This window comes from Chloroflexota bacterium, from assembly GCA_011322445.1.
Classification (GTDB): domain Bacteria; phylum Chloroflexota; class Anaerolineae; order Anaerolineales; family DRMV01; genus DRMV01.
Genome location: DRMV01000039.1, coordinates 1 through 45002 on the forward strand (window position 1 = coordinate 1; position 45002 = coordinate 45002).

45 protein-coding genes are annotated in these 45002 nt (G+C 60.8%); 22 read left to right on the forward strand and 23 right to left on the reverse strand.

Translation table 11 applies throughout. From position 1 onward, the window contains the following. Positions 1-221 precede the first annotated feature (221 nt). The 4 genes from ENJ54_08045 to ENJ54_08060 are packed head-to-tail and all read left to right on the forward strand — an operon-like array spanning position 222 to position 3804. Positions 222-1226, forward strand: a complete 1005-nt coding sequence (locus ENJ54_08045) for a nucleotidyltransferase (protein HFC09779.1) — start codon at positions 222-224, stop codon at positions 1224-1226. Beyond that, positions 1223-1474: a hypothetical protein gene (locus ENJ54_08050; protein ID HFC09780.1), complete on the forward strand. Its 252-nt coding sequence runs from the start codon at positions 1223-1225 to the stop codon at positions 1472-1474. The genes ENJ54_08045 and ENJ54_08050 overlap by 4 nt, the downstream gene beginning before the upstream one ends. Positions 1475-1513: 39 nt before the next feature. Further along, positions 1514-2629 (forward strand): alanine dehydrogenase, encoded by a 1116-nt coding sequence (ald, locus tag ENJ54_08055; GenBank protein HFC09781.1) that lies wholly within the window; start codon positions 1514-1516, stop codon positions 2627-2629. After that, positions 2626-3804, forward strand: a complete 1179-nt coding sequence (locus ENJ54_08060; GenBank protein HFC09782.1) for a pyridoxal phosphate-dependent aminotransferase — start codon at positions 2626-2628, stop codon at positions 3802-3804. Before ald ends, ENJ54_08060 begins: the two co-directional genes overlap by 4 nt. A 78-nt stretch (positions 3805-3882) precedes the next feature. Here ENJ54_08060 and ENJ54_08065 read toward each other — a convergent pair whose 3' ends face one another. The 9 genes from ENJ54_08065 to ENJ54_08105 all read right to left on the reverse strand — a co-directional run bounded on the left by ENJ54_08065 (position 3883) and on the right by ENJ54_08105 (position 14204). Continuing rightward, positions 3883-5133, reverse strand: a complete 1251-nt coding sequence (locus ENJ54_08065; protein HFC09783.1) for a Glu/Leu/Phe/Val dehydrogenase — start codon at positions 5131-5133, stop codon at positions 3883-3885. 85 nt (positions 5134-5218) lie between these two features. Next, on the reverse strand, positions 5219-6505 hold the full coding sequence (locus tag ENJ54_08070) for a Glu/Leu/Phe/Val dehydrogenase (GenBank protein ID HFC09784.1): 1287 nt from the start codon (positions 6503-6505) through the stop codon (positions 5219-5221). Between the two features lie 167 nt (positions 6506-6672). Beyond that, complete coding sequence (gene gatB, locus ENJ54_08075) at positions 6673-8151, reverse strand: Asp-tRNA(Asn)/Glu-tRNA(Gln) amidotransferase subunit GatB (protein HFC09785.1); 1479 nt, start codon at positions 8149-8151, stop codon at positions 6673-6675. Between the two features lie 22 nt (positions 8152-8173). Then, positions 8174-9847, reverse strand: coding sequence for a trypsin-like serine protease (locus ENJ54_08080; GenBank protein HFC09786.1), 1674 nt, complete (start codon positions 9845-9847; stop codon positions 8174-8176). Positions 9848-9933: 86 nt separating this feature from the next. Continuing rightward, positions 9934-10557 carry a DUF47 family protein gene (locus ENJ54_08085; GenBank protein HFC09787.1) on the reverse strand — a complete coding sequence of 208 codons (624 nt, stop codon included), beginning with the start codon at positions 10555-10557 and terminating at the stop codon, positions 9934-9936. Continuing rightward, on the reverse strand, positions 10557-11975 hold the full coding sequence (gene tilS / locus ENJ54_08090; protein ID HFC09788.1) for a tRNA lysidine(34) synthetase TilS: 1419 nt from the start codon (positions 11973-11975) through the stop codon (positions 10557-10559). Before tilS ends, ENJ54_08085 begins: the two co-directional genes overlap by 1 nt. Positions 11976-12097: 122 nt before the next feature. Beyond that, complete coding sequence (locus ENJ54_08095) at positions 12098-12739, reverse strand: deoxynucleoside kinase (GenBank protein ID HFC09789.1); 642 nt, start codon at positions 12737-12739, stop codon at positions 12098-12100. Beyond that, a complete protein-coding gene (locus ENJ54_08100; protein HFC09790.1) occupies positions 12740-13519 on the reverse strand; it encodes an inositol monophosphatase in 780 nt (259 codons plus the stop codon). A gap of 1 nt (position 13520) precedes the next feature. Next, a complete protein-coding gene (locus ENJ54_08105) occupies positions 13521-14204 on the reverse strand; it encodes a response regulator (GenBank protein HFC09791.1) in 684 nt (227 codons plus the stop codon). Positions 14205-14225: 21 nt separating this feature from the next. Between ENJ54_08105 and ENJ54_08110 the strand changes: the two genes are divergently transcribed. The 6 genes from ENJ54_08110 to ENJ54_08135 all read left to right on the forward strand — a co-directional run bounded on the left by ENJ54_08110 (position 14226) and on the right by ENJ54_08135 (position 20547). After that, on the forward strand, positions 14226-15296 hold the full coding sequence (locus ENJ54_08110; GenBank protein HFC09792.1) for a murein L,D-transpeptidase: 1071 nt from the start codon (positions 14226-14228) through the stop codon (positions 15294-15296). A 295-nt stretch (positions 15297-15591) separates the two neighbouring features. Continuing rightward, positions 15592-16593, forward strand: coding sequence for a quinone-dependent dihydroorotate dehydrogenase (locus tag ENJ54_08115; GenBank protein HFC09793.1), 1002 nt, complete (start codon positions 15592-15594; stop codon positions 16591-16593). Beyond that, positions 16594-17325: a twitching motility protein PilT gene (locus ENJ54_08120; protein ID HFC09794.1), complete on the forward strand. Its 732-nt coding sequence runs from the start codon at positions 16594-16596 to the stop codon at positions 17323-17325. A gap of 17 nt (positions 17326-17342) precedes the next feature. Beyond that, on the forward strand, positions 17343-17735 hold the full coding sequence (locus ENJ54_08125) for a hypothetical protein (GenBank protein HFC09795.1): 393 nt from the start codon (positions 17343-17345) through the stop codon (positions 17733-17735). A 413-nt stretch (positions 17736-18148) separates the two neighbouring features. Continuing rightward, positions 18149-19960: an ABC transporter ATP-binding protein gene (locus tag ENJ54_08130; GenBank protein ID HFC09796.1), complete on the forward strand. Its 1812-nt coding sequence runs from the start codon at positions 18149-18151 to the stop codon at positions 19958-19960. A 26-nt stretch (positions 19961-19986) separates the two neighbouring features. Then, a complete protein-coding gene (locus tag ENJ54_08135; GenBank protein ID HFC09797.1) occupies positions 19987-20547 on the forward strand; it encodes a hypothetical protein in 561 nt (186 codons plus the stop codon). 45 nt (positions 20548-20592) lie between these two features. Here the strand turns inward: ENJ54_08135 and ENJ54_08140 are convergent, their stop codons facing one another. From ENJ54_08140 to ENJ54_08155, 4 genes are all read right to left on the reverse strand, one after another. Beyond that, positions 20593-22203 carry a CTP synthase gene (locus ENJ54_08140; GenBank protein ID HFC09798.1) on the reverse strand — a complete coding sequence of 537 codons (1611 nt, stop codon included), beginning with the start codon at positions 22201-22203 and terminating at the stop codon, positions 20593-20595. Positions 22204-22330: 127 nt separating this feature from the next. Then, on the reverse strand, positions 22331-22702 hold the full coding sequence (locus ENJ54_08145) for a hypothetical protein (GenBank protein HFC09799.1): 372 nt from the start codon (positions 22700-22702) through the stop codon (positions 22331-22333). Between the two features lie 208 nt (positions 22703-22910). Then, complete coding sequence (locus ENJ54_08150; GenBank protein ID HFC09800.1) at positions 22911-23939, reverse strand: polyprenyl synthetase family protein; 1029 nt, start codon at positions 23937-23939, stop codon at positions 22911-22913. A 15-nt stretch (positions 23940-23954) separates the two neighbouring features. Beyond that, positions 23955-24986: a type 2 isopentenyl-diphosphate Delta-isomerase gene (locus ENJ54_08155; protein ID HFC09801.1), complete on the reverse strand. Its 1032-nt coding sequence runs from the start codon at positions 24984-24986 to the stop codon at positions 23955-23957. A 124-nt stretch (positions 24987-25110) separates the two neighbouring features. Here ENJ54_08155 and acpP point away from each other — a divergent pair, with 124 nt between their 5' ends. Together acpP and ENJ54_08165 are read left to right on the forward strand one after the other, a co-directional pair. Next, the gene (gene acpP / locus ENJ54_08160; protein ID HFC09802.1) at positions 25111-25350 is read left to right on the forward strand and encodes an acyl carrier protein; all 240 of its coding nucleotides are present in this window, start codon (positions 25111-25113) and stop codon (positions 25348-25350) included. A 129-nt stretch (positions 25351-25479) separates the two neighbouring features. Continuing rightward, positions 25480-25908 (forward strand): hypothetical protein, encoded by a 429-nt coding sequence (locus ENJ54_08165; protein ID HFC09803.1) that lies wholly within the window; start codon positions 25480-25482, stop codon positions 25906-25908. A 134-nt stretch (positions 25909-26042) separates the two neighbouring features. On the opposite strand, the gene sucD is transcribed toward ENJ54_08165, so the two are convergent. The 4 genes from sucD to mnmA all read right to left on the reverse strand — a co-directional run bounded on the left by sucD (position 26043) and on the right by mnmA (position 29556). Then, positions 26043-26912 carry a succinate--CoA ligase subunit alpha gene (gene sucD, locus ENJ54_08170; protein HFC09804.1) on the reverse strand — a complete coding sequence of 290 codons (870 nt, stop codon included), beginning with the start codon at positions 26910-26912 and terminating at the stop codon, positions 26043-26045. Then, a complete protein-coding gene (locus ENJ54_08175) occupies positions 26909-28051 on the reverse strand; it encodes an ADP-forming succinate--CoA ligase subunit beta (protein HFC09805.1) in 1143 nt (380 codons plus the stop codon). Before ENJ54_08175 ends, sucD begins: the two co-directional genes overlap by 4 nt. Before the next feature lie 100 nt (positions 28052-28151). Further along, positions 28152-28421: a hypothetical protein gene (locus ENJ54_08180; GenBank protein ID HFC09806.1), complete on the reverse strand. Its 270-nt coding sequence runs from the start codon at positions 28419-28421 to the stop codon at positions 28152-28154. 49 nt (positions 28422-28470) lie between these two features. Then, complete coding sequence (gene mnmA / locus ENJ54_08185; protein HFC09807.1) at positions 28471-29556, reverse strand: tRNA 2-thiouridine(34) synthase MnmA; 1086 nt, start codon at positions 29554-29556, stop codon at positions 28471-28473. A 454-nt stretch (positions 29557-30010) separates the two neighbouring features. On the opposite strand from mnmA, the gene ENJ54_08190 reads away from it, so the two are divergent. Further along, positions 30011-31096 (forward strand): [LysW]-lysine hydrolase, encoded by a 1086-nt coding sequence (locus tag ENJ54_08190; GenBank protein HFC09808.1) that lies wholly within the window; start codon positions 30011-30013, stop codon positions 31094-31096. Continuing rightward, positions 31093-31809 carry a sulfite exporter TauE/SafE family protein gene (locus tag ENJ54_08195; GenBank protein ID HFC09809.1) on the forward strand — a complete coding sequence of 239 codons (717 nt, stop codon included), beginning with the start codon at positions 31093-31095 and terminating at the stop codon, positions 31807-31809. Before ENJ54_08190 ends, ENJ54_08195 begins: the two co-directional genes overlap by 4 nt. 4 nt (positions 31810-31813) lie before the next feature. On the opposite strand, the gene ENJ54_08200 is transcribed toward ENJ54_08195, so the two are convergent. Continuing rightward, complete coding sequence (locus ENJ54_08200; protein ID HFC09810.1) at positions 31814-32248, reverse strand: hypothetical protein; 435 nt, start codon at positions 32246-32248, stop codon at positions 31814-31816. A gap of 195 nt (positions 32249-32443) precedes the next feature. Here ENJ54_08200 and ENJ54_08205 point away from each other — a divergent pair, with 195 nt between their 5' ends. The 4 genes from ENJ54_08205 to ENJ54_08220 are packed head-to-tail and all read left to right on the forward strand — an operon-like array spanning position 32444 to position 35421. After that, positions 32444-32692, forward strand: coding sequence for a ferrous iron transport protein A (locus ENJ54_08205; protein ID HFC09811.1), 249 nt, complete (start codon positions 32444-32446; stop codon positions 32690-32692). Beyond that, complete coding sequence (locus tag ENJ54_08210; GenBank protein HFC09812.1) at positions 32682-32942, forward strand: ferrous iron transport protein A; 261 nt, start codon at positions 32682-32684, stop codon at positions 32940-32942. The genes ENJ54_08205 and ENJ54_08210 overlap by 11 nt, the downstream gene beginning before the upstream one ends. Beyond that, on the forward strand, positions 32939-35143 hold the full coding sequence (feoB, locus tag ENJ54_08215; protein ID HFC09813.1) for a ferrous iron transport protein B: 2205 nt from the start codon (positions 32939-32941) through the stop codon (positions 35141-35143). The genes ENJ54_08210 and feoB overlap by 4 nt, the downstream gene beginning before the upstream one ends. After that, positions 35143-35421, forward strand: coding sequence for a hypothetical protein (locus tag ENJ54_08220; GenBank protein ID HFC09814.1), 279 nt, complete (start codon positions 35143-35145; stop codon positions 35419-35421). The genes feoB and ENJ54_08220 overlap by 1 nt, the downstream gene beginning before the upstream one ends. 19 nt (positions 35422-35440) lie before the next feature. Here ENJ54_08220 and ENJ54_08225 read toward each other — a convergent pair whose 3' ends face one another. The 4 genes from ENJ54_08225 to ENJ54_08240 all read right to left on the reverse strand — a co-directional run bounded on the left by ENJ54_08225 (position 35441) and on the right by ENJ54_08240 (position 40074). Beyond that, the gene (locus tag ENJ54_08225; GenBank protein HFC09815.1) at positions 35441-36121 is read right to left on the reverse strand and encodes a hypothetical protein; all 681 of its coding nucleotides are present in this window, start codon (positions 36119-36121) and stop codon (positions 35441-35443) included. Between the two features lie 140 nt (positions 36122-36261). After that, positions 36262-37692 carry a tetratricopeptide repeat protein gene (locus ENJ54_08230; GenBank protein HFC09816.1) on the reverse strand — a complete coding sequence of 477 codons (1431 nt, stop codon included), beginning with the start codon at positions 37690-37692 and terminating at the stop codon, positions 36262-36264. Positions 37693-37703: 11 nt separating this feature from the next. After that, on the reverse strand, positions 37704-38969 hold the full coding sequence (locus ENJ54_08235) for a tetratricopeptide repeat protein (GenBank protein ID HFC09817.1): 1266 nt from the start codon (positions 38967-38969) through the stop codon (positions 37704-37706). A 133-nt stretch (positions 38970-39102) separates the two neighbouring features. Further along, positions 39103-40074, reverse strand: a complete 972-nt coding sequence (locus ENJ54_08240) for a hypothetical protein (GenBank protein HFC09818.1) — start codon at positions 40072-40074, stop codon at positions 39103-39105. On the opposite strand from ENJ54_08240, the gene ENJ54_08245 reads away from it, so the two are divergent. The 4 genes from ENJ54_08245 to ENJ54_08260 are packed head-to-tail and all read left to right on the forward strand — an operon-like array spanning position 40073 to position 43911. After that, positions 40073-41059 (forward strand): DUF4928 domain-containing protein, encoded by a 987-nt coding sequence (locus ENJ54_08245; GenBank protein HFC09819.1) that lies wholly within the window; start codon positions 40073-40075, stop codon positions 41057-41059. The two genes, ENJ54_08240 and ENJ54_08245, sit on opposite strands and share 2 nt — an antisense overlap. A gap of 23 nt (positions 41060-41082) precedes the next feature. Beyond that, positions 41083-42282: a DNA (cytosine-5-)-methyltransferase gene (gene dcm, locus ENJ54_08250; GenBank protein HFC09820.1), complete on the forward strand. Its 1200-nt coding sequence runs from the start codon at positions 41083-41085 to the stop codon at positions 42280-42282. Next, positions 42260-42688, forward strand: coding sequence for a very short patch repair endonuclease (locus ENJ54_08255; GenBank protein ID HFC09821.1), 429 nt, complete (start codon positions 42260-42262; stop codon positions 42686-42688). Before dcm ends, ENJ54_08255 begins: the two co-directional genes overlap by 23 nt. A gap of 29 nt (positions 42689-42717) precedes the next feature. Beyond that, positions 42718-43911 carry an ATP-binding protein gene (locus tag ENJ54_08260; protein HFC09822.1) on the forward strand — a complete coding sequence of 398 codons (1194 nt, stop codon included), beginning with the start codon at positions 42718-42720 and terminating at the stop codon, positions 43909-43911. Positions 43912-43971: 60 nt separating this feature from the next. On the opposite strand, the gene ENJ54_08265 is transcribed toward ENJ54_08260, so the two are convergent. Beyond that, positions 43972-44622 (reverse strand): SWIM zinc finger family protein, encoded by a 651-nt coding sequence (locus ENJ54_08265; protein HFC09823.1) that lies wholly within the window; start codon positions 44620-44622, stop codon positions 43972-43974. Positions 44623-45002 lie beyond the last annotated feature (380 nt).

Sequence of the window (45002 nt, forward strand, 5' to 3'; positions counted from 1 at the left end):
CGGCTCAAACGAGCCGGTGCTCGATGGACGCCATACGGGGCTGAAATGACCGCCAAAGCGCGAGCAGCCTGGTTGAGCGATGCTTGGTCTCCCACCACCGGCTGGCCCCTTGCTGCCTGATTCTACAACTTATGAGTGCTCCCCTCCCATTGTACATCAAACACCGCGCGGGCATCCGATGGTAAAATAGCCCCAACCCACCTTATTTGCAGGGGAGCCTCATGGACAAAAAACTGACCGTCGTGATTCCCATGGCCGGGCTGGGTACCCGCCTGCGCCCCCACACGTGGAGCAAGCCCAAGCCGCTGGTCAGCGTGGCCGGGAAAGCCGTGTTGGGGCACGTCTTAGACATGTTCGCCGACCTGCCGCCCGAAGAACTGGAACTCGTTTTCATCGTAGGCTACCTCGGCGAACAGGTCACCGCCTACCTGGCCGAACACTACCCCCACCTGAAAGCCCATTTCGTAGAGCAAAAAGAACGCAAAGGGCAATCGCACGCGCTGGCTTTGGCCAGCGACCATCTGGAAGGCCCCGTGCTGATGATCTTCGTCGACACCATCATGGAAGCCAACTTCGGCTTCTTGCGCAACCCGCCCGACGAAGCCATCGCCTGGGTCAAGCCGGTGGAAAACCCGCGCCGCTTCGGCGTGGTGGTGCCCGACGAAAACGGCTATGTGCAGCGCCTGATCGAAAAGCCCGACGACGACCGCTATAACCTGGCGGTGGTGGGATGTTACTACTTCCCCGAGGGGCGCGACCTGGCCGCCGCGGTCAACGAACAAATCGCCAACGACATCCAGACCAAAGGCGAATACTACCTTGCCGACGCCATCAACATCATGCTGCAAAAGGGGCTGAAAATGCGCACCATCGAGGTCGGCACCTGGCTGGATGCAGGCACGCCCGACGCCCTCCTTGCCACCAACCGCTACCTGCTGGAATCGGGGCGTGACAACAGCGCCGAAGCCCTGCGCCCGGGCATCACCATTGTGCCGCCGGTTTACATCCACCCCGACGCCAAAGTCGAGGCCTCGGTGGTGGGGCCTTATGTTTCCATTGGCAAGGGAAGCCATGTTTCTCGCGCCATTCTCAAAGACGTCATTCTCGACGACGGCGCACAGGTAAGCCGCGCCTCGCTGGAAAAATCGCTCATCGGGCGTCACGCCCACGTGGAAGGTCGCCCCCTGCACCTCAACATCGGCGACCACACACAAATTACGCTATGAACCCCTCGTCCGCTCCCACCGCCACCGTCTGGTGCCGCTCCGAACGCCACTACGCCGAGCGGCCAGTGGCGTTTCTGTGGGAAGGCCAGCGGCGGCGTGTGGTGCGCGTCGTCGCCCAATGGCGGGAACCCGCGGGACCGGCTTTCCACGCCCTGGCTGACGATAACTGGCTATACGAATTACACTACGACGAAGCCCATCAGACCTGGACCATCACCCCTCGACTCGCCAACGCTCCAACAACCTGAACGCCCAATTTTTCCATCCATCCCCCAGGAGGACCTTCGATGATCATTGGCATTCCCAAGGAAATCAAAGACAACGAATACCGGGTCGCCATGACGCCCGGCGGCGTGCACATGCTGCGCGAGGCCGGCCACACCGTGCTGGTGGAAACCAACGCCGGCGCGGGCAGCGGCTTCTCCGACGAAGAGTATGCCCGCGCGGGTGCCAAAATTCTGCCCACCGCCGCGGAGGTGTGGGGGCAGGCCGAAATGATTATGAAAGTCAAAGAGCCTCGCCCGCAGGAATATGGCTTCCTGCGCCCCGGGCTGCTGCTCTTCACCTACCTGCACCTGGCGGCCGAGGAAGAACTGACCCGGGAATTGCTGAAACGCGAGGTCATCGGCGTGGCCTACGAAACCGTGGAACTGGACGACGGCCGCCTGCCCCTGTTGACCCCAATGAGCGAAGTTGCAGGGCGCATGGCCGTGCAGGTGGGTGCCCACTACCTGGAAAAGGCCCACGGCGGGCGCGGCAAACTGCTGGGCGGCGTGCCCGGCGTGCGCCCTGCCGACGTGGTGGTGATCGGCGGCGGCACCGTCGGCACCAACGCGGCTAAAATGGCGCTGGGCATGGGCGCTCACGTCACCATCATCGAGAAGAACATCGACCGCCTGCGCTACCTGGAAGACGTCTTGCACGGCAAACTGACCACTTTAGCCTCTAACCCCCTCAACGTCGCCCACGCCGTCAGCGTCGCCGATCTGGTCATCGGGGCGGTCCTCATCCACGGCGCCCGCGCCCCCCGCATCGTGACGCGCGAGATGGTTTCCAGCATGAAGCCGGGCAGCGTGATTGTCGACGTCGCCATCGACCAGGGCGGCTGCGTGGAGACTTCCCACCCCACTACCCACAGCAACCCCACTTATCTGGTGGACGGCGTGGTGCACTACGGCGTAACCAACATGCCTGGCGCGGTGCCGCGCACTTCCACCTACGCGCTTTCCAACGCCACCCTGCCCTACGCCCTGCTGCTGGCCAACCTGGGCCTTGAAGAAGCCGTCCGCCGCAACCGGGCGCTGGCCCGCGGCGTCAACACCTATCAGGGCAAACTCACCTACGCTGCCGTCGCCGAAACTTTCGGGATGGACTATACCCCCCTGGAGCAGTTAGTGGCATGAACGGCGAGTTTTCCCCGAAAACCTCCCGCCGGGTCGCCGGGTTGAAACCTTCTGGCCTGCGCAAGTTTTTCGACATTATCGCTGAAATGCCCGAAGTGGTCTCGTTGGGCATTGGCGAGCCCGATTTCGACACGCCGGAAGTCATCCGGCAGGCAGGCATTCGCGCCCTGCAAGATGGCTATACGCATTACACCAGCAACGCGGGCATCAGCACCCTGCGGCAGCGGCTGGCCGGGCACCTGGAACGCCGCTACGGCGTGCGTTACGACCCCAACCGGGAAATCGTGTTCACCGTCGGGGTTTCCGAGGCGCTCTACCTGGCGATGACCGCCCTGCTCGACCCCGGCGATGAAGTGCTGGTGCCGACGCCGTGCTTCGTTTCCTATCAGCCGGAAGTGGTGCTCGCGGGCGGCGTAGCCGTGGAAGTGCCGCTGCGCGCGGAAGACAACTTCCAGCCCAATGTAGAAATTCTGGAACGCCACATCACCCCCCGCACCAAAGCCATCCTCATCAACTATCCTCACAATCCCACCGGCGCAGCAGCCGACCGAGAGGCCATGCAAGCCCTGGCGCGCTTCGCCGCCGAACACGACCTCATCGTGATTTCCGATGAAATCTACGACCGGCTGGTGTACGGCGTCGAGCATGTCTGCTTTCCGGCGCTGGAAGGCGCGTGGGAGCGCACGATTTTGCTGGGCGGCTTTTCCAAAGACTACGCCATGACCGGCTGGCGCTTAGGTTATGCCGCCGCGCCCGCGGCGCTGCTTCAGCCCATGCTGCGGGTGCATCAATACACCGTAATGACCGCGCCCACCCCGGCCCAGGTTGCCGCCATCACCGCATTGGAAAAGGCCGACGAAGCCGTCGAGGCCATGCGGCAGGCTTACGACCGCCGCCGCCGCCTGATCGTGGACGGGCTGCGCAGCATCGGCTTCCCCACCGTGGAGCCGCACGGGGCATTCTACGCCTTCCCCGACGTGCGCGGCACCGGCATCGACGACGACAGTTTCGCCTGGCGGCTGCTGGAAGAGGAAAAGGTCGCGGTGGTGCCCGGCTCGGCCTTTGGCGAGGCCGGGGCGGGGTTCATCCGCTGCTCTTACGCTACATCCGAGGCCAATATTGAGGAAGCCCTCACCCGCATTGCCCGCTTCGTGCAGCGGGTGCGAGAGGTGTGAGCAAACCCTGCTACCTGCCCTACAAAAAACGGCCTGACAGGAAAACCCGCCAGGCCGTTGTGGTTTTAGGAACGGCGGTTATACCCAACCGCGCAGTTTCATCGCCTCGGCCACGCGCGCCACGGCCACCATATAGGCCGCCAGGCGGTTGTGCACGCCTTCTTTCTGCGCCATCTCGTGCACTGCATGGAAGGCCGCGGTCATCTTCCTGTCCAACCGCTCGTGCACGGTTTCCAGATCCCAGTAATAATCGTAGGCGTTTTGCACCATTTCAAAGTAGGAAACCGTCACGCCGCCGGCATTGCACAGGAAGTCGGGGATGACAAAAGCGCCCTTCTCGTGCAAAATGCGGTCGGCTTCCGGCGTGGTGGGGCCGTTGGCCAGTTCCACGATGACCTTGGCTTTGAGGCGGTCGGCGTTGGCGTCGGTGATCTGGTCTTCCAGCGCCGCGGGCACCAGCACCGGCACGTCCAGTTCCAGCAACTCTTCGTTGGTAATGTTGTCCGCGCCGGGGAAGTTGATGACCGAGCCGGTTTCCTTCTTGTGCGCCATCACGGCTTTGTAATCCAGCCCCTTGGGGTTGTAAATACCGCCCTTGGAGTCGGAAACGGCCACCACTTTGAGGTTGAACATCTCGGTGCCAAGCACGTGGGCGAAGTAACCGGCATTCCCATAGCCCTGGATGGCCGTCGCCGCGCCGTTCAAATCGAGGCCAAGCACCTTGGCAGCCTCGCGCAGCGTGTACATACCGCCGCGGGCGGTAGCATCGCCACGGCCCTGCGAACCACCCAACGGAATGGGCTTACCCGTAATCATGCCGAACTCGTTGTAGCCCTGCATGACCGAGAATTCGTCCATCATCCAGGCCATGATCTGCGGGGTGGTGTAGACGTCGGGCGCGGGAACATCCTTTTCCAGGCCGATGAGCGCCGTGCCGATGGCGCGGATGTAAGCCCGCGAAAGCCGCTCCAGTTCGGCAGTCGAGAGTTTGTGGGGGTCGCAGATCACACCACCTTTCGCACCGCCCAGCGGAATATCGACCACCGCGGTTTTCCACGTCATCCACGCGGCCAGGGCGCGCACGGTGTCGATGGTTTCCTCAGGATGAAAACGAATGCCGCCTTTCGTCGGGCCTCGGGAGTTGTTGTATTGCACCCGGAAGCCGTGAAAAACCTTGAACGAGCCGTCGTCCATGCGGACGGGGAAGGTGACGTGGATCTCCCGCATCGGCCAACGCAGCATTTCATGCGTGGCCTCATCCAAACCCAGCCGTTCAGCGGCCTCATCCAATTGCGCTTGGGCAATCTTAAACGGGTTGTGCTTTGACATGGTTTCCTCCTTACGAGTCAAGCGAGTCAAACGGACAAAGGTGTGAAAAACAAACGCCGCTTGCACAAGCAAGCGGCGTCACAACCTAAATCCAGCCCCGCAATTCCATGGCCTTGACCACCCGGCCAATGGCCACCATGTAAGCCGCGTCGCGGGTGTACACCTCCTCATCCAGCGCCATTTGGAGGACACCGTTGAAGGCCTGGCTCATCTTTTTGTCCAGGCGCTCCAGCACTTCCTCCCGTGTCCAGTAAAAGTTCATGTCGTTTTGCACGCTTTCGAAGTAAGACACGGTCACACCGCCGGAATTGCAGAGGAAATCGGGGATGACGAAGATATCGCGTTCCTGCAGCACGGCATCGGCCTCAGGTGTGGTGGGGCCGTTCGCGCCTTCTGCCAGGATCTTGACCTTGTCGCTAATCAAGTTCACCGTTTCGCCGGTAATCTGGCCTTCCAGGGCCGCAGGGATGAGGACGTCCACATCCTTGGCCAGCCAGGCCATCTCGTCTTCCACCACATAGCCCGCTTCTTGGGCCTTTTTCTTGTCAATCGTGCCGTATTGGTCGGTAATGCTCTTGAGGAAATGGGGGTCAATGCCGCCGGGGTGGCTGAGGGTGTAAGGCTTTTTGTCTTCGCGGTCCCAGTAAGAAACGCAGGCAACCTTACCGCCCAGGATTTCAATAAAGCCAATGGCCGCATTCTGAGCCACATTCCCGAAGCCCTGAATGGCCGCCGTGCTCTTGGAAGGATCCATACCGAGGTGCTTCATGGCTTCCCGAATATGGTACACCACGCCGAAGCCGGTGGCTTCAGCGCGCCCCAGCGAACCGCCACCGCCCACCGGCTTGCCTGTAATCACGCCCGGCGTGTATTCGCCCACGAGTTTGGAATACTCGTCCATCATCCAGCCCATCATCTGGGGGTTGGTGCCGACATCGGGGGCGGGCACGTCGATGCGGGGGCCAATATTGCGCCAGATCTGGTCAATCCAGCCCCGGCAAAGGCGTTCCAGTTCGCCACGGGAAAGCGTGGCCGGGTCCACCGCCACACCGCCCTTTGCCCCGCCCAAGGGAATATCGGCCACGGCGGTTTTCCACGTCATCCACATGGAAAGCGCCCGCACGGTGTCGATTGTTTCCTTGGGGTGAAAGCGGATGCCACCTTTTGCCGGGCCGCGGGCGTCGTTGTGCTGCACCCGGTAGCCCAAAAATGTCCTGATGTGGCCGTTATCCAACCGCACGGGAATCTGGAAATGGAATTCCCGCATGGGCTGACGCAGCATCTGAGCCACATCTTCGTTCAACCCCAAGAGATCGGCCACATGGTCGAATTGCTCTTGAGCCATCTTGAAAGCGTTCACCGATTCAGTCATGACAAAAGTCGCTCCATTCTGAAAAAGATAAACGGGCACCCATCGGGATGGTGCCCGCTCTTGCTCACTTATGGGGAAAAGGCGCGCCAACGAGGTGTCTTCATCACCATAGATGCCTTGAACGTGGAGGTTATGCTCTCGCCTACGGTTTAAGATTACCCCAAACTTCAACCTTCGTCAAGAAGGTTACGGCGTTCTTGCAAATTTCTCATCAACACTTGCCGCACCACCTGCGGATTGGCCTGCCCCCGCGCCAACCGCATGACCTGCCCAAAGAGGAAGTTTGCCACGCCTTCTTTGCCGTTGAGGTAGGTTTGCAGTTCGGCCGGGTGCTCAGCAAGCACCTGCTCAACCCAGGTCTGGATGGCCGCTTCGTCGGAAACCTGCCGCAGCCCTCGCGCGGCAATGATGGCTTCCGCACTTTGACCGCTCTGGAACATCTCGGCCAGCACGCTCTTTGCCGTGTTGTTGTTGATTTCGCCCGCGGCAATGCGCTGCAAAAGGTCGGCCAGCGCCTGGGGAGGCACTTTGACCGCCTCAATGCCCACCCCCGCCTGGTTCATCAACCCAAAGAGTTCGCCAGTGACCCAATTGGCAACGGTTTGCGGGGAAACCCGCTCGCCCGCGGCGCGCACGGCTTCCTCAAAGTAATCGGCTACCGCGCGCTCCGCGGTAAGCACATCCGCACTGTAAGCGTTCAAGCCATAGGCTTCCTGGAAACGATGGTAGCGGGCGTGGGGCAGTTCGGGCAATTCCGCGCGGAGAGCGTCCACCCATTCCGGCGCGACTTCCAGAGGGGGCAGGTCGGGTTCCGGGAAGTAGCGGTAATCGTGGGCTTCCTCTTTACTGCGCTGGGGCACGGTCACGCCGCGGGCTTCATCCCATCCCATCGTCTGCTGCACCACCGGCTCACCGCGCTTCAGCAGTTCGCTCTGCCGGGCAATTTCTTGCGTGACAGCCTGTTCCAACACCCGAAAACTGTTCAGGTTTTTGATTTCGGTGCGGGTGTTGAGCACGTCGGTGCCCTTCCAGCGCACCGAAACGTTGGCCTCGAAGCGAATGACGCCTTTTTCCATGTCGCCGCTGTTGACGCCCAGGTAACGCAGCACCTGCCGCAGCGCCATGGCGTAGGCTTTGGCTTCTTCCACCGAGCGCATATCCGGCTCAGAGACGATTTCCAGCAACGGCACGCCGGCACGGTTGAGGTCCACCAGCGAGCATTCTTCGCCGCCCTCGGTGCGGACGTGGGTTAGTTTGCCGGTGTCTTCTTCCAGATGCACCCGTCGGACGCGAATTTGCCGCTCGCCCGCAGAGGTGCGAATGGTGAGCATGCCGTGTTCGGCCAGTGGGAGTTCGTATTGCGAAATCTGATAACCTTTGGGCAGGTCGGGATAGAAGTAATTTTTGCGCGCAAAAACGCTCACCGTGTTGATGGTGCAACCCAACGCCAAAGCCACCTTGACACCTTTGGCCACAGCCTCTTTGTTAACCACCGGCAGCGCCCCGGGCATAGCCGCGCACACCGGGCAAACTGCCGTGTTCGGTTCGGCAGTGGTGGCATCGACCACCGGGCAGGCACAAAACATTTTCGAGCGGGTATTCAGTTCAGCATGGACTTCCAGGCCAATGACAGGTTCGATTTCCATAAAGTTGCCTCATTGCAAAATATCAATGTGCGGGGGCGTAGACCGCCAAATTATCAAAGCGCACATCGGTGCCACCGTTATCATAGGTACCAACAGCAAGGGCAATATCTCCGTGGGTGTAGGCCGCATCGCGCACCGCGCCAATCAACTTGCCGTTGACGTACAAGGCCAGCATATCGCCCACGCATTCTGCCCGCAAGTGATTGGTCACATTGCCCTCGCGAATGGCATCGCTGAAAAGCCACTCGCCATCGCCCAGCAACATTTTCTCGTCATCAGGCTCCCAGCGGAAGATCTGGTAATAGCCATCGGCGCCAATGGCAAACTGGTAAGCGTGGTCCTTATCCTGGTAACGGCAGAGCACACCAAAATCACTGGTATCGTCACCACTCACTTTGGTCATATCAACCTCAATGATGACGTCCTGGAAATCCTCGCCGGCATACGCCCAGGTTTCCCAATTGGGGGCCTTGACGTCAATGCGGTATTTGCCGTTGTGGTAGCCCACCTCGGAATCCTTGGAAGAGGAAATCGGCCAACCACTGTCGGGGTCGCTGAAATCGTCTTGCAGCAGCACCTCACCGGTCGGCCAGGGCGTTACCACCACAGGCAACGGTGCGGGGGTCGGCGTTTCTTCAATTTCAACCGCCACCTCACCCCGCAAGGCTGCCGCGATGAGCGGTTTGGCAAGGTTAATCGGACGCAGGGCATTGATAAAGCCGCCCGTGGGCACGCAATCGTCGTTCTCGTCGATCACGCCATCGCCGTTAGTATCGGCCAAATAACGGCAGTCCACCACCTCGCTATCCTCCGAACCCGAGCCTAACTGGGTAGGGATAGCCACCAATTCGCCCGCGGCGTTGACCGCCATGCCCCCACTGTTGCCACCAGCAATAGCCGCTGAAGTCTTGATGAATGCGCGCCGCCCATAAGGCTTTTCCGCCGTAAAGCCACTCACCTCGCCGCGGGTGAGGGTAATGGTGTTCCCGCCAATGCCGGGGTACCCCAAAATCACGATAGGCTCACCCAGGTGCAGTTTGGAAGAATCGCCCAGGCGGGCATAAGGCAGGTTGAGGGTGTTAGCATCCACCGGGTTGCCGTCCAGGTCGGTCGTGATGCGCAGCACAGCAAGATCCAGTTTCGGGTCAGCCTGCACCACCCTGGCATAGTATTTGGGCACGGGTGGCTGGTCTTCCGCCTCGGTGATCAGAATTTCCAGCGCGGCGACCGATTCTCCCTTTTCGGGCAAAGCCACATGGGCGTTCGTCAGAATGAAGCCGCGCGGATCCACAATGGTGCCTGAGCCGCTCCACACTGGGCGCAGGTTGCCCCCCTCAGTTTCAACCTCGGCCACAATTTGCACCACCGCACGGTAAGGGATTTTATCGGCCAGCGGCGTAATCGCCGGGGTAAAAGCCGCCACAGGTTGGGCAGGCGTGGCCGTGAAAGGGGTCGAAGTGGCCTGCGGCACAGCAGGCACCGGGGAAGCCGTGCCCGCCTCGGGCGTCAAAGTGGGGATGACCGCCGCCGGCGTGCTCAGCCCACTGCCTCCACTTTCCTCGGTAAGCCAACCAATCACCGCCAGGCCGCCTATTCCTGCAACCGCGCACAGGAACCCGACTACCAGGACGATTCCGCAGCCAATCCATACTTTTTTCATTGCGCCTTCGCTCCCAATGCAAACGGCCACCTGCATGGCCTCCGGCGAATTTCTTCCCTTGATTATACCGCGCCCCCTCCCAGGGCCTGGTGTCTATCCGGGAAATCACTCGGGGCAGGTTCTTACAGCCACTTCACCACAATGTCGCCAATGACGTTCGCGGCTTCATCACCACGGTCGGCCGCGTTGGAAAGGTGGCGGTAGATTTCCCGCAGTTTGAGGATGTTCATGACGTCGTCCAGCGTCTGCGGGGCGGCAAACAGGTGCGCCAGCGCTTCGCGATACACCTTCTCGACCCGATTTTCCAGCGCCTTGGCCCGCACGGCGTGCTCATTGGCTACATTCGGGTGGCTTCCCAGCCGCTCTACACCGCGATAGACCTCGGCAGCCGCGTCGTGCAGCAACGAAACCATGCGGCTGATGTATTGGTTGGGTTTTACCTCGAAAATCTCCATCTCGTCCACCGTGGTGTAGGCGTAATCCAGCATATCGTCAATGGTGAGCGAAAGGGCGAAAATATCCTCGCGGTCAAACGGCGTCACAAAAGTGCGGTTGAGTTCATCAATCAAAATGCGGCGGGCTTCGTCCGCTTCCTTTTCAATCTCGCGCAGGCGGCGCGCGACGGCCTCGGAAGGCTTCTCGACGTACTCCTGCAACACATGAAAGCCTTCCAGTGTCAATTCGGCCTGCTGCATCAGCAGTACCACAAACCGATTTGGCTTCTTACCTCGTCGAAACAAACCCATTATGCATTCCTCCTCAAAGAAAGACTCACGGCAGCGGTCGTTGCCGCCGTAATGCGAGCAGGGTGAGCCACCGCGAGCAACGGCACCCACACCACCTCTTCACCGGAAACCACCAGGGGCCAGCGCGCCCGCAGCCGCGGCGGGATTTTGGCGTTCACCATCAGGTCGGCGATTTTCTGCCGCCGGCCGCCCATACCCAGGGGAGCCAGTGTGTCGCCCGGGCGACGGGGGCGCACCACCAGGGGGAAGGCCAGCGCCGCGGCATCCAGCCATGCCGTCGCGGGCTCGCTGCGGGGGTCCGCCGGGGGAAGGGTAAGGGCCGAGGCCACAAGCGCCCACCCTGCCGCGAGGGGCACCGAGCCGCTAGGCTCCAGGGGGAAAGCCCGCGCCGCCGACAATTGCGGCCAGGCCTCAGCAGGCAACACCGCACCCTTCCGCGCCACCCACAAAGTTTCCGGCTCGACCCACAGGGACAACCCACCAAACCAATCACGCGCACCGCCGCCGGGGCGCGTGGCCGCGCGGCGGGCGGCTTCCACCTCCTCAAAGCCGACTTCCGGCACTTCCAACCGTGCCGCCGCCCAACGCAACCAGCGGCGTTGCAAAGCCAACGGAGCGGCCAAAAACGCCCGACGCCGCCATCCTACAAAGCCCGGGCCTTGCGCCGCCAACACCTCCGTCAAGCGACGGCGGGCTTCCGCAGCCAGGAAATCCTCCTCCGCCGCGGCCACGGCTGCCAGCCGCCCCAAGGCAGCATCCAGCGCCGGGTTTTCCACCCGCAGCCGGGGAAGAATATCCAGGCGCAGGCGGTTACGGAAAAAGTCCCGCTGCCAGTTCGAGGCATCCCACCGCAGGGGCAGCCCGTAACGCCGCGCGTAGGCGATCGTCGCTGCGCGGCGCACGGCCAGCAACGGCCGCGCCAGCGGGATTTCGGCATCCCAGCGGGGGAAACGGCGGCACGGCCGCAGCCCCGCCAACCCCGTCAAACCGCTGCCACGCAAGAGGTGCATCAGCACCGTCTCGCTCTGGTCATCGGCGGTATGCCCCACCGCCACAGCAACAGCATGTTGGTCGCGCGCCACGCTAAACAGGAAGCGATAGCGCGCCTCCCGTGCCGCGGCCTCCACCGGCTGACGCTCGGCCATCGCCTGCGCAGCCACGTCGGCGCGCCTCATCACCCAGGGAACGCCCAATTTCCGGGCCACGGCCTCCACCGCCGCGGCGTCGGCATCGGCGGCTTCCCGCAAGCCGTGGTGCAAATGGGCTGCCGTGACCTTATAGCCCAGGGCATGCAGCGCATGAAGCAGCGCCAGGCTATCGGGGCCACCCGACACCCCCACCACCAGCCGCGCCCCCGCTTCCAGCCCACAGGCCGAGGCCAGGGTATCTCGCACGGCTGTTTGCAGTTCGTCGGGCATGGAGCACCTGCCTGGTTAAAAAACACCCTGCCGCCCTCACCGTGGCTTCCCGTCAGGGCGGCTCAAGACAACATCATGGGCGCACGCTACGCCAACATGTGCAGATTATAACCCAAGTCCCCCTACGGCCACACCACCTCTTCCTTTCCCGCCAGTTTCTCTTGAATTTTGCTCACGATGAGGTCCAGGTGTGGCGGATGTGCGACGTAATCCAAATCGTCAGCAGGCACGGTCAACACGGGGCAAAGGGTAAAGTTTTGCAGCCATTCTTCGTACAGGCGGTTGAGTTGCGCCAGATATTCCGCCGAAATGCCGCGCTCGTAGTCGCGGCCCCGGCGGGCAATGCGCGCTCGCAGGGTGGGCACCGAGGCCCGCAAATACACCACCAGGTCAGGCGGCGGCAGGAACGTCACCAGGGCATCGTACAAACCCCGGTAGGTTTGCCAATCGCGCTCGGCCATGTGCCCTTGCAAATAAAGGTTGCGAGCAAAAATTTCAGCATCTTCGTACACGCTGCGGTCTTGCACCACCGAAGTGGGGTGCAGCATCAAGCGGTGATGAATGCGCAGCCGATGAGAAAGGAAAAACACCTGCGAATGGAAAGCCCAGGCCCGCATGTCGCGATAAAAATCGGGCAAATAAGGGTTTTCGGCTTCCGGCTCGTAAAACGGCGCCCACCCCAATCGCTCGCTCAACAAGTGAACCAGGGTTGACTTACCCACGCCAATGTTTCCGGCCACGGCAATGAATCGCTTTTGTTGCATTTACGCCTCCCCGTGCAACACCTTCAGCATTTCCGCGTGCAGCGCCGCGTTGGCAGCGACGATCGACTGCGGCGGCGAAAGGTAATCTCCACCGCCTTGCAGATTGGTCACCAGCGCGCCAGCCTCGGCTGCAATCAGCCCCCCCGCCGCCACATCCCACGGCTTGAGGCGGATTTCCCAATAGCCGTCGAAGCGCCCGGCGGCCACATAACACAGGTCCAACGCCGCCGAACCCAGCCGCCGCACACCGTGGCTGCGGACGGCAAAGCGGGCGAAGTTGTCGAGGTTGTTGTCGGGGTTCTCCCAAACGTCGTAAGGGAAGCCCGTGACCAAAAGCGCCTGTGCCAGAGAAGCCGTGGCCGACACCCGCAGCGGCTGCCCGTTGAGGAAAGCGCCTTTGCCTCGCTCGGCAGCAAAGCACTCGTCGCGCATGGGGTCATACACCACCCCCAGACGCACGCCGTCGCCCTCGGCGTAAGCAATGGAAACCGAGAAAATGGGCACACCGTGGGCAAAGTTAACCGTGCCGTCAAGGGGATCAACATACCACAGGCGCTCGTCGCCGCGGTGGGCACCGCTTTCCTCGGCCAGAATGCTGTGGTCGGGCCAACGCTGTTGGATGCTTTCCAGCAAAAAGGCTTCCGAGCGGCGGTCGGTTTCCGTCACCAGGTCGATGGCATGGCTTTTGCTGTCAATCGTATGGCTTTGGCCATAACCGGCGCGCAAAATCACACCGGCCTGGCGGGCTAAAATTTCCAGGTCGTCTAAAGTGGGTTGCATCTCAATGGCCTGCATCGGGGGGATGAAGAAGGTCGTCGATGGCCGCGAGTTCTTCGCGAATGGTCTGGCGTTCGCGGCGCGCTTCGGCCAGCATGGCAGCGAAAGAAGGCTTTTGCGCGTCGGGCAACGTGGGAAGCAACCGCTCCAGGCGCGCAATCTGGCGGTCCTTGTAACGCAGTTTGTTTTCCAGCCGCTCCCGATAGCCGCGATAAAAGGCCGCGTCGTCCAGCGGCGGCCTGGGTTCGGCTTCCTGCTGGTGCAACACCTCGGCCACCGTCAAGAGGAATTCCTCGGCATCGATGGGCTTTTCCAAAAAGCGCACCGCCCCCAGGCTGAGGGCAAATTCCTTATCTTCGGGGGAAACGTAAGTCGCCGAAACGAACACAATGGGCAGCGTGCGGGTGGCGGGGTCGCGGCGCAAGCGCTGAGCCAGGGCAAAGCCATCCAGCCGCGGCATGAGAATATCGGTGACAAGCAAGTCGGGGTAGCGGGCGGCGATCTTCTGCAACGCCTCTTCGCCATCGGCTGCGGTTTCCACGGTGTAGCCTTTGAATTCCAGCGTCACCCGCAGCAGTTCCCGCACGGCCGGCACGTCTTCGACAACCAGAATGGTGTGTGTCATAGGGCTATTGTAGCCCGAATGCCGCCGCGCGGCAAGGGGCACACGCTGGTATAATGCCCCCATGCTACGGCCCGGAGGTGGAAGGTGACGCTCTCAAGACGGGATGTATTGAAACTGGCAGCAGCAGGCTTTGGCGCGGGGCTGCTGGTGCCGCGCCTTCGTCTCAGGCACGCGGCCGAATTCCCCACAAACGTACCCCTGGGGCGCGTGTGCATCGGCGGCAAGGTAGAGGTGAAAGCCCGCCCCAATGCCGACAGCCCCACGGTGGCTGTGCTTTACGAAGACGCGGTGGTGCCGTGGGAAAAGGAAGTGGTGGGGGTCAACATGCACCGCGTCAACCAGCGCTTCGTGCAGACGCCCCAGGGCTACATCTGGGAACCCACCCTCCAGCCCGTGTGGAACCACCCCAACAAGCCGCTCAAAACCTTCCCCTACGCCAAAGACGGCATGTGGGTGGAAGTTACCGTGCCGTATGTGGATATCGTGCTCGCCAACCCACCGGCGCGCTCGCCCTGGCTGAAAGAAACCACCCGCCCGCGGCTCTATTACAGCCAGATCATGTGGGTAGACCAGATCAAAGAAGGCCAGGACGGGGCCGTGTGGTATCGCGTCGGCGACCGCTACGGCTCTTACGGCGATATTTTCTGGGCGCGCGCCGAAGCCTTCCGCCCGATCACCCCTGAAGAAATCACCCCCATCCACCCCGAAGTGGAAGACAAACGCGTGGTCGTGGATGTCAATTACCAGACCATGGCATGCTACGAAGGGAAAGAAGAGGTTTTCTTTACCCGCGTCTCTACGGGCGCGAAATTCAACGCCGAAGGGAAAGCCGTGGACAAATGGGCCACCCCTGTGGGCACTTTCCCCATCTGGCGCAAACTGATTGCCGTGCACATGAGCGGCGGCACCACCGGCGGCGGCTACGACCTCCCCGGCATCGGCTGGACCACGCTCTTCGTCGGCACGGGCATCTCCATCCACGCGACCTTCTGGCACAACGACTACGGCGTGCCGCGTTCCCACGGCTGCGTGAACGCCCGCCCGGAAGACGCCAAATGGGTCTTCCGCTGGACGCTGCCCGTGGTGTCCTATGACCCCGGCGATGTCACCGTGCCCATGCCCGGCGGCACGAAAATCACCGTGGTGGAAGGCTGAGCGCGCCTCCGGCCACCCCACACAGCGACACACCCCCAAATGCGCGTATCTGTTCAGCCTCAGGAGGAAGAAACCGCAGATTGCGCAGATTGTGCAGAAAAAACATCCACAGAGATTTCACGGATGAGCACAGATTGGGGCTGTGATTGGGCAAAAAACGCTGAAAAGCCCAACGCTCACTTCCGTTTCTTGGCGGCCTTGGCGTTCTCTTGGCGACCTTGGCGACCTAAAATCCGCGCCATCCGCGGCCTGTTTCTCCAAGGCTGAACGGTTACCAATGCGCTAAAATATCCCCATGTATGCCTTGCTGCGCCCGCTGCTGTTCCGGCTGGAGCCGGAACGCGCCCACGCCCTCACCCTGCATCTGCTGCGGCTGGCAGGAAACCTGCCGCCCGCCTGTGCGCTCATCCGGCGGCTGTGGGGTGCGGGCGAAAAGCCGGTGCGCCTCTGGGGGCTGACCTTCCGCAACCCGGTGGGGCTGGCCGCGGGCTACGACAAAGATGCCCTCGCCTGGCGCGGTCTGGCCTGCCTCGGCTTCGGCCACATTGAGGTCGGCACGGTCACGCCGCGGCCGCAGCCCGGCAACCCCCGTCCGCGCCTTTTCCGCCTGCCCGAGCAGCACGCGCTCATCAACCGGATGGGCTTCCCGGGGCGCGGGGCCGAATTCGTCACCCGCCGCCTGCAGGGCAAACGCCCGCCCGGCGTGGTGCTGGGTGTGAACATCGGCCGCAACAAGGCCACCCCCAACGCCCGCGCCGCCGAGGATTACCGCCTGCTGGTGCGCCGCTTCGCCCCCCTGGCCGACTACCTCGCCGTGAACGTCAGTTCCCCCAACACCGAAGGGCTGCGGCGGCTGCAGGCCCGCAGCGCGCTGGAAACCCTGCTGCGCGCCCTCCTCGCCGAGCGGGATGCCGCCCCCGCGCGCCCGCCCCTGCTGGTCAAACTTTCCCCCGACCTGACGCCCGCCGACCTGGACGATGCCCTCGACGCCCTCCTCGCCGCCGGGGTGGACGGCGTGATTGCCACCAACACCACCACCGGCCGCGAAGGGCTGCCTTCCCGCTGGCAGGAGGAAGCCGGCGGCCTGAGCGGCGCGCCCCTGCGGGAACGCAGCACCGCCTTCATCCGCGCCATCCACCGCCGCGCGCCCGACCTGCCGATCATCGGCGTGGGCGGCATCATGGCCCCCGCCGACGCCCGCGCCAAACTGGAAGCCGGGGCATCGCTGGTGCAGGTCTTCACCGGCCTGGTCTATGCCGGGCCTTCTCTGCCCCGCCGCATCGTGGAGGCGCTGTAAATGCCGCACCTCTGTGTGCGCTTCCATGCCGAGTTGCAGGAATTTTTCCCGCCCCAGCGCCGCGGCCGCCCGGTGGAGATGGCCTTCCGCGGCCCGCAAACGGCCAAGCACCTGCTGGAAGCCGCGGGCGTACCCCATGTGGAAATCGGCGCCGTGCGGCTCGGCGATGCCGCTTTCCCGCTGAACGCGGTGCCGCCCGCGGGCGCCTGCCTGGAGGTCTTCCCCCGCACCCCGCGGGAACGATGGCCGGCCGACCTGCCTTCCCCGCGCTTCGCACTGGACGGCCACCTCGGGCGATTGGCTTCCTACCTGCGGCTGCTCGGCTTCGACACCGCCTACCGCAACGAAGTGGACGATGCCGACCTGGTCGCGCAGGCCGTAGCGGAACGGCGGGTGGTGCTCACCCGCGACCAGGATTTGCTGAAGCGCAAGGCACTAACCTACGGCTACTGGGTGCGGGCCACCGACCCTCACGCCCAGGCCGCCGAGGTGCTGGAACGCTTTGCCATCGCATCGCTGGCGCGGCCGTTCACCCGCTGCCCGCGCTGCAACGGCCTGCTGGCGCCGGTGCCCAAAGCCGAGGTGCTGGCCCAACTGGAGCCGCTCACCCGCCGCTACTATGACGAGTTCTACCGCTGCCAGACCTGCAGCCAGGTGTACTGGCGCGGCAGCCATTACGAGCGCATCGCGGCACTGGTGCGCCGCTGGCTGGCCGACGAGCCTTTGACCTGAACATTCCGGAGACTGCCATGCGTGCCCAATTAGAAGCCCTGCTGGAATTCCATCGCACGATGGGCGTCTATTTCGCCGAAAAGCCCACCGCCCACCTGCCGGAAGACGTCGCCGCCGTGCGCCTGGCCCTGCTGGAAGAGGAATTAGAGGAATACCGGCAGGCGCTGGCCGCGGAGGATCTGGTTGCCGTGGCCGATGCCCTGACCGACCTGCTCTATGTGCTCCTCGGGACGTTCATCAGCCACGGCCTGCAGGATATGGCCGAGGCGCTCTTTGCCGAAGTGCACCGCAGCAACATGACCAAAATAGGCCCCGATGGGCGGGTGATCTACCGCGAAGACGGCAAGGTGCTCAAGCCGCCGACCTTCGAGCCGCCCGACCTGCAGCGGGTGCTCCGCGGACACCGGTAAAAACTACAGATTACGCAGATTGGCGGTAATTACCTGCCCAGATCGCGATGATGGCAACCCTCGGCATGTGTTCCCACCGCGTTTTTCTTTGGCACCGCCGCCGCTGCGTCGACCCCACCCCCATCCCCTCCCCGCATGCGGGGAGGGGAGCAAGGGGAGGGGTATGGCAAAGGCACAGCGCATCAAGACGCATGGAGGGCACCCCACCGTAGGCAGTTACTTGCAAGCGCTTTTTGGAGTGCGGTGCCTTGGCACCGTTTTGGAAAGCGGCGACTCGTCGCCGCACTCCAAAGAAAAACTGCCGCCAGAGGCGTTTTGCCACCAGGTAGGTAATTACGATTGGCGCAGATTTTCTCTGGGTAATCTGCGTCATCTGCGGTTATCTCCGCACCGTTGTTTTTCAAGGGAGCCAAATGGGTTTCTTCTCCAACCTCGACCAGGAACGCTACGACCGCCAGTACAGCGACCGGGAACTTTTCCGGCGGATGCTGACTTACTTCCGCCCTTACGTCGGGCGGCTGGCGGCTGTGACGGTGGCCGTGGCCGTCATTTCGCTGGCAGGGGCAGCGCTGCCAATGCTGGTGGCCCGCGCCGTGGACGACCTCAAGACCAGCCTCTCCCTCAACACCGCCGCCCTGCTCACCGGCCTGGTGCTGCTCATCGGCATCGTCACCTGGGGCGCGAACTGGGTGCGCCGCCGCCTCACCGTCGCCACCGTGGCCGATATCGTCCTCCAATTGCGGCAAGACGCCTTCCGCGCGGTGGTGGCCCACGACCTTTCGTTCTTCGACGAGTTTTCCTCGGGGCGGGTGGTTTCCCGCATCACCTCCGACACGCGCGACTTCGGCCAGGTGGTGGTGCTCATCACCGACCTGAGTTCGCAGGTGCTGCAATCGCTCATTCTGGCCGTGGTGCTCATCCGCACCGAGTGGCACCTTGCGCTGCTGCTGTTTTCCTTCCTGCCGGTGCTTTTCGGGGTTGCCTTAGGCTTCCGGCGCTGGGCGCGCAAAGTCACCCGCGAAGGCATGCGGGCCATGGCCAACGTCAACGCGGCCATCAAGGAAACCGTGAGCGGCATTGCCGTCGCCAAGAACTTCCGGCAGGAAGCGGGCATCTACGCCGACTTCGACGACGCCAACCGGCAATCCTATCGGGTCAATGTGCGCCGCGGCTTCGTGCTTTCGTTGGTCTTCCCCACCCTGAACGCTTTGGGCGGCGTGGGCACGGCCATTTTGGTCTATGTCGGCGGCATGAGCGCGGTCAAAGGCATGGTGACCGCCGGGGCGTGGTATCTTTTTCTCAGCAGCCTGGACCGTTTCTGGTTTCCGGTGCTCAACCTTTCCTCGTTTTGGGCGCAAATTCAGAGCGGGCTTTCGGCAGCCGAGCGGGTGTTTGCCCTCATCGATGTGGAAGCCGCCGTGCAGCAGGTGGACAGCCGCCCTGTGCCCCGACTGAAAGGCGACATCCGTTTCGAGCACGTCTGGTTCCGCTACAGCGAGCAGGAGCAGGTGCTGGCCGACTTCAACCTGCACATCCGCGCCGGAGAAAGCCTGGCGCTGGTCGGCCATACCGGCGCGGGCAAGACTTCCATTGCCAAACTGATCGCGCGCTTCTACGAATTCCAGCGCGGCCGCATCTTGATCGACGGCCTCGACATCCGCACCCTCGACCTGGAACAATATCGCCGCCAGTTAGGCATTGTGTCGCAGGTGCCGTTTCTTTTCAGCGGCACGGTGTTGGAAAACATCGTCTATGCCCGCCCGGAAGCCACCGAAGACGAAGTGCTCGCGCTGGCACGGCAGATTGGCGAGGGCGAGTGGCTGGAAACCCTGCCCGAAGGGCTGGCCACCGAGGTCGGCGAGCGCGGCGCCCGCCTGAGCATGGGGCAGCGGCAACTGGTGGCGCTGATGCGGGTGCTGGTGCAACGCCCGGCCATCTTCATCCTCGACGAAGCCACGGCCAGCATCGACCCCTTCACCGAAGCGCAAATTCAGGAAGCCCTGGATCTGATTCTGCGCGATACGACCAGCATTCTGATTGCCCACCGGCTTTCCACCGTGCGGGCGGCCGACCGCATCATCGTGTTGCGAGAAGGACAGATTATCGAAGAAGGCAACCACGAAGCGTTGCTGGCCCGCGGCGGGCATTACGCCGAGTTGTATAACACCTACTTCCGCCACCAAAGCCTGGCTTATGTGGAAGCCGCCGGGCAAATGCTGCGGTAACGGCCAAAATCGGGCCGTCGCCCCTGATGAGGTGTCCTGTGCGTCGTGTGTTTTGGCTCTTCCTGCCCCTCTTCTTGCTGGCCGGCTGTACGCTGGGCCAGCCTTCCGGCGCGGGGGCAGAGACTGCCTTCGTCCCGCCGGTGGCCTCGCCGATAGCCGGTGCAAAAACGCCGCAGCCCACTTCCACGCCTGCTGCCGTGCGCGCCCCCCAACCCACGACCGCGCCGACCTGCACCAACAACCTCGCTTTCGTCGCCGACGAGACCATCCCCGACGGCACAGTCGTGCAGGCAGGCCAGACCATCGACAAACGCTGGCGGGTGCGCAACGCCGGTACCTGCAACTGGGATGGCCGCTACCGCCTGCGGCACATCGCCGGGCAGGCATTAGGTGCGCCCGAAGAAATGGCGCTTTTCCCGGCTCGGGCAGGCACCGAAGCCACCATCCGCATTCTCTTTACCGCACCCCCAAAGGCCGGTCAGTATTTTTCCACCTGGCAGGCGGTCGACCCCCAGGGGCGGCCTTTCGGCGACCCGATTTACATGCAAATCGTCGTGACGGAACCCAAAGCAACCCCGACACCGTAGGCAGGCAGCCGATGCCCCCGCGTTCCGGTGTCGGGTGTTGCGGTGTCAGGCGCGATGCTCGCGGGCGGCTTTCAGGAAAGCCACAAACAGCGGGTGCGGGCGGTTGGGCCGCGAGAGGAATTCCGGGTGGAACTGCGTGCCCAACATGAAAGGATGCTCGCGCAGTTCGGCAATTTCTACCAAACGACCGTCGGGGGAAAGGCCGGAAAACACCATGCCCGCGGCGCCTAATTTTTCCCGATAAGCATTGTTGAATTCAAAACGGTGCCGATGGCGTTCCTGCACTTCAGGCTGCTGATAGGCCGCAGCCGCGTGGGTGCCGGGTTGTACCACGCAGGGGTAAAGCCCCAGCCGCATGGTGCCGCCCATATCCACAATGCCGCGCTGGTCGGGCATCAGGTCAATGACCGGGTGCGGCGTGCCCGGGTCGAACTCGGTGGAATTGGCGCTTTCGTCGCCCAGCACATGGCGGGCGAACTCCACCACCATCAGTTGCATCCCCAAACAAAGGCCAAAGTAGGGCACTTTGTGCTCGCGGGCATAGCGGGCCGCGAGAATTTTGCCCTCGATGCCGCGGTCGCCAAAGCCGCCGGGCACGAGGATGCCGTCGGCCTGCCGCACGGCTTCCCAACCACGCTCTTTTTCCAGGTCAGCAGAGTGCACCCAGGCGATTTCCACATTCAACCCCAACGCCAGCCCGGCATGGTAGAGGGCTTCCCGCACGCTGAGGTAGGCATCATGGAGTTCCACATATTTACCCACGAGGGCAATGTGCACGGTGGGCTTGTCGGTGCGGCGGGCTTCGGCCACCAGGTTTTGCCAGGCTTCCCAGTCAGGCTTTTGGCGGGCTTCTAACCCCAAACGGCCAAGGACGTAATCAGGCATTCCGCTGGCCTCAACCAGCAGCGGCACTTCGTAGAGCACGTCGGTGGTCACCATTGGCACCACGGCGCGCGGCTCGACGTCGGTGAAAAGGGAAATCTTGTCGATCACACTTTCGGGCACGGGGTAATCGGAACGCGCCACGATGATGTCGGGCTGAATGCCCAGGGAACGCAGTTCCCGCACCGAGTGTTGGGTGGGTTTGGTTTTCAGTTCACCGGTGCTTTTGATGTAGGGCAGCCAGGTGACATGGATGAAAAGGGTGTTTTCCCGCCCAATGTTGGCGCGCATCTGGCGCAAGGCTTCGATGAACGGCAGCGACTCAATATCGCCCACCGTGCCGCCGACTTCCACAATCACGATTTCCGCGCCGGTGGTCTGCGCCACCTGTCCAATGCGGCGCTTGATTTCGTTGGTAATGTGGGGAATAACCTGGATCGTGCCGCCGAGGTAGTCGCCGCGGCGTTCCTTGGCAATCACTTCAGCATAGACCTGGCCGGTGGTGACATTGCTGTAACGGTTGAGGCTGACATCCATGAAGCGTTCATAGTGGCCGAGGTCGAGGTCGGTTTCAGCGCCGTCGTCCAGCACATACACCTCGCCGTGCTGGTAAGGGCTCATGGTGCCCGGGTCGACGTTGATGTAAGGGTCGAGTTTCTGCGCAGAAACGGCAAAGCCGCGCTCTTTGAGGGCACGGCCTAAGGCGGCAGCAGTCACGCCTTTCCCGACGGAGCTCAACACACCGCCGGTCACAAAAATGTATTGGGTGGTCACCAAGCAGCCTCCTGAGAGGAATGAACATTCAGCGGCTCAGGCAGCCGCCATACAAAGAAAGCGGGAGGGGCCGCAAGAGAAAGGGCTGCGGCGTCCTCCCGATGAAGTTAAAGCAGAGCAGAAAAGGTCAGACCAGTTGCTGCAGGTCTTCCGCCGCGCGCCGCATTTCCAGGAAAATCAGGCCGAGTTTCGATTCCTTGCGCGCCAGCACGGTAAGTACGGCCTCTTCCCCAACCGAGGTGAGCACCACATAGCCGTTATCGCCCTTGATGTAAACCTGCTCGATGGCGCCGCGGCCCAGTTCACTGGCAATGCGCTCGCCCAGGCTGAGCATTGCCGCCGACATGGCTGAAACGCGGTCCTCTTCACTTTCGGCTGGCAACGCCGAGGCAATCACCAGGCCATCCACAGAAACGACAGCCGACGCTTCGATATCGGGCACCGCGGCCTGCATTGCTCGCAAGCGGGCAACCATTTGCTCTGCGCGTGTTTGTGCCATGTTTTCTCTCCTTTGTTACGGGTGAGAGGTAGCGGTTGTCTCCATACACCAACACCGCCCACCGAGCGCTCTCACGGCCGCTGGGAAAGCCCACAGGCTTCCCCGCGCAAACCATCCGCGCCCCGGCGGGGCCGGAGGCTTTTTGCGCCCTCCTCGTGGCTATATTGTACCCCAAAAATGCAAATTCGAAAGCCGTTTCGGGGCGGCTCTAATGGGCGCGCTCAAGCAACAGGTGTGCCAACTGGCGCAGGGCTTCACCAGCCGCGCCCTGAGGGGCGGCTTTTTCAAGGGCTTGCAGCGCCTCACCGGTCAGGCTGGCCGCCGTGGCTTCGGTGTAAGCGCGTGCGCCGTCGGCTTCCAGCGCCGCGGCCAGGGCAGGCACTTCTTCGGGGGCATGGGGGCTGCCGGCTGCCCATGCACGGGCAAATGCCCCTTGCTGCTCCAGCCCGTAAAGCACCGGCAGGGTTTTCTTGCGTTCCATCAAGTCGCCCGTCACCGATTTGCCGGTCAGCGCCGCATCGCCCCAAATGCCCAGATAGTCATCCCACGCCTGGAAGGCCAGCCCCAACATGCGTCCAAATTCGTGATAAGCGCGGCGCTGCTCGTCGGAAGCACCCGCCAGCAGCGCGCCCAATTCGGTGCAGGCCGAGAGCAGGGCTGCGGTTTTGCCTTCCACCATCTGCCAATATGCCTCGATGCTCACGGTCGCCCGGTCCTCATACGAAATATCCAGGTGCTGGCCTTTAGTGAGGTGAAGGGCTGTCTGGTGCAAAATGCGGGCAGCCTGCAGGGTGGTTTCGGCATCAATGGGGGGATGCAATTCCAGCACGGCGATGTTCGCGAGGGTAAAAAGTGCGTCGCCGCTGTTGAGGCCCAGGGGAAGCCCCCAACGCTTCCACACGGTGGGGCGGCCGCGGCGGGTATCGCCGTTGTCTTCGATGTCGTCGTGGATGAGCGAGAAGTTGTGCAACAGTTCCACTGCCGCGGCAGCGGGCACCGCGCGGTGCCACTGGCCGCCAGCCGCCTCAACGGTAAGCAGCAGCAGCAAAGGGCGAATCCGTTTGCCACGCGCCGCCGGCCCCGCACCCTCCCCTTGCCAACCCAGGTGATAAGCCAGCATTTCGTAGAGGCCATCATCGGCCTGGCAATGGGCGCGTTCCACGATGGCCTCCATCGCTTCTTCTACGGCAGGCAACATGCTTTCTTGATAGGCACGCAAGGGCAAGGGCATGGACATGGTTTCTCCAGAGGGTCAGGGCACGCGTTGCAACGGTGTGCGGTGAAGGGCTTCCAGATTGGCAGCGCCGGCGGCAAACATCGCCACGCGCAGTTCCTGAATGATAAGTTGCAGGGCTTCGGCAGCGGCTTCGGCCGATTCGGTCGCAGCCGCCAGCAGCCGCCCGGCCATGCCGCCCAAGGTCGCGCCCAGGGCAAGGCTTTTGGCAATATCAATGCCGCTATGCAACCCACCCGAGGCAAACACCGGCAGCCCCGGTGCCGCACGCCGCACGGCCAGAATGGATTCCGCCGTCGGAATGCCCCAATCGACGAATGCCGCAGCCAGCCGGCGTTGCATGGTCGTCGCTGCCCGGTGCATTTCGACCTGGCTCCACGAAGTGCCGCCCGCCCCCGCCACGTCGATTGCCGCGACGCCAGCATCGGCCAGCATGCGCGCCGCCTGTTCAGAAATGCCCCACCCCACTTCCTTGACCACCACGGGCACTTCCAGGGCACGGCACACCTTTTCGATTTTTGCCACCAGCCCCGAAAAACGGGTGTCACCTTCGGGTTGCAAGGCTTCCTGCAACGGGTTGAGGTGTAAAATGAGAGCGTCGGCCTCAATCATGGCCACCGCACGACGGCAATGCTCCACGGTATAGCCATAATTGAGTTGCACCGCGCCCAGGTTCGCGAAAAGGAGGATATCGGGGGCTTCCTGCCGCACCTGAAAAGTGGCTGCCAGGGCCGGGTGTTCCAGCGCCGCCCGCTGGGACCCCACCCCCAATGCCACGCCGTGCATCTGGGCTGCACGTGCCAGGTTGCGGTTGATGCGCGCCGCCTCGGCCGTGCCGCCGGTCATGGAAGAAATCAACACCGGCGCTTGCAGCAGCCGCCCAAACAATCTCAGGCGGGTGTCAATGGCTCCCAGATCCAGTTCCGGCAACGCCTGATGGATAAAGCGATACTTCTCCAGCCCGGTGCTCAAGCCCGAGCGGACGTCTTCTTCCAGATTGATGCGGATGTGGTCGGCTTTACGTTGTCCGATGGGCGTAACTTTTTTCATGGTGGGGTGTTCCCTGCTTTGAGTTATCTTACCAGCCCGCCAATGGGTTGTCAACGGCCTTGCGCAGGCCGCCGAGGCGGGTTACAATTAGCAAGGCTTTACCACTTTTCTCAGGAGGCATAACATGGCGGACGTGAACGTCTATGAAGAGGTCAAAGAAATCATTGTCGACCTGTTAGGCGTCGACCCCGAGAAAGTCACGATGGACGCGCGTTTTCGGGAAGATCTGGAAGCCGACTCGCTCGACCTGGTGGAATTGATCATGGCGCTGGAAGACAAGTTCGATGCCGAAATTCCCGATGAGGATGCGCAGAGCATCACCACGGTGGGCGAAGCGGTGAAATATATCGAAGAGCGCCTGTAATAACGCTTACAGGGCCATCGAAAGTGTCAACCGAACCGGGGCGTCGCGCGTCGGTTTGTCAACAAACTTCAGGCGGGTTTTGACAGAAGCGTTTGCCAAAGCCCGCTTTGTTTTTCGCGAGGTGCAAACATGCGCTGGTGGGTGTGGCTGGGCATGCTGAGCATGGCGGTAGCAGCCGGTTGCGGGAAGCCGCCGGCCACGGCGTCGCCAGTGCCGGTTGCAGCCACGCCGACGCCTTCCCCGTTGCCTCCCCCGCCACACCTCGCGGGCGTGCCGGAAGACGTGCCTCTGATGCCGGGGGCTTACGACGTGCAGGTGCAGAAAGCCGGCACGCTGGTGGTGTATCGCGTCAAGGCACTCTTGGGGGAAGTGCTGGATTATTACCAAGAGGTGCTGCCGCGCTACGGGTGGCAGCAAACCGCCGCCCAAGACACTGTGGTGGGCTACGTGGCAAAACTGGCACGCGCCAAACCCGCGGGCGACCGGGTGGTGCTCAGCCTGCGCTACGACGTACGAGGGCACTTCGTGACCGTGGCAATTTCGGTTGCCAGGCCGTGAATTCCCCGGCTCACCCAACCCAAGGGTGGCGCGACGCCCTACGAGCGGTCACGTTCCCCAAACCTTTAGAGCGACAAAAACATCCCCTTGCGGGTCGCAAGGGGATGTTGCATTTCCTGAGCCTGCGCCGGGGGTTACAGGCTCTTGAGAATGTGGGCAATCTCTTCGGGGTGCTTGGCAACTTTCACGCCCGCGGCTTCGAGGGCTTCCACTTTCTCAGCCGCCGTGCCTTCGCCGCCTTCCACAATGGCGCCCGCATGCCCCATGCGCTTGCCCGGAGGCGCCGTCTGCCCGGCGATGAAGGCCACCACTGGTTTGGTCATGTGATCGGCGATGTATTGCGCGGCCTTCTGCTCGTCGGTGCCGCCAATCTCGCCGATGAGCACCACTTTCTCGGTCTGCGGGTCTTCTTCAAACATCTTCAGCGTATCGAGGAAACTGGTGCCGTTGACCGGGTCGCCGCCGATGCCCACAGTGGTGCTGGCACCGATGCCCAACTGCTTCATGGCGTAAAGCACCTCATAGGTCAGCGTGCCCGAGCGAGAAACCACACCCACGTTGCCCGGAATGGCAATGCTACCGGGGATGATGCCCACTTTGGCTTCACCGGGGGTCAGCAAACCAGGGCAGTTCGGGCCGACCAGGCGCGAGCCTTTCTGGTCAAGGTAAGCCCGCACGCGCATCATATCCTGCACCGGGATGCCTTCGGTAATGCACACGATGAGTTCCACGCCTGCGTCGGCGGCCTCGAAAATCGCGTCGGCGGCAAAGCGAGCAGGCACGAAAATCACGCTGGTGTTTGCGCCGGTGGTTTCCACCGCGGCTTTGACGGTGTCGAACACCGGGATCTTGTCATCGAGCACCCATTGGCCGCCCTTGCCAGGGGTCACGCCGGCGACCACGTTGGTGCCATAGGCCACCATCTGGGTGGTGTGGAACATGCCTTCACGGCCGGTAATGCCCTGCACGACCAGGCGGGTGTCTTTGTTCACTAAGATGCTCATTGGGCACCTCCCTTCGCGGCTGCCACGGCTTTTTGGGCCGCTTCAACCAGGGTGTCAGCGGTAATCATGTTGGCGTTTGCCAACAGGCGCCGCCCTTCTTCGGCGTTGGTGCCCACAATCCGGGCGACCATCGGGACTTCGGGCTTGACCTCTTCCATCGCGGCCAGAATGCCTTTCGCCACCTCATCCCCGCGGGTGATGCCGCCGAAGATGTTGATGAGCACAGCCTTGACATTCGGCTCGGAGAGGATGATGCGGAAAGCCGCCGCGACTTTCTCGGCATTCGCACCGCCACCAATATCCAGGAAGTTGGCCGGTTCGCCACCATAGAGTTTGATGACGTCCATCGTGGTCATCGCCAGACCCGCGCCGTTGACCATGCAGCCGATGTCGCCTTCCAGTTTGATGTAGGAAAGCCCATACTTGCGCGCTTCCACCTCTTCGGGGGCTTCCACATCCAGGTCGCGCATTTCGGCAATGTCGGGGTGGCGGAAGAGCGCGTTGTCGTCCACAATCATCTTCCCATCCACCGCCAGCACCTTGCCTTCCTCGGTCACAACCAGCGGGTTGATTTCGGCCAGGGTGGCGTCGCTCTTCTGGTAGGCTTCCCAAAGGCCAAAGCACACCTTGCTGAAATCCTTCCAGTATTCTTTCGGCAGGTCAATGCCCAGGGCCAGGTCGCGCGTCTGGTAACCGCGCAGCCCCAACAACGGGTCAATGTGAATTTTGATGATCTTCTCGGGGGTCTTGCGGGCAACTTCCTCAATTTCCACACCGCCCTCGGCGGAAGCCATCATCACCGGCTTGCGGGCTGCCCGGTCGTTGGTGATGCCGAGGTAAATTTCCTTGGCGATGTGGGCGGCCTCGTCCACCAGCACTTTGCGCACCGGCAGGCCCTTCAATTTCATGGAAAGGATGGCCGTGGCATGGGCTTCGGCTTCTTCAGGGCTGTTGGCGAGTTTGATGCCGCCGGCCTTGCCGCGACCGCCCACCAGCACCTGCGCCTTAACGACGACGCGGCCACCCAGTTCTGCAGCAATCTCTCGCGCTTCTGCAGCCGTGGCCGCGACGCGCCCCTTCGGAATGGGGACGCCATACTTCGCAAAAATTTGCTTGGATTGGTACTCGTGTAGTTTCATAAAAGCTCCCCGGTTTTCGGGCCGTAGCCCAGGGTTGGGTTGGAACAGCGGTATTATACCACTGTTTTCGCATTTGGTCGGATTAGTCTTATTAGTGTAATTAGTGTGATGATTGCGGCGGCTGGCTGAGGAAATGCCCTGCCAGGAGGAAAGCCGCGGCAGCCGCGGTGCCTACCCAGAAATGCAACACCCCCACCAAGTCCCACCGCCACCCCAGGAAGGAAGCCAACAGATGCCCGCTCCAGAAGCCTACCCACCCCAATGCCAGGTCGGCCAGCAGACGGAAGGGGCCACCGTTTTTCCAAAGGTGAAAGACTGCACCATAAAGCAACGCCAGCAACGTGCCAAAAAGAAACGCCGGGAAGGTCATTGTTCTCTCCTCAAACCACGGACGGGGAAGGGCTTGCAAGGCTCTTCAATTACTCACTCTCGGCGGCTCGGATGATGATGCCACTGCCCAGGCATTCCTCGCCCACATAAACGGCGGCAGCCTGGCCGGGGGTAATGTCGCGCTGGGGGTGGTCGAAAACCACCCGGAAACGCCCCTCAGCCTGAGGCGTAACCTGTGCCGGTTGGGGACGAGCGGTCGCTCGAATTTGGACCTGCGCCCGGAAGGTCTTTTGCGGCGGGGGCACAATCCAGTTGGCTTCGGCGGCTTCAAGAATGCGCTGGCCCCGGGCTTCCCGCGGGCCCACGATGAGGGCATTGCGTGCAGCATCTTTGGCAATCACATAAAGCGGGTGAGGCGCGGCCAGGCCCAGCCCTTTGCGCTGTCCGATGGTGTAGAAAGCCAGCCCGCGATGGGTGCCCAGTTGCCGACCGGCGGTGTCGTAAATGGGGCCGGGGCGCTCGACCTCAGGCGCATGCCGTCGCAGGAAGTCGCGATAATCACCCCCTGCCAGAAAGCACAAATCCTGGCTATCGGGGCGGTTCGCCACCGGCAGGTGGAAGGCGCGCGCCATCTGGCGCACCTTGTCTTTCGTGTAAGCGCCAATGGGCAACAAAGTGTGCCGCAGTTGCGCTTGCGTCAGGCGACTGAGGACATACGACTGATCTTTGCCCGCATCCACGCCCCGAAGCAAATGGACGTCACCGGCAGCATCCCGTTCCAGGCGGGCATAATGGCCGGTTGCCATCCAATCGGCCCCCAGGGCCTGCGCATGCTGCCACAACAAACCCCAACGGATTTCCCGATTGCACACCAGGCAGGGGTTCGGCGTGACGCCGCCGGTATAGCCTTCCAAAAAATATTGCACCACCGTTTCCCGGAAGGCCTGCCGGGCATCGATCAGGTGAAAAGGAATATCCAACTGGCGGGCGATATGGCGGGCCAAATCGGTGGCTTCGATAGTACAGCAACGGTTTTCAGCCTCCCGCCCCGGCTCGGTCCACAGCCGCAACATCACGCCAAAAACGCGGTAGCCTTCAGCGCGCAGCAAGGCGGCAGCGACGGAACTATCTACGCCGCCGCTCATGGCAACGGCTACAGTCGGTAACGTGGTCATGCTGAAATTGTAACGTGCTTTCCGCGCAAAAGGCGCATTCCCCGCAAGAGGCCTTCCCCACCTGCGGGTGTGCTCCCTCACCGCGAGGAGCACTCAAATGTTGTGAAAAGGTGCTCATGGCTCCAACGGTGAGCATTTCGCCATGAATCGCTTGCCTACAGGCTCACCAAGGGAGTACAGCACGACCTACTTTCATAGCAGCTTGTTGGGAAATCTCACCCCTCCCCCCCGCTGAGGCTTGCCCTGCACTCATGCTTTGGGCAAGCCTCAGCCAGCCCCCTCCCCTCCCTTGAGCAAGGGAGGGGAGGGGGTGACGCCGCAGGCGGCGGGGGTGGGGTGAGATCCTCTTGGAACTTTCTACAACTCGTGAGTGCCCCATCACTGCGCAAAAGTGCAACAACCCGCCCATTTTGTGGTATGGTTGAGTATCTCGCGCTTCAAGAAAGGAGAGAGCATGCTCCCCTACCCCACCGATCTGAAAACCCTCTGGACGCTGGTCAGCCACTATTCCCCCAGCGGGCAGGAAACCGCCGCGGTGGACGCTTTGCTCACCCGTTTCCAGGAACTTGGCTATACGAAGGCGTTCCGCGACGAAGCAGGCAACGCCATCGGTGTGATAGGCGATGGGCCCCGCCAAATCATCTTGCTGGGGCATATCGATACCGTGCCCGGCAAAATCCCTGCGCGGGTCGAAACCTTACCCGACGAGGGCGAGGTACTCTTTGGCCGTGGCAGCGTGGACGCGAAAGGGCCGCTGGCAGCCTTCACCGACGCAGCAGCCGCCGCGGGGCCGCAAGCAGGCTGGCAAATCATCGTCATCGGCGCGGTCGACGAGGAACGGGAGTCGGTGGGGGCGCGCTTCGTGGCGCAGCAGGCTGACTATCACCCCGAGTACGCCATCATCGGCGAGCCGAGCAGCTGGCAACGGGTGACGTTGGGCTACAAAGGCAGCGCGCGGGCGGTAGTGCGCTTCGAGCGCCCTTTGAGCCATACCGCTTCCGCGGAAACCAGCGCCCCCGAAATGGCCTGTGCGTGGTGGCAGCGCCTGAGCGCCGAAGTGACTGCCCGAAACACCGACCGTCCTCGCGCTTTCGACCGCTTGCAGCCTTCGCTGCGAGGGCTGACCTCCGGCGACGATGGCTTCACCGAGTGGGCTGAACTGCATCTCGGCTGTCGGTTACCCCCCGACATTGCCCCCCAGGCATGGTATGACCTGCTGACCCGCCTCGACCCGCAGGGGCAAGTGACGCCGCAAGGGTATGCCATTGCCGCCTACCGGGGCGAGAAACGCACGCCGCTGACGCGGGCCTTCCTGGGGGCCATTCGCGCGGCCGGCGGCAAGCCCGGCTTCGTAGTCAAAACCGGCACCGCCGACCTGAACATCGTTGCGCCGGTATGGGGCTGCCCGGCCGTGGCCTACGGGCCGGGCGATAGCAGCCTTGACCACACACCGCACGAACATCTGCCCCTGGAAGATTACCGCAAAGCCGTGGCCGTGCTCACCGGCGTGCTGACGCGCCTTACATCGCCCGCCTCATGAACACCACATTGATCGCCACAGCCATGATTCTGGCGCTGGCCGCCTTTACGCAAAGCCTGACCGGCTTTGGGCTGGCGCTGGTTTCCATGCCCTTGCTGAGCATGGTTATGAGCCTGCCGCAAGCCACGGCGCTGGTTGCAGTAGTGAGCCTGGGGGTGGAAGTCGTCATCTTGTGGCAGCATCGCGCCCATTTGCGCTGGCAGCCGGTGCGACGCCTGATTTTGGCTTCGTGGATTGGTGTGCCGCTGGGGGTTGTGCTGCTACGGCAGTTGCCGGAAGCCTGGCTGCTGCACGGCCTGGGGGCGCTGCTTGCGGCCTATGGCCTGTATGCCCTCAGCGGGAAGCCCCTTCCCAGCCTGCAGCGCGCGGGGTGGGGCTGGGCGGCCGGGTTGGCTGCAGGGGCGTTGGGCGGCGCTTACAACACCTCAGGGCCGCCGGTCATCCTTTACGGTCACGCGCGCGGTTGGCCGCCCCAGGCTTTCAAAGCCAACCTGCAGGCCTTCTTCCTCGCGAGCAGCAGCATGGTCTTTGGCGCGCACCTTCTGGCGGGCGATATTGGCGCAGCCACGTGGGCCCAGGCCGCCGCCGCGGTGCCTGCCCTTGCCCTGGGCCTGTGGGCAGGCCACCGGGCGGCTGCTTTCCTACCGCCGGCACGCTTTCGCAAGGTGGTGTTGGTCGCCCTGGTGCTGCTGGGGCTGAAAATGTTGTGGTGAAAAGTTATCCTTCTGCCCGAGTGCCACGGGCAGCCACCAACCGCTGATAGGCCCCCTCCCAGGCGCCTTCCAGTTTCAGGCGTTTGGGCACATTGATATGCCCCACATGCGCAAACACCTGGGCCGCTACCTGCGCGATCTCATCCCAATCCTGTGCCAGCACGGCTTCCTGCATGGCGCGCTGCAACTGCGCTGCCCAACGCCATTCCATACGAAAGCGGTCGGCCTTCACCCAATAGCCGCGCTTTTCCCACGGAACGGTAGTCTCTTCCACCAGATCGGCCAGTGCGCCCAGCAACTCGGCGATGAATGCCGCCAAATCGAGGGTGCGGGCATCGGGGCGGGTTTGGGTCATCAATTCCCGCAAAGCCGCCCCTAACATCTGTAACAAACGCCGACGGCGCTTGCCCACGCCGTCGGTCTGAATGACGCGACTCATTGGCGCTCCTTGTGAAGAAATGCAAGCGGAATTATAATCGGAAAGCCGCGGGCGGGGAAGCCACCGCCCGTGAATTTTTATGATTATGGTATAATTTATTCGCCCATTCGGGCTAAGCAACCTACAGCGGGGCCCGCGCGCCCCGATAAACCTGTCGTTTCGGAGGACATCGTGGCCGCCACGACCACCAGGCAAGTGCCCCTGAGCGCCCTCACGCCGGGCCAAAAAGGCGTGATTACTGCGATTCGCACCAGCGGGCCACTGCGCCGCCGCCTGCTGGATATGGGACTGGTGCGGGGGGAAATCGTGTATGTGGAACGGGTCGCGCCCCTGGGCGACCCGGTGGAGTATACGGTCAAAGGCTCTCACCTCTCGCTCCGGCGGAAAGATGCCGCCGACATCATCGTCGAAATCGCCGAGGCGGAGCGCGCCCATGAGCCCTGAACCCGTACTGCCCCTCACCATGCTGCCACCTGGGCGGCCAGCCCGCATCGTTGAAGTGCGCGCCGGGCGTCACCTGAAAGAGCGCCTCGCCGGGCTGGGGCTGTTGCCCGGCAACACGGTGCAGGTGTTACGCGATAACGGCGGGCCATTGCTGCTGGCCGTTGGCGAAACGCGCCTCGCTTTGGGGCGCGGCATGGCCCACAAAATTCTGGTCACCGAAACCGCCCCGCAAGGAGAACCCGCACGATGACCACCTCTCGCCGCCTGCGGGTTGCCCTTGCAGGCAACCCCAACGCTGGCAAAAGCACGGTTTTCAACGCGCTAACCGGCGCGCACCAGCACGTCGGCAACTGGCCGGGCAAAACGGTCGAAAAAAAAGAAGGCTTCTACCGCTATCGTGACCTGGTGGTGGAAATCGTCGACCTGCCGGGCACTTACAGCCTTTCGGCCTATTCGCCCGAAGAGCGCATTGCTCAAGAGTTCATCACCGAGGAACACCCCGACGTCGTGGTCAACGTCGTCGACGCCTCGAACCTGGAGCGCAACCTCTACCTCACGGCACAACTGCTGGAAATCGGGGCGCCGATGATCATTGTACTCAACATGGCCGATGTGGCCGAACAATTGGGCTACAAAATCGACATCGGAAAGTTTGCCCAACTGGTCGGCGTGCCGGTGCTCACCGCAGTGGCGAGCAAGGAAATTGGCATCGAGGCGCTGCGCGAACAAATTCACCATGCTGCCGAAGCGCCCGAATTCCACACCCCGCCGCCCGACGTGTTGCAATATGACCACGAACTGGAAAAAGCCGTGCGCCGTCTCACCGAGGCGCTGGAAACCCTTCCCGACCTGCAAGGCTACCGCCCGCGCTGGCTGGCCGTCAAACTCATCGAAGGCGACGAACAAGCCCAGCGGGTCGTGCAGAACGCCCCCGGCGGTGACGCCGTGCTGACGTTGCTGCCCAAAGTCATGCACAAACTGCAAAGGGTCTATGGCGAAGACGTAGACATCGCCCTGGCCGATGCCCGCTATGCTTTTGTGCGCGGCCTGGCGCGGCAGGTGCTCACCCTGCCCAAACATCCGCCCCGCACCCTCTCCGACCGTATTGACCAAATTGTCACCAATCGCTGGCTGGGCATCCCGCTCTTCCTCTTCTTCATGTACCTGATGTTCAGCCTGGTGCAGAATGTATCGGCGCCTTTCATGGATTGGATCGACAGCATCATCAGCGGCCCCATCACCACCTGGACCCTGGCCGGGCTGCTGGCGCTCCACGCTCCCCAGTGGCTGGTCTCGCTCATCGTCGATGGCGCCATCGCGGGCGTCGGCAGCGTGCTGACGTTCATTCCCAGCCTGATGGTGATGTTTTTCGCCCTGGCCTTCATGGAAGACAGCGGCTACCTGGCTCGCGCGGCCTTTGTCATGGATAAGGCCATGGCTTTCCTGGGACTCAACGGGCGGGCTTTCATCCCCATGATTTTGGGCTTCGGCTGCAATGTGCCCGCCGTGTATGCCACCCGCACCATCGAAAACCGCGCTGCGCGGGTGCTCACTGGGCTGCTAATTCCCTTCATGTCGTGCTCCGCGCGCCTGCCAGTCTATGTGGTCTTCGGCATGGCCTTTTTCGGCAAAGATGCCGGCCTGGTGGTGTGGAGCCTGTACCTGGTAGGCATCGTAGTGGCAGCCCTGGCAGGCTGGGCACTTTCCCTGCTGGTGTTCCCCGACGTCCACAAAAGCGTGTTCGTTCTGGAACTTCCCCGCTATCGCCTGCCTACCTGGCAAGGGCTGTGGCTGCACACCTGGGAGCACACTTCCGAATTCATCCGCAAAGCGGGCACCGTGATTCTGAGCATTGCCATTCTGCTGTGGTTCCTGCTCAACCTGCCGTGGGGCGTGCAAAACCCAGGCGACAGTTACTTCGGCAAAGTCAGCCATGCGCTGGCGCCCATTTACGAACCGGCGGGCTTTGGCACCTGGCAGGCCGCGGGGGCGCTGATTTCCGGCTTCGTGGCAAAAGAAGTGGTCATTTCCACCATGTCGCAAATCTACATCGGCGAGCAAGAGGCCAAGCGCTCCCAAGAGCCGCCTACCCTCCATCCGCTGGAAGACGCCAAGACCATCGTGGTCGGCTTTGGGGAAGCCTCGTGGAAAGCCGCCAAAGCCCTGCTCGACAGCCTGACCCCTGGCGTCCACCTCTTCCCGGCAGCGTCGGGCGATGAAGGCAACCAGACCGAACTCAGCCGTGCGCTACACAAAGCCTTCACGCCCCTGAGCGCCCTGGCCTTCCTCGTCTATGTGCTGCTCTACACGCCTTGCATGGCCACGGTGGCAGCCCAAGCGCAGGAATACGGCTGGCAGTGGGCGCTCTTCTCGGTGGGGCTGGGGCTAACCACCGCCTGGCTGCTGGCAACCGCCGTCTTCCAGGCGGGCCGCTTATTGGGGGTAGGCTGATGCTGTTGCGCCTCTACCGCTTGCTGCAGGAAGCCGAGCGCCAGGGAGACGAGGTTTCCCTGGCCGGGCTGGCTGCTGCCCTGGGCACCGATACCGACGAAGTGCGCCAGATGTTGGAAGTACTGGCCTGGGAAGGCAAGGTCGAAAAAGTTGCCAGCACCGGCTGCTCGGTAGAGGGGGAAGGCTGCGCCGCGTGCCCGCTAAACAAAGTTTGCACTCGCGGGGTGAGCCACAAGCAGGAAGGCTACATTCTCAAAAGCCCTGCCTCCTCGAAATAAACCACAATCACACCACCGTTTATACCTGCCTCGGCCCGCTATGGGTCGGGGCAGCGCTGTATAGAGGCTCGTAAGTGGGTTCCGGCGAAGGTGTCGCGCGAGAAGGCACACTCGGTTGCCGTCGGTTAGCCGTCGTGCGGCGGGCTGCCGCCACAGCCGAGCGCGCAGCCACCGACGTCCGGCGGGGCACACCCACACCCGCCTCATCCCGTTGCGAGAACAACCGCGGCCCGGCGGTAGAAATCGTGCCAATGATCAACACCCGCACCAGCCATACCAGCACCGCCACGAACACCGGCACCGCTTTGAGCAAAGTTTGCTGGCCCAACACCTCCCGGCCGGCAGAAGAGTGGCTCAAAATGGCGATCGAAACGCCCCACCACGTCAGCATGGCATTCATCGTTGCCGCCAAAAGCCAGGCGCCAAAGAGGTACCACACCTCCATCGTGGGAGCATCGGCCTCTTCGGGGGTAAAGAGACGGGCAATCCCGGCAAAGTCAATGCCGCAAAAGGCAATCGCGAGAATGGTCGCCCAATGCAAACCGGCAAAGCGCATCTCACCGAGCAGGTCGTGAAGGGCAAACTCGGTGGTGCTAAAGTTGAACACCTCGAAGAATACCAGGGCCGTCAAAATCAACAAGCCGAACATCTGCCCCCGCCGCAGGGGGAACTGTTGCCACGGCAAACGCATCTTCTCCATTTCACCAACCTCCTGGGGGAAAAACGGTGTGGAAAGACGGCTTTATTGTAGAACAGATGTTCTCTTTTGTCAAGCAAAAAAAGGACGGACGGCGCGCTGCCGCCCGTCAGGGTTTCCTGGCATCTTCAGCCGCAATGTGCTCAAGGCTGCGGCGTTGGGGAGGGAGAAGGGGTGGGCGTCGGGGTGGCCGCCTGCTTCTCGTTTGCCAGGGTGCGGCAAATCTGCCGGTTTTCTCGCACAATGCTGCTCAGCACGGGGTCGGCAGGGTACGTGCGCTCCACCTTATCCAACACCGGCAGCGCCTCGTTACAACGATCCAGCGCCGCCAGCACCGAGCCATAACTCACATAGTAAAAGCCCACCGTGCGGTCAGTCAGCGGCAGCGGCTGCACTGCTGTACCCTTGAGATGGTCGAAGCCCACGAAACGCTTCTGCAGATCTTTGATGATCGCGCCGGTTTCTTCAGCCGTACAGCCCTCCACTGCACATTTCAATACCGGCACCGCACCCTCGTAATTACGGGCTTTGATGTAAATAATACCCAGTTCCGCGTAGGTATTCGGATTAGTGGGATCCATCAACAAGGCCCGCTCGGCGTTGCGCGCTGCGATGAAAAACTGCCCCATTTGAGCATAGGTTTTGGCAATAGCGATGTAGGGCGTTGGGTCATTGATTCCCAACCGTTGATTGATTTTCGCGGCCTGGTCAAAAAAGTCCAGCGCCTTTTGGTAAAGGGCTTTGCGATAGGCCTCACTGGCTTCCGCTGAACCACCCAGGTGCCGATAAATCAGCCCCGCCCGCAGGTAGAAAAAGGTGAGGTTGGGCGCTAACTGGATGGCCTTCTCGTATTCCTGAATAGCCTTGTTGTATTGGCCTAAGGTTTCCAACACCGCGGCATACACCCGGTGGGTATCCAGCAAATCGGGGCCATATTGCACTGCCAGTTCGGCAAAGCGATTGGCCTGAAGCCATTTTTGCTGGTCCAACAGCACTTCGGCATCATAGGCCAGGGCCAGCGGGTCGTTTTTCGCGAGCACGAGCGCGCGGGCCGCCTCGCTCTCCGCTTCAGCCAGCCAGCGGTCAGATTCCTCAACCGAGGCCAGGTTCGAAGTAGCCAGCCAGTCCAGGGCAAAAGCGCGCACGGCATGGGCGCGTGGGTCGTCAGGGGCAACTTCCACCGCCTTGTTCGCGGAAGCCAGGGCTTCTTGCCGCCGCACGAATTTTTGCTCGTCGGTGGGGAGCAAAGCCGAGGAATACACCTGCACGCGCGCCAGTTCTGCCCACAACTGACCGTTGCGCGGGTCCAGGCGCGTGGCCATCTTGTAAGCCTGAATGGCCGCGTCGAGGTTGCCGGCAATAAACTGAGCATTGCCCTCTTCCGCCCAAGAAACTGCGCTGCGGGTCGGCGTAGGGGTGGGGGCAAACAAATCAGGCCGTGGCACCCGCCCGGAAAGCAGTCCCCAATCGAGGGCGATGCCCAGCAAAGCCAACACGAGATAGAGCAGCACCCGCCCGGGGCGGGAATGCGGCTCTTGGTCGGCAAAATGAATGTCGTCGCCGCGAAGTTCCATAGCCGGGTTTCCTACGGTGCAGGGGTAGCGGTCGCCGCAGTGCCGGTCCCCGTTGCTGCGGGGGTCGGCGTGGTCGCCGCTTGGGCGCTACACTGGCTGATGCCCTGGTGCGCGTTGTAAACTGCTGCTTCGTCAGTAGGCACCCCGGCCAAAATAGCCTGGAAAACTGGGAGGGCCTCATCGCAACGGCCAATCTTGACCAGCGCGAGGCCGTAAACGCTGTAATAGTCAGCCACGCGGCCGTAGTCCAGCGGTAAGCCTTTCACAATTACACCATCTTTCGTCGTGCCGCCTTTGACAGCCAGCGCCAATTCCTTCACTGCGTCGGTGTATTTGCCATTTTTGTAGAGAATCAGGCCATAGTTCCCGTGCATATAAGGGTTGCCGGGGGCTTCCTCAGCAGCCTTTGCCGCGTATTGCAGCGCCCGGCCATATTGCCCTTGCAAGGCATAAGTCGTGGCAATGTAGGCATCGGGCATGGGGTCTGCCGGGTTGAGGGCATTGGCACGCGAAAACTCGTCAATGGCATCGTTGTAATCTCCCTGGGCACGGTAAAGCAACCCCAGGGTAATGTGCAGGCTGGGGATGTTATCGTTGATTGCCAAAGCCGCTTTGTACTCTTCCACAGCCCGCTTGTAAAGGCCCTCGGCAAAGAGCACGTAGCCGTAAATCTGGCGCACTTCCAGGTCACTGGGGGCAATAGCCAGCGCCTTACGAAGCTCCTCATCAGCCTTGGGGTAAAGCTCCTGGTCAGCATAAAGCGCAGCCAGGAAGGCATGAGCCAGGGCGTCGTTGGGGTCAAGTTCCAGCGCCCGTTGCAGCTCGGTCTGTGCCTCAACATCGTTGCCAAGTTTGTAGAGGGCATAGCCGCGCAGCGCGTGGGCACGGGCATAATCGGGGTTGAGCAAAAGAGCATTCTCGGCGCTTGTCAGCGCAGCCGCATATTGCCCGGCCAGCAACTGGATGCGCGCCAGAGCAGCGTGCAGGGAAGGCTTATCGGGGTTGTGCAAAATGGCCTGTTGGTAAGCCTGGATGGCGACTTCCAGTTGCCCTTTGCGGAAAGCCTCCTGGGCCTTGGTGAGATAGGCTTCAGGGTTAATGGTCGGGGTAGGCGTCGGCACAAAAGGCTTTGGCATTGCCGGCACCACGACCTGATTGACGTAAACCATCACCGCGATCAACAGCAGCAGCACCAGCAAGCGAATGGGATTGCTGCGGCGGCGCTGCTTGCGGCGCATACTCCACTTACTTCCATGTAGTTCCATAGGCTCCATCATAACCCGCTTGAGGGTAAGCGTCAAGCAAGGCAGAATCGCACGAGGCCAGTCCTTATCTGGCTTTAACAAAAAAGCCCCCCGGCAACACCGAGGGGAAGGTGACCCATGCAGGACTCGAACCTGCAACCAAGGGCTATGGTTTTCTAGGGATTATGCTCTCTGATGGAAGGTACTGCTGGAAGTCCTCTATGGTAAGCGCCCGCGTGTAACGCTCTACCATGTCCAGCCCCTCCCATCCGCCAGCCAGTTGCACAAGGCGCGAGGGCGCGCCGGCGCGAATGGCAAGGGTAGCAAAGGTGCGCCTGAAATCGTGGGGGCTAATCAATCCTATCCCCGCCTGTTTGCCCAATTTCCGAAAGATGATTTTCAGGCCGCTGGGGGTAAGCGATGTACCTGGCTTTTTGCCCCCAATAGACACAAAGACCGTTTGTGTTCCCTCGCTCGCCTCCCGTGCTTCAAGCCAGGCGCGTAACGCTTCTTCTGTTGGCTCCCCAAAAATGCAGGTGCGCCACTTGCCGCCTTTGGCGAGCACTGAAAGGCGGCGGGCTTCCAGGTCTAAAAAGCGCATCTCCAACCGGCACACCTCAGACGCCCGCAGGCCGGTGTCCAGTAAGAGCAGGATTAGTGCGCGGTTGCGCTTTCCAATGGGGGTATCAGGAAGGATTGCCAGCAAACGAGTAATTTGCTCGGGTGTGAGAGTGCGCTGGGGTTTGCCCCGTTCTTTGCGCTGGAAACGGTATCGCAGGGCAGGGTGCAATTCGCCATGCCGCCAGCGCAGGAAATTCCGCACCGCGATATAGGCCAGCCAGCGCATGTTTTCACCCCAACTTTCGTGCCCTTCCAGCCACCGCTTGAACTCAATGGCCGTGAGGGTGGACGTGTCGGCGACGTCTTCCAGAAACAGCGTCAGGACGCGGCGGTAACTGGCTTCAGTGGCTACGCTCCAAGAGTGAGTGGCGAAGAAATCGTCAAGTATCCGCATTGGTTTCCTCCTTGCTCTTGGTGGTAATTCCCCCAAACGTACCACCCTTTTTACAATTGCTTTGTTGACAGGGGAAATCATGTCGCACAATTCGGCTATAATAGGAAGCAGGAGGTGAGTCATGTCTAATCCATGCAATGATCAATTTTCTCTTTCTATCAAGCCACAACTGCTCTCGTGGCTTCAAAAGGCTAAAAGGGCCTCAAAGGGACGTTTCGTAGTTTATTCCGCAGTTTTTGGAGTGTTAGAAGCAATACGCGAGCACGGTTGGCCAATAGCCCGCTCATACTACGTAAGCAAGGGCAACCAAATCCGGATGAACAAGCACAAATTTGAGAAAGTGCTTACACGCGCCCTCGGGCCAAAACGCACTGCCCTTCTAAAAGTACCAAGAGAAGGCGGCAGAACAACACGCAGCACCCCAGCAGTAGCAGATAAATTCGTGGACTGGCTGAAGTCCGTCTTCCCACCCGAATTAGACAGTGAAACGGCGAAAGATTATGCCGATTGCTTGGAACTTTTTGCTTCAGAAGATTTTGAACAATTCATGCTTTCACAGGCGGGCATCTCTGTTCCCAAGCCGTCCCCTCAATTTCCGCTTTCTGAATTTGTGCAAAAAATCATTGAAAAGGCAGGCAACAAGCGAGGGGCAGTTATTCACCACTTGGTTGGGGCTAAACTCGCTATCAGATTAGGGCAAAGCGACGAGCTGGAGCCGCGCCCCTATACAGCAGCAGACAAGCAAATCGACGTGCCCGGAGACTATTGGTACCGCAATACAGCCTTCCACGTCACGGCCGCGCCGTCAGGGGAACTTCTGAAAAAATGCCAGGATAACCTTGCCAAAGGTTGGAGAGTGTGGATAATTACGCTGCGAGAGGGCGTGGAGACAGCCAGAATATTGGCAAAAGACCTGGACGCGAAATTAGCAAAAAACATACAAGTAGTATCCGTGCCAGAGTTTGTAGGGCAGAACCTTGAGGAAATTGGCGCTTTTGCGTCTGACAATATCGCTCAACAAGCAGAAAGATTACTTCAGGAGTACAATGATAGAATAGACAAAGCAGAAGACGGCGACCCTACTCTAAAAATAATTTTTGGCTCCTGAAACTTGCTTCATGACGAGGCGTTATGAGTATTAGCGCGAACGGCATTCAGTTTACAGTAGCAGAATATTTTGCAGGTATTGGGCTGGTGCGCATGGGATTGGAACGTTGCGACGGTCAAGTGGTTTGGGCAAATGACATTTCTGCTAAAAAGTTTGAAATCTACAAGGCATTCTTTCCCTCCGCAGAGCAAGAATACGTGGTAGAAGACATCTTCAGTATCAACCCTGACAACATTCCAGCAACTACCCTGGCAACTTGTTCATTCCCTTGCATTAACCTTTCTGTTGCGGGGAAAATGGACGGCATCCACGGGAAACACTCCAGCGCGTTTTGGGGGTTCGTGCGCGCTATAGAACACCAAAGAGGTAAGGGGGAACATCCTCCCCTAATAATGGTGGAGAACGTTCCTGGCTGGCTATATTCCAACAAAGGGCAAGACTTTCGCCTAACAGTTCAGGCGCTAAACGATTTGGGCTACGTGTGCGACGTTTTCACAGTAAACGCCCGCAGTTTCGTTCCCCAAAGCAGATTGCGCGTATTTCTAATCGGGATGCGAAGTGATGTTTTTGGGCAAGCAGACGATGGAGAGGTTTACGCCGCCCACGTACAAAAACGGTCTGCACTTTTAGCGCCCGACAGCCTGCGGCGCAGCATTGAAACGTGCAAAGATTTAGCCTGGAAATGGTTAGACATCCCCGAACCACCGCCATTGAAGAAAACAGGTTTGGCGAGCATCGTTGAGGATTTACCGGAAGACCATCCTCTTTGGTGGCCAGAGAAGGAAGTGCAACGGCATTTGGAAATGATGGCAGCAAGCCATCGCGAGCGCGTCAAGGCACTTATGGAGAAAAATGAAATTTCCTACCGCACCTTTTTCCGCCGAATGCGAAACGGCAAACAGCGCGTTGAAGTGCGGCGCGATGAAATAGCAGGATGCCTGCGAACCGCTGTGGGCGGAAGCGCCCAACAATTTATCTTACAAGCAGGGAAAGGCCGCATTCGCATGAGACACATGACGCCTCGCGAATACGCTCGTTTACAAGGTACACCCGATGCTTTTTTTCTCCCTCCCAACATTGGGCGCGTACAGGCTCTCACCGGATTTGGAGATGCTGTTTGCGTTGACGTCATCGAATGGATTGCCTGCAATGTAATTACGCCCCTTGTAAAACAAATGAGCGTTTCGCTGTCTCCAAATTATGCCCGACAACTTGTCTCCTGAAAACCGCCGCAAGGCCATGAAAGCCATTAAAAGCAAAGGCACATCGCCAGAGCGCTCTTTGTGGGCGATGCTTGCCGGAATGCGGTTGAAGGGTTGGCGAAAAAACGCCCAAGATCTACCGGGAAAGCCCGACGTGGTCTTCGACAAAGAGAAAGTGGCCATCTTCATAGACGGCTGCTTTTGGCACGGCTGCCCTATATGCAACAGGGGCGTTCCAGAAAACAATCGCGAGTATTGGGTTCGCAAGATTGAGCGGAACCAGCAGCGTGCCAGAGAAGTCACAATGGCGTTGCAAAAAGCGGGGTGGGTTGTGCTGCGCTTTTGGGAGCACGAAATGCGGCGAGAACGAAATACAATACGAGAAAAGATTAGGCGAGAAATCATTCTGAGAAGAAACGCCCCCTAATCCTGCGCCAAAATACACTAAAAACTTGGATGGAAAAGCAAATGTACCCCACAATCTCCTCCGTAGTTGAGTTAAAAGCGTTAATTGACAATCAAGTTGAAGAATCAAAATGGTTGGACTATAAGCGCGAAATACACTTGTCTTCAGATAAGGATAAGAGAGAGTTTCTCAAAGATGTGTCCGCTTTCGCTAACACAGAAGGTGGCTATCTTGTATATGGCGTGGCAGAACAAGAAGGACGCCCGGCAAATATCATTGGGGTTGAGGGAAATATTGATGAAATCAAATTGAGGATGGAGCAAATCCTCGAAACAGGATTAAATCCTCGTTTATACGGACACACCATTACCCCTTACACACTTGAAGGCAAAACGGTATTAGTGATCCATATACCTGTCAGTTGGAACCGTCCTCACATGGTATTGAAAGATGATTATAGATTTTACGAGCGCACAAATGCGGGGGTAGCACGGATGGACGTAAGCGGTTTGAAAAACGCTTTTTTAGAGGCCGTCTCTCTCGTAGAGCGCGCCGAGGCGTTCCGTCAACATCGCGCAGAAGCAATCTTACAAAATCCGACCCTAAAACAGAGAGAAACCAACAAAAAGCAAGGGGTTGTTGTATGGCATTTCCTTCCTTTCCAATCTTTCTCGCCAGGTTTTCAAATAGATTTGAGCAACGACGAGACCTTACAAGGCTTTTACAAGCTAAAAGATGTTCATAGAGGAAGGTTCAATTTCGAGGGATACCAACGAGGTAACTGGTACGAAGACTCGCTCCTTGAAGAATACTGGCAAGTTTTCAGAGATGGGAAAATAGAATATGTATCCGCACGAACTATTATGACTGTTCATGACAAGGTTTCCTTGCCATTAGGGCGCATAGACTACCTTACGGCAAACTTCTGGCTCCCTAATTTATCTTTGCTCCAAAAATTACTACATCTTTCCCCCCCTTATCTCATGGGGCTATCAATACTGAACATACAAGGATTAACTCCCTTTATCAATCCATCCAAAACATTTAGTATACCTACACCGATCCCCAACCGCGACCATTTATTTTTCCCTTACCAAGCACTTGAAGACTGGTCACAAGGCTCCTTGTTTGAAGCATTACACAACCTGCTTGAACAGTTTTGGCAAAGTTTTGGAATCTCCCAAGACTTGTACTTTGAGGATGACGTAACAAAAGCACTGGACACAATCTTCCTAATGGAATAAGCGAACTCTTCGCTTTATAAAAACAGCACGGCGGGTAGCCGTGCTGTTTGCGTTTGGGGGTCAGGCATAGGCAGGGATATTCACGGGCAAGCGCACAGGATGACGGTGGAAGAAAGCGGCAAGCGCGTCTTCCGTAAGCATCCACGCTGTAGAGGGCAGTCGTGAGACGACCTCCTCCTTGAAAACGCCCTTCAAATCCTCGGCGGCTTCCTCGTTGCCGAGACAATCCGCCAGGATGGAGAGCGCCAAATCCGCCGGGCCGCTGCCAGCGTAGCCCCACTCGAAGCCTGTAGGGCTGTGCATCTCCACGTGGCGCAAGAGGAAAGAGTTTCCATCCCGCACCACGTGCACCCGCGGCCCTTCGGCGGTGCGGAAGCCCACATAGGCTACGCGAGCAGCAGCCATCGAAGCCATGAGCACATGCTTACAGATATGCCCGTGGCCGTGGCGCTGCCAGTCGGGGCAGGTGCAGACGGGCATTCCTGCCCCAAAGCGCACTTTGTAGGCCGTGCCGTCGGTTTTTGCCACCTGATAAAGACCAGGCCGCAACTCGCTGACGGTGTACTCGCCCTTTGCCAGCCCTTCCACCGCGCGCTGGTAGCGCGCGGCAAGGGCGGTTTGCGTGGCGGGTTTCCGCCGGCGCGGGCTTTTGCGTTGCCCGCTGATGGCAGCGCCCAACCTGGCCGCTTGGGTGCCAGTAAGACCGTACATGACTCACCTCCTGAAGGACTGCCCCGCCGCACGCGCGGGGCAGATGAATGAGTTTCATTGCCCGGCGTGCGCGGATACAGCCACCAGAAGGCGGCCACTATTCGCTTGGTAAGGTGCTGCCTTGCCTGAACAACCCCGCTTCAGGGGCGTGTCGCCACGTCCCCAAAGCGGGAGTGTCCAGCATCTGGCAGGGGCAGGGCGTGGACACCCTGCACCCCGCCAGTAAGCGTCAAGGGAGAGAGGCGGGTAGCCTCTCTCTTTTGGCACCTTGACGATTAGAAGGGAATGTCATCGTCAAAGTCAAAGGGCGGTTCGGGCGGCGGCGGGGGAGCGCCGTTGCCCTTACCGTTGTGGCCGTTGCCGTTCACCGTTTCCGGCTC

Bases quoted from the DNA above. Each gene is read 5' to 3' on its own strand.
- ENJ54_08045 (HFC09779.1), top strand. From the start codon at position 222: ATGGACAAAAAACTGACCGTCGTGATTCCCATGGCCGGGCTGGGTACC.
- ENJ54_08050 (HFC09780.1), top strand. From the start codon at position 1,223: ATGAACCCCTCGTCCGCTCCCACCGCCACCGTCTGGTGCCGCTCCGAA.
- ald (HFC09781.1), top strand. From the start codon at position 1,514: ATGATCATTGGCATTCCCAAGGAAATCAAAGACAACGAATACCGGGTC.
- ENJ54_08060 (HFC09782.1), top strand. From the start codon at position 2,626: ATGAACGGCGAGTTTTCCCCGAAAACCTCCCGCCGGGTCGCCGGGTTG.
- ENJ54_08065 (HFC09783.1), bottom strand. From the start codon at position 5,133: ATGTCAAAGCACAACCCGTTTAAGATTGCCCAAGCGCAATTGGATGAG.
- ENJ54_08070 (HFC09784.1), bottom strand. From the start codon at position 6,505: ATGACTGAATCGGTGAACGCTTTCAAGATGGCTCAAGAGCAATTCGAC.
- gatB (HFC09785.1), bottom strand. From the start codon at position 8,151: ATGGAAATCGAACCTGTCATTGGCCTGGAAGTCCATGCTGAACTGAAT.
- ENJ54_08080 (HFC09786.1), bottom strand. From the start codon at position 9,847: ATGCAGGTGGCCGTTTGCATTGGGAGCGAAGGCGCAATGAAAAAAGTA.
- ENJ54_08085 (HFC09787.1), bottom strand. From the start codon at position 10,557: ATGGGTTTGTTTCGACGAGGTAAGAAGCCAAATCGGTTTGTGGTACTG.
- tilS (HFC09788.1), bottom strand. From the start codon at position 11,975: ATGCCCGACGAACTGCAAACAGCCGTGCGAGATACCCTGGCCTCGGCC.
- ENJ54_08095 (HFC09789.1), bottom strand. From the start codon at position 12,739: ATGCAACAAAAGCGATTCATTGCCGTGGCCGGAAACATTGGCGTGGGT.
- ENJ54_08100 (HFC09790.1), bottom strand. From the start codon at position 13,519: ATGCAACCCACTTTAGACGACCTGGAAATTTTAGCCCGCCAGGCCGGT.
- ENJ54_08105 (HFC09791.1), bottom strand. From the start codon at position 14,204: ATGGGGGCATTATACCAGCGTGTGCCCCTTGCCGCGCGGCGGCATTCG.
- ENJ54_08115 (HFC09793.1), top strand. From the start codon at position 15,592: ATGTATGCCTTGCTGCGCCCGCTGCTGTTCCGGCTGGAGCCGGAACGC.
- ENJ54_08120 (HFC09794.1), top strand. From the start codon at position 16,594: ATGCCGCACCTCTGTGTGCGCTTCCATGCCGAGTTGCAGGAATTTTTC.
- ENJ54_08125 (HFC09795.1), top strand. From the start codon at position 17,343: ATGCGTGCCCAATTAGAAGCCCTGCTGGAATTCCATCGCACGATGGGC.
- ENJ54_08130 (HFC09796.1), top strand. From the start codon at position 18,149: ATGGGTTTCTTCTCCAACCTCGACCAGGAACGCTACGACCGCCAGTAC.
- ENJ54_08135 (HFC09797.1), top strand. From the start codon at position 19,987: ATGAGGTGTCCTGTGCGTCGTGTGTTTTGGCTCTTCCTGCCCCTCTTC.
- ENJ54_08145 (HFC09799.1), bottom strand. From the start codon at position 22,702: ATGGCACAAACACGCGCAGAGCAAATGGTTGCCCGCTTGCGAGCAATG.
- ENJ54_08150 (HFC09800.1), bottom strand. From the start codon at position 23,939: ATGTCCATGCCCTTGCCCTTGCGTGCCTATCAAGAAAGCATGTTGCCT.
- ENJ54_08155 (HFC09801.1), bottom strand. From the start codon at position 24,986: ATGAAAAAAGTTACGCCCATCGGACAACGTAAAGCCGACCACATCCGC.
- acpP (HFC09802.1), top strand. From the start codon at position 25,111: ATGGCGGACGTGAACGTCTATGAAGAGGTCAAAGAAATCATTGTCGAC.
- ENJ54_08165 (HFC09803.1), top strand. From the start codon at position 25,480: ATGCGCTGGTGGGTGTGGCTGGGCATGCTGAGCATGGCGGTAGCAGCC.
- sucD (HFC09804.1), bottom strand. From the start codon at position 26,912: ATGAGCATCTTAGTGAACAAAGACACCCGCCTGGTCGTGCAGGGCATT.
- ENJ54_08175 (HFC09805.1), bottom strand. From the start codon at position 28,051: ATGAAACTACACGAGTACCAATCCAAGCAAATTTTTGCGAAGTATGGC.
- ENJ54_08180 (HFC09806.1), bottom strand. From the start codon at position 28,421: ATGACCTTCCCGGCGTTTCTTTTTGGCACGTTGCTGGCGTTGCTTTAT.
- mnmA (HFC09807.1), bottom strand. From the start codon at position 29,556: ATGACCACGTTACCGACTGTAGCCGTTGCCATGAGCGGCGGCGTAGAT.
- ENJ54_08190 (HFC09808.1), top strand. From the start codon at position 30,011: ATGCTCCCCTACCCCACCGATCTGAAAACCCTCTGGACGCTGGTCAGC.
- ENJ54_08195 (HFC09809.1), top strand. From the start codon at position 31,093: ATGAACACCACATTGATCGCCACAGCCATGATTCTGGCGCTGGCCGCC.
- ENJ54_08200 (HFC09810.1), bottom strand. From the start codon at position 32,248: ATGAGTCGCGTCATTCAGACCGACGGCGTGGGCAAGCGCCGTCGGCGT.
- ENJ54_08210 (HFC09812.1), top strand. From the start codon at position 32,682: ATGAGCCCTGAACCCGTACTGCCCCTCACCATGCTGCCACCTGGGCGG.
- feoB (HFC09813.1), top strand. From the start codon at position 32,939: ATGACCACCTCTCGCCGCCTGCGGGTTGCCCTTGCAGGCAACCCCAAC.
- ENJ54_08220 (HFC09814.1), top strand. From the start codon at position 35,143: ATGCTGTTGCGCCTCTACCGCTTGCTGCAGGAAGCCGAGCGCCAGGGA.
- ENJ54_08225 (HFC09815.1), bottom strand. From the start codon at position 36,121: ATGGAGAAGATGCGTTTGCCGTGGCAACAGTTCCCCCTGCGGCGGGGG.
- ENJ54_08230 (HFC09816.1), bottom strand. From the start codon at position 37,692: ATGGAACTTCGCGGCGACGACATTCATTTTGCCGACCAAGAGCCGCAT.
- ENJ54_08235 (HFC09817.1), bottom strand. From the start codon at position 38,969: ATGATGGAGCCTATGGAACTACATGGAAGTAAGTGGAGTATGCGCCGC.
- ENJ54_08245 (HFC09819.1), top strand. From the start codon at position 40,073: ATGTCTAATCCATGCAATGATCAATTTTCTCTTTCTATCAAGCCACAA.
- ENJ54_08240 (HFC09818.1), bottom strand. From the start codon at position 40,074: ATGACTCACCTCCTGCTTCCTATTATAGCCGAATTGTGCGACATGATT.
- dcm (HFC09820.1), top strand. From the start codon at position 41,083: ATGAGTATTAGCGCGAACGGCATTCAGTTTACAGTAGCAGAATATTTT.
- ENJ54_08255 (HFC09821.1), top strand. From the start codon at position 42,260: ATGCCCGACAACTTGTCTCCTGAAAACCGCCGCAAGGCCATGAAAGCC.
- ENJ54_08260 (HFC09822.1), top strand. From the start codon at position 42,718: ATGGAAAAGCAAATGTACCCCACAATCTCCTCCGTAGTTGAGTTAAAA.
- ENJ54_08265 (HFC09823.1), bottom strand. From the start codon at position 44,622: ATGTACGGTCTTACTGGCACCCAAGCGGCCAGGTTGGGCGCTGCCATC.